Annotated in this window: 50 protein-coding genes, 1 tRNA gene and 1 pseudogene (2 of these 52 cut by a window edge); 23 read left to right on the forward strand and 29 right to left on the reverse strand. The window is 60.5% G+C overall.

The window, feature by feature from the left end:
* The 4 genes from ftsA to HZ993_RS19110 all read left to right on the forward strand — a co-directional run.
* Positions 1–1,162, forward strand: partial view of a cell division protein FtsA gene (gene ftsA, locus HZ993_RS19095; protein WP_209394292.1) — the 3' portion only. It extends 68 nt beyond the left edge of the window; only the last 1,162 of its 1,230 coding nucleotides appear in the window; the start codon falls outside the window, past its left edge; it ends in the stop codon at positions 1,160–1,162.
* 140 nt (positions 1,163–1,302) lie between these two features.
* Positions 1,303–2,532: a cell division protein FtsZ gene (ftsZ, locus tag HZ993_RS19100; protein ID WP_209394293.1), complete on the forward strand. Its 1,230-nt coding sequence runs from the start codon at positions 1,303–1,305 to the stop codon at positions 2,530–2,532.
* 170 nt (positions 2,533–2,702) lie between these two features.
* Complete coding sequence (gene lpxC / locus HZ993_RS19105) at positions 2,703–3,626, forward strand: UDP-3-O-acyl-N-acetylglucosamine deacetylase (protein ID WP_209394294.1); 924 nt, start codon at positions 2,703–2,705, stop codon at positions 3,624–3,626.
* Positions 3,627–3,646: 20 nt separating this feature from the next.
* Positions 3,647–3,823, forward strand: coding sequence for a hypothetical protein (locus HZ993_RS19110; protein ID WP_209394295.1), 177 nt, complete (start codon positions 3,647–3,649; stop codon positions 3,821–3,823).
* Positions 3,824–3,844: 21 nt separating this feature from the next.
* On the opposite strand, the gene HZ993_RS19115 is transcribed toward HZ993_RS19110, so the two are convergent.
* The 8 genes from HZ993_RS19115 to HZ993_RS19150 form a co-directional block, all read right to left on the reverse strand.
* On the reverse strand, positions 3,845–5,443 hold the full coding sequence (locus HZ993_RS19115; protein ID WP_209394296.1) for a DUF3369 domain-containing protein: 1,599 nt from the start codon (positions 5,441–5,443) through the stop codon (positions 3,845–3,847).
* Between the two features lie 98 nt (positions 5,444–5,541).
* The gene (ruvC, locus tag HZ993_RS19120) at positions 5,542–6,090 is read right to left on the reverse strand and encodes a crossover junction endodeoxyribonuclease RuvC (RefSeq protein WP_209394297.1); all 549 of its coding nucleotides are present in this window, start codon (positions 6,088–6,090) and stop codon (positions 5,542–5,544) included.
* Positions 6,091–6,146: 56 nt separating this feature from the next.
* The gene (locus tag HZ993_RS19125; RefSeq protein ID WP_371816944.1) at positions 6,147–7,145 is read right to left on the reverse strand and encodes a phosphatidate cytidylyltransferase; all 999 of its coding nucleotides are present in this window, start codon (positions 7,143–7,145) and stop codon (positions 6,147–6,149) included.
* A gap of 12 nt (positions 7,146–7,157) precedes the next feature.
* A complete protein-coding gene (locus HZ993_RS19130; RefSeq protein ID WP_209394298.1) occupies positions 7,158–7,769 on the reverse strand; it encodes a 1-acyl-sn-glycerol-3-phosphate acyltransferase in 612 nt (203 codons plus the stop codon).
* Positions 7,770–7,963: 194 nt separating this feature from the next.
* A complete protein-coding gene (locus HZ993_RS19135) occupies positions 7,964–8,527 on the reverse strand; it encodes an adenylyl-sulfate kinase (RefSeq protein ID WP_209394299.1) in 564 nt (187 codons plus the stop codon).
* A gap of 171 nt (positions 8,528–8,698) precedes the next feature.
* The gene (locus HZ993_RS19140; protein ID WP_209394300.1) at positions 8,699–9,448 is read right to left on the reverse strand and encodes a transglycosylase domain-containing protein; all 750 of its coding nucleotides are present in this window, start codon (positions 9,446–9,448) and stop codon (positions 8,699–8,701) included.
* The gene (locus HZ993_RS19145; RefSeq protein ID WP_209398621.1) at positions 9,449–10,303 is read right to left on the reverse strand and encodes an energy transducer TonB; all 855 of its coding nucleotides are present in this window, start codon (positions 10,301–10,303) and stop codon (positions 9,449–9,451) included.
* A 2-nt stretch (positions 10,304–10,305) separates the two neighbouring features.
* Positions 10,306–12,381, reverse strand: coding sequence for a ribonuclease catalytic domain-containing protein (locus HZ993_RS19150; protein ID WP_209394301.1), 2,076 nt, complete (start codon positions 12,379–12,381; stop codon positions 10,306–10,308).
* A gap of 175 nt (positions 12,382–12,556) precedes the next feature.
* Between HZ993_RS19150 and HZ993_RS19155 the strand changes: the two genes are divergently transcribed.
* From HZ993_RS19155 to HZ993_RS19190, 8 genes are all read left to right on the forward strand, one after another.
* Positions 12,557–13,000, forward strand: a complete 444-nt coding sequence (locus HZ993_RS19155; protein WP_245213692.1) for a response regulator transcription factor — start codon at positions 12,557–12,559, stop codon at positions 12,998–13,000.
* 127 nt (positions 13,001–13,127) lie between these two features.
* A complete protein-coding gene (locus HZ993_RS19160) occupies positions 13,128–14,291 on the forward strand; it encodes an IS4 family transposase (RefSeq protein ID WP_209394303.1) in 1,164 nt (387 codons plus the stop codon).
* A gap of 34 nt (positions 14,292–14,325) precedes the next feature.
* Positions 14,326–14,625 (forward strand): response regulator transcription factor, encoded by a 300-nt coding sequence (locus HZ993_RS19165; protein WP_209394304.1) that lies wholly within the window; start codon positions 14,326–14,328, stop codon positions 14,623–14,625.
* Positions 14,626–14,679: 54 nt separating this feature from the next.
* On the forward strand, positions 14,680–15,834 hold the full coding sequence (rodA, locus tag HZ993_RS19170) for a rod shape-determining protein RodA (RefSeq protein ID WP_209394305.1): 1,155 nt from the start codon (positions 14,680–14,682) through the stop codon (positions 15,832–15,834).
* Between the two features lie 16 nt (positions 15,835–15,850).
* Positions 15,851–16,735, forward strand: coding sequence for an NAD(P)-dependent oxidoreductase (locus HZ993_RS19175; protein ID WP_209394306.1), 885 nt, complete (start codon positions 15,851–15,853; stop codon positions 16,733–16,735).
* A 130-nt stretch (positions 16,736–16,865) separates the two neighbouring features.
* The gene (tldD, locus tag HZ993_RS19180; RefSeq protein WP_209394307.1) at positions 16,866–18,326 is read left to right on the forward strand and encodes a metalloprotease TldD; all 1,461 of its coding nucleotides are present in this window, start codon (positions 16,866–16,868) and stop codon (positions 18,324–18,326) included.
* Between the two features lie 46 nt (positions 18,327–18,372).
* Positions 18,373–19,077 (forward strand): hypothetical protein, encoded by a 705-nt coding sequence (locus HZ993_RS19185; protein WP_209394308.1) that lies wholly within the window; start codon positions 18,373–18,375, stop codon positions 19,075–19,077.
* A gap of 222 nt (positions 19,078–19,299) precedes the next feature.
* On the forward strand, positions 19,300–20,436 hold the full coding sequence (locus tag HZ993_RS19190; RefSeq protein ID WP_209394309.1) for a 3-deoxy-7-phosphoheptulonate synthase: 1,137 nt from the start codon (positions 19,300–19,302) through the stop codon (positions 20,434–20,436).
* 42 nt (positions 20,437–20,478) lie between these two features.
* Here the strand turns inward: HZ993_RS19190 and HZ993_RS19195 are convergent, their stop codons facing one another.
* The 3 genes from HZ993_RS19195 to mpl form a co-directional block, all read right to left on the reverse strand.
* Positions 20,479–21,711, reverse strand: a complete 1,233-nt coding sequence (locus tag HZ993_RS19195) for a hypothetical protein (protein WP_209394310.1) — start codon at positions 21,709–21,711, stop codon at positions 20,479–20,481.
* Between the two features lie 74 nt (positions 21,712–21,785).
* On the reverse strand, positions 21,786–23,720 hold the full coding sequence (locus HZ993_RS19200) for an acyl CoA:acetate/3-ketoacid CoA transferase (RefSeq protein WP_209394311.1): 1,935 nt from the start codon (positions 23,718–23,720) through the stop codon (positions 21,786–21,788).
* A 98-nt stretch (positions 23,721–23,818) separates the two neighbouring features.
* On the reverse strand, positions 23,819–25,312 hold the full coding sequence (gene mpl, locus HZ993_RS19205) for a UDP-N-acetylmuramate:L-alanyl-gamma-D-glutamyl-meso-diaminopimelate ligase (RefSeq protein WP_209394312.1): 1,494 nt from the start codon (positions 25,310–25,312) through the stop codon (positions 23,819–23,821).
* A gap of 136 nt (positions 25,313–25,448) precedes the next feature.
* Here mpl and HZ993_RS19210 point away from each other — a divergent pair, with 136 nt between their 5' ends.
* From HZ993_RS19210 to HZ993_RS25120, 6 genes and pseudogenes are all read left to right on the forward strand, one after another.
* Entirely contained in the window at positions 25,449–26,042 is a 594-nt protein-coding gene (locus tag HZ993_RS19210; protein ID WP_209394313.1) for a hypothetical protein, read from the forward strand.
* Positions 26,039–26,614 (forward strand): TlpA disulfide reductase family protein, encoded by a 576-nt coding sequence (locus tag HZ993_RS19215; RefSeq protein WP_209394314.1) that lies wholly within the window; start codon positions 26,039–26,041, stop codon positions 26,612–26,614. The genes HZ993_RS19210 and HZ993_RS19215 overlap by 4 nt, the downstream gene beginning before the upstream one ends.
* A gap of 170 nt (positions 26,615–26,784) precedes the next feature.
* The gene (accB, locus tag HZ993_RS19220) at positions 26,785–27,249 is read left to right on the forward strand and encodes an acetyl-CoA carboxylase biotin carboxyl carrier protein (RefSeq protein ID WP_209394315.1); all 465 of its coding nucleotides are present in this window, start codon (positions 26,785–26,787) and stop codon (positions 27,247–27,249) included.
* A gap of 24 nt (positions 27,250–27,273) precedes the next feature.
* Positions 27,274–28,623: an acetyl-CoA carboxylase biotin carboxylase subunit gene (gene accC, locus HZ993_RS19225; protein WP_209394316.1), complete on the forward strand. Its 1,350-nt coding sequence runs from the start codon at positions 27,274–27,276 to the stop codon at positions 28,621–28,623.
* A gap of 11 nt (positions 28,624–28,634) precedes the next feature.
* A complete protein-coding gene (gene prmA / locus HZ993_RS19230; protein WP_209394317.1) occupies positions 28,635–29,513 on the forward strand; it encodes a 50S ribosomal protein L11 methyltransferase in 879 nt (292 codons plus the stop codon).
* Positions 29,514–29,546: 33 nt separating this feature from the next.
* Positions 29,547–29,651, forward strand: a pseudogene (locus HZ993_RS25120) (zinc-ribbon domain-containing protein); the annotation flags it as partial.
* A gap of 82 nt (positions 29,652–29,733) precedes the next feature.
* Here the strand turns inward: HZ993_RS25120 and HZ993_RS24675 are convergent.
* Positions 29,734–29,880, reverse strand: coding sequence for a hypothetical protein (locus HZ993_RS24675; protein WP_245213693.1), 147 nt, complete (start codon positions 29,878–29,880; stop codon positions 29,734–29,736).
* A 140-nt stretch (positions 29,881–30,020) separates the two neighbouring features.
* Between HZ993_RS24675 and HZ993_RS24680 the strand changes: the two genes are divergently transcribed.
* Complete coding sequence (locus tag HZ993_RS24680; RefSeq protein ID WP_245213694.1) at positions 30,021–30,773, forward strand: DUF3426 domain-containing protein; 753 nt, start codon at positions 30,021–30,023, stop codon at positions 30,771–30,773.
* Between the two features lie 52 nt (positions 30,774–30,825).
* On the opposite strand, the gene HZ993_RS19240 is transcribed toward HZ993_RS24680, so the two are convergent.
* The 8 genes from HZ993_RS19240 to HZ993_RS19275 form a co-directional block, all read right to left on the reverse strand.
* The gene (locus tag HZ993_RS19240; RefSeq protein ID WP_245213695.1) at positions 30,826–31,341 is read right to left on the reverse strand and encodes a histone H1-like DNA-binding protein; all 516 of its coding nucleotides are present in this window, start codon (positions 31,339–31,341) and stop codon (positions 30,826–30,828) included.
* Between the two features lie 168 nt (positions 31,342–31,509).
* The gene (locus HZ993_RS19245) at positions 31,510–32,643 is read right to left on the reverse strand and encodes a ribonucleotide-diphosphate reductase subunit beta (protein WP_209394320.1); all 1,134 of its coding nucleotides are present in this window, start codon (positions 32,641–32,643) and stop codon (positions 31,510–31,512) included.
* Positions 32,644–32,762: 119 nt separating this feature from the next.
* Positions 32,763–35,687: a ribonucleoside-diphosphate reductase subunit alpha gene (locus tag HZ993_RS19250; RefSeq protein WP_209394321.1), complete on the reverse strand. Its 2,925-nt coding sequence runs from the start codon at positions 35,685–35,687 to the stop codon at positions 32,763–32,765.
* Between the two features lie 391 nt (positions 35,688–36,078).
* Positions 36,079–36,687, reverse strand: coding sequence for a 1,6-anhydro-N-acetylmuramyl-L-alanine amidase AmpD (ampD, locus tag HZ993_RS19255; RefSeq protein WP_245213696.1), 609 nt, complete (start codon positions 36,685–36,687; stop codon positions 36,079–36,081).
* On the reverse strand, positions 36,680–38,179 hold the full coding sequence (locus HZ993_RS19260) for a sigma-54 dependent transcriptional regulator (protein WP_209394323.1): 1,500 nt from the start codon (positions 38,177–38,179) through the stop codon (positions 36,680–36,682). Before HZ993_RS19260 ends, ampD begins: the two co-directional genes overlap by 8 nt.
* On the reverse strand, positions 38,158–39,918 hold the full coding sequence (locus HZ993_RS19265; protein WP_245213697.1) for a nitrogen regulation protein NR(II): 1,761 nt from the start codon (positions 39,916–39,918) through the stop codon (positions 38,158–38,160). Before HZ993_RS19265 ends, HZ993_RS19260 begins: the two co-directional genes overlap by 22 nt.
* 3 nt (positions 39,919–39,921) lie before the next feature.
* Positions 39,922–40,149: a PP0621 family protein gene (locus tag HZ993_RS19270; protein ID WP_209394324.1), complete on the reverse strand. Its 228-nt coding sequence runs from the start codon at positions 40,147–40,149 to the stop codon at positions 39,922–39,924.
* Positions 40,146–40,949: an inner membrane protein YpjD gene (locus HZ993_RS19275; RefSeq protein WP_209394325.1), complete on the reverse strand. Its 804-nt coding sequence runs from the start codon at positions 40,947–40,949 to the stop codon at positions 40,146–40,148. Before HZ993_RS19275 ends, HZ993_RS19270 begins: the two co-directional genes overlap by 4 nt.
* 80 nt (positions 40,950–41,029) lie before the next feature.
* Between HZ993_RS19275 and ffh the strand changes: the two genes are divergently transcribed.
* Positions 41,030–42,403, forward strand: coding sequence for a signal recognition particle protein (gene ffh / locus HZ993_RS19280; protein WP_209394326.1), 1,374 nt, complete (start codon positions 41,030–41,032; stop codon positions 42,401–42,403).
* Between the two features lie 276 nt (positions 42,404–42,679).
* Here ffh and miaB read toward each other — a convergent pair whose 3' ends face one another.
* The 8 genes from miaB to HZ993_RS19325 form a co-directional block, all read right to left on the reverse strand.
* The gene (gene miaB / locus HZ993_RS19285) at positions 42,680–44,047 is read right to left on the reverse strand and encodes a tRNA (N6-isopentenyl adenosine(37)-C2)-methylthiotransferase MiaB (protein WP_209394327.1); all 1,368 of its coding nucleotides are present in this window, start codon (positions 44,045–44,047) and stop codon (positions 42,680–42,682) included.
* Between the two features lie 98 nt (positions 44,048–44,145).
* Positions 44,146–44,598 carry a hypothetical protein gene (locus tag HZ993_RS19290; RefSeq protein WP_209394328.1) on the reverse strand — a complete coding sequence of 151 codons (453 nt, stop codon included), beginning with the start codon at positions 44,596–44,598 and terminating at the stop codon, positions 44,146–44,148.
* A gap of 90 nt (positions 44,599–44,688) precedes the next feature.
* A tRNA-Met gene (locus HZ993_RS19295) sits at positions 44,689–44,765 on the reverse strand.
* 24 nt (positions 44,766–44,789) lie between these two features.
* Positions 44,790–45,569 carry an enoyl-CoA hydratase gene (locus tag HZ993_RS19300; protein WP_209394329.1) on the reverse strand — a complete coding sequence of 260 codons (780 nt, stop codon included), beginning with the start codon at positions 45,567–45,569 and terminating at the stop codon, positions 44,790–44,792.
* A 601-nt stretch (positions 45,570–46,170) separates the two neighbouring features.
* Positions 46,171–48,045, reverse strand: a complete 1,875-nt coding sequence (locus tag HZ993_RS19310) for a M61 family metallopeptidase (RefSeq protein ID WP_209394331.1) — start codon at positions 48,043–48,045, stop codon at positions 46,171–46,173.
* Positions 48,046–48,056: 11 nt separating this feature from the next.
* Complete coding sequence (locus tag HZ993_RS19315) at positions 48,057–48,776, reverse strand: DsbC family protein (RefSeq protein WP_209394332.1); 720 nt, start codon at positions 48,774–48,776, stop codon at positions 48,057–48,059.
* 10 nt (positions 48,777–48,786) lie between these two features.
* On the reverse strand, positions 48,787–49,935 hold the full coding sequence (locus tag HZ993_RS19320) for an FAD-dependent monooxygenase (protein ID WP_209394333.1): 1,149 nt from the start codon (positions 49,933–49,935) through the stop codon (positions 48,787–48,789).
* 29 nt (positions 49,936–49,964) lie between these two features.
* Positions 49,965–51,737, reverse strand: coding sequence for a 7TM diverse intracellular signaling domain-containing protein (locus HZ993_RS19325; protein WP_209394334.1), 1,773 nt, complete (start codon positions 51,735–51,737; stop codon positions 49,965–49,967).
* 312 nt (positions 51,738–52,049) lie between these two features.
* Here HZ993_RS19325 and HZ993_RS19330 point away from each other — a divergent pair, with 312 nt between their 5' ends.
* The 3 genes from HZ993_RS19330 to ychF all read left to right on the forward strand — a co-directional run bounded on the left by HZ993_RS19330 (position 52,050) and on the right by ychF (position 57,177).
* A complete protein-coding gene (locus HZ993_RS19330; RefSeq protein ID WP_209394335.1) occupies positions 52,050–55,064 on the forward strand; it encodes a glycosyltransferase in 3,015 nt (1,004 codons plus the stop codon).
* 5 nt (positions 55,065–55,069) lie between these two features.
* Positions 55,070–55,864: a hypothetical protein gene (locus tag HZ993_RS19335; protein WP_209394336.1), complete on the forward strand. Its 795-nt coding sequence runs from the start codon at positions 55,070–55,072 to the stop codon at positions 55,862–55,864.
* A 221-nt stretch (positions 55,865–56,085) separates the two neighbouring features.
* Entirely contained in the window at positions 56,086–57,177 is a 1,092-nt protein-coding gene (gene ychF / locus HZ993_RS19340; protein ID WP_209394337.1) for a redox-regulated ATPase YchF, read from the forward strand.
* Positions 57,178–57,251: 74 nt separating this feature from the next.
* Here ychF and HZ993_RS19345 read toward each other — a convergent pair whose 3' ends face one another.
* Positions 57,252–57,671 carry the 3' portion of a YqaA family protein gene (locus tag HZ993_RS19345; RefSeq protein ID WP_209394338.1) on the reverse strand. Its footprint extends 57 nt past the window's final position, so 420 of the gene's 477 nt are visible here — the last part of the coding sequence; its start codon lies off the right edge, out of view; its stop codon occupies positions 57,252–57,254.

Consider the following 57,671-nt stretch of genomic DNA (forward strand, 5'->3'; position numbering starts at 1 on the left):
GGCCGAGGTATTGCCCGGCGGCGAGCTCAAACTGGCCGGTTTGGGCGTGGCCCCCAGCAACGGCATCAAGCGAGGTGTCGTCGTGAATATCGACGCCACCGTGCAAAGCATCCAGCAGGCCCTGCGCGAGGCCGAGCTGATGGCCGATTGCAAGATCACCCGTGTCTACACCGGCATCACCGGCAGCCACATCCGCGGCATCAACTCCAGCGGCATGGTGGCGGTGAAAGACCGCGAGGTAACCGCTGCCGATGTGGCCCGCGTGGTGGAGACGGCCAAGGCCATCAACATCTCCACCGACCAGCGCCTGCTGCTGGTGGAGCCACAAGAGTTCATCATCGACGGCCAGGATGTCAAAGAGCCCATTGGCATGAGCGGCATTCGGCTTGAGGCCAAGGTGCACATCGTGACCGGTGCGCAGAGTGCGGCCGAAAACATCATCAAGTGTGTGCGCCGCTGCGGCCTGGAGGTGGAGCAGCTGATGCTGAACCCCCTGGCCAGCAGCCTGAGTGTGTTGACCGAAGACGAACGCGAACTGGGTGTGGCCTTGGTGGACATTGGCGCAGGTACCACCGACATTGCCATCTTCACCAACGGCGCCATCCGCCACACGGCCGTGATCCCGATTGCCGGGGACCTGATCACCAGCGACATTGCGATGGCTTTGCGCACGCCGACCAAGGACGCGGAAGATATCAAGGTCGAAAGCGGCCATGCCAAACAACTCTTGGTAGACCCCGAAACACAGGTGGAGGTGCCCGGTCTGGGCGACCGCGGCCCGCGCATGCTGAGTCGCCAGGCGCTGGCCGGTGTCATCGAGCCGCGCATCGAAGAGATTTTCTCGCTGGTCAACCAGGTGATGCGCGAGTCGGGTTACGAAGAGGTGTTATCGAGCGGCATTGTGCTCACCGGTGGCAGCTGCATCATGCCCGGTATGGTGGAGCTGGGTGAAGACATCTTCCTCAAGCCCGTGCGCCGCGGCATCCCCAAATACTCCAGCGCGCTGGCCGACATGGTGGCCCAGCCCCGCGCGGCTACCGTGATGGGCCTGCTCGAAGAGGCCCGTGTCGCCCGCATGCGCGGCTTCAAGGTGGCGCAGAAAAACGGGTCGATGAAAACAGCTTTTGGATCAGTTAAAGACTGGTTCATCGGGAACTTCTGACCATGGAACACAAGATGTGGCTTGCAAGGGGAAGTCCGCATGAGCGGTTGCCGGGCGCGGGCCCGCCACCGACTTTCGCAGAGTACTGCAACGGCAAAGAACCCAAAGTATTTAACTTAGTGAAACATCAGGAGAGAAACATGGCCATTGAAATGATTGAAGAAGAAACGTTTAACCAGGGCACACAGATCAAGGTCATCGGTGTGGGCGGTGGTGGCGGCAACGCCGTGGAACACATGATTTTTTCAAGTGTGGGCGGCGTGGAGTTCATCACCGCCAACACCGATTCGCAGGCACTGAGCCGCAGCACCGCGCACAAGACCATCCAGCTGGGTGCCGGCGGTCTGGGCGCAGGCAGCAAACCCGACAAGGGCCGTGAAGCCGCCATGGTGGCCGAGGCCGACATCCGCGCCGCGATTGAAGGTGCACACATGTTGTTCATCACCGCCGGTATGGGCGGTGGTACCGGCACCGGTGCAGCGCCTGTGATTGCCCGCGTGGCAAAAGAGATGGGGATTCTGACCGTGGGTGTGGTCACCAAGCCTTTCGACTTTGAAGGTGGTCGCCGCATGAGCAATGCGGATGCCGGCCTGATGGAGCTGGAAGCCAATGTGGACTCGCTGATCGTGGTGCTGAACGAAAAGCTGCTGGACGTGTTGGGTGATGACGTGTCGCAGGACGAGGCTTTCGCCCATGCCAACGACGTGTTGAAAAACGCGGTCGGCGGTATTGCCGAAATCATCAATGTGCCCGGCCATGTGAACGTCGACTTTGAAGACGTGCGCACGGTGATGGGTGAGCCTGGCAAGGCCATGATGGGTACCGCACTGGCCAATGGCCCGGACCGTGCGCGTATTGCGGCGGAGCAGGCCGTGGCCTGCCCTCTGCTGGAAGGCATAGACCTGTCGGGCGCCAAGGGTGTGCTGGTGCTGATCACGGCTGCCAAGGGTTCGCTCAAACTGAGCGAATCCAAACTGGCCATGAACACCATCCGTGCCTACGCCTCGCCTGATGCCCATGTGATCTACGGTACGGCGTATGACGATGCACTGGGTGATGACATCCGCGTAACCGTGGTCGCCACCGGCCTCTCCCGCCAGGGCGCGCGCCGTACGGCACCACCCCTGCAGGTGTTGCGCACCGGTACCGACAACGTGCCGTTCCATGTACCCACATTGAATACACCTGTCGGTGGACAGGCGGCTGGCGGCGGTGCTTCCATGGGTGTGGCCCAACCGGACTACGCTGGCATGGGCACACCTGCCGTCTGGCGCGGCCGCACCTCGGCTGCGGCCAAGGTTGATGCTCTGTCGAATGGTGGCATGGACGACTACGAAATCCCTGCTTTCCTGCGCAAACAAGCTGATTGACGGCGCGCAAAGCTACTGCGCGGCCCGATCTTGCGTTGGCGGTGCTCACCGTACAGAAGTACGGTTGCGCTCCTCAACGCAAGCTAGGGTCGCTCGCTACGCTTTTCGCACCATCAATCGGGAAACCGGTCCGATCTGCCCGGGAATGGTTGTCCAAGTAAAATCACGCGGTGCTACAACAACGAACCCTCAAGTCCCTGACCCGCGCCGTCGGTGTGGGCCTGCACAGCGGCCAACGGGTGGAACTCACCCTGCGGCCTGCGCAGCCTGACACCGGCATCATCTTTCGCCGTGTGGATTTGCCGGTGCCGGTGGACATACCAGTGTCGGCCCCTTCGGTGACCGACACGCGCATGGCCTCCACCATTTCCAATGGCGGGGCCAAGGTGCAGACGATTGAACACCTGATGTCGGCCTGCGCCGGCCTCGGGCTGGACAATCTGTACGTGGACATCACGGCCGAAGAAATCCCCATCCTGGATGGATCCGCCGCGTCTTTTGTGTTCCTGCTGCAGAGCGCTGGTATTGCCTTGCAAAACGCACCCAAACGTTTCATGCGGGTCAAACGCGCGGTAGAGGTGCGTGAAGGCGAGGGCGCCAACCTCAAGTGGGCGCGCCTGGAGCCGTACAACGGATACAAGCTCAGTTTCGAGATTGTGTTCGACCACCCGGCCGTGGATTCCACCGGCCAGACGGTGGAGTTCGACATGGGCCGTGATTCCTACTCCCGCGACATTGCGCGCGCCCGCACCTTTGGTTTCACCAAAGACGTGGAGATGATGCGCACCAATGGCCTGGCCCTGGGTGGCGGTCTGGACAATGCCATCGTCATGGATGACTACAAGGTGCTCAATGCCGAAGGCCTGCGGTACGACGATGAGTTTGCCAAACACAAACTGCTCGATGCGATTGGTGACCTGTACTGCGTGGGCAAACCCTTGTTGGCCAGCTACAGCGCCTTCCGCTCCGGCCATGCGCTGAACAACAAACTGCTGCGCGAGCTGCTGGCCCACAAGGACGCATGGGAGATGGTGAGTTTTGAGGACGAGAGCCTGGCACCTGCCGGTTTCTCTCAACTGGCGCCCGCCTGGTAGCCACGCGGTACGCGACACCGATGGGCATTTTTCGCGTTCTGTTTTTGGTGCTGCTATTGGCTGCGGCCGGCTGTTTTGTGTGTTTTCTTGTCACGGGCCAGCCACGCTACAAACACTATGGTTTGCGTGTACTGCAGCTCACACTGGGCGCCGCGTTTTTCTTCTTTGCCGTGTTGGCCGTCGAGCGGTTTTTCTAGCGCCTGTGTGCCGGCAGACCGTTAATGGTCTTCCCCAATGATCCAGTCCGGCTTGTGGTGGTCCAGGAAGGCGGTGAGTGCGTCCAGCACGTCGGGGTCGAACTGTGTGTTGCGCCGCTCTTCCAGATAGGCCAGTACCGCGTCCAGCGCCCAGGGCTCTTTGTAGGGCCTGCGGTGCAACAAAGCGTCAAACACGTCCACCACGGCCACAATCCGTGCCGCCAGCGGAATGGCCTGGCCCCTGAGTTGGCGCGGGTAACCCGTGCCGTCAAAGTGCTCGTGGTGCCCGCCGGCAATCTGCGCACCCATGCTCAGTGTGCTCACACCCTCCACCATTTTGGAGGCGCGTGCCAGCACGGTCTCGCCAATCAGGGCGTGTTCTTCCATGATGGCGCGTTCTTCGGGTGTATGCCGGCCCGGCTTGAGCAGCACCGCATCGGGTGTGGCCACCTTGCCCACATCGTGCAGGATGCTGGCCAGCCCGACCAGGGATAAAAAACTGGGCGTGATTTCTTCGGTGAACTTGCCCGCCGCCTGCAACTCGGCGGCAATGCCGTCGGTGAGCCGGCAGACCCGGCGCACATGGCCGCCGGTGGTGGCATCGCGGGACTCGGCCAGATCGGCCAGCGCCACCACGGTGGCCTCCTGCGTGGTCTTGAGCATGCCAAACATGTGCAGGTTGTCAAAGGCGGCCGCAATACGGTCACAGAACACACCCAACAGGCTGCGCTCCAGATCACCCAGTGGCCAGGGCGGTGAGAAGGCCACCACAAACAGGTGGCCGTGGGGCGCGTGGATGAACAAGACATCCACCGCATCGGTAAAGACGTTTTTGCGTTCACGAAATGCCTGGTGGATCTCGGTCGCCCAGACGTGGTCGGACGGCAGGCTGGTCTGCTCTTCCAGCTGGGCTGCGGAGGCGCCGGTGGACGCAATCACAAAGGGCTCGCTGGTCACCCCGGGCGACTTGTTCTGCATGATGCACAACACACCCTCGGTGCCAAAGTTCAGGATGGCGCCAATCTGTGTCAGCACCCCGGAGGCTAACTCCTTGAGTGAATCCAGCTGGTACAAATTGCTGGCGGCTTCCAGGATGCGGGCAAGGCCCTTGCGGTTGGCCTCAATCGTCTGCAAACCTTCATAACTGCGCAGCGACGAGATCACCGTGGTGAACAGTTTTTGTGCCGTCAGCTCGGTCTTGGCTTTGTAGTCGTTGATGTCGAAGTCAACGATGACCTTTTGCTCCGGCGCCTGGCCTGGTTGGCCGGTACGCAGCACGATGCGCACCAGGTGGTTGTCCAGCTCTTCGCGTATGCGCCGGGCCAGCAGCAGCCCGGCGTTTTCGGTTTCCATCACCACATCCAGCAGCACCAGCGCAATATCGTTTTCGGTGGCCAGCATGTCATAACCCTGGGCGCCGGTGTAGGCCGAGAGTATCTCCACGCCACGGCCCTTGAATGTCACGCTGTTGAGTGCCAGGCGGGTGACGGCGTGGATGTCGGGTTCGTCGTCCACCACCAGAATCCGCCAGGGCCGGACAGCAGCTTGGGCGACGGCAGAGGTGATGTCCTCGTCATCGTGGGTTAGCCAATTGCTGTCATCCGCATCGGTGAGGGCCATGCCTGCCTTTCAGGTTGTAGAAGTCTGCTGCCGATCCAACTTCGGCTGACCACAGCTTACCAGCATTTGAAGATTTATCGCAACCGGAGTTCCCCGCGTCAGCGGCTGCGACCCGCCCGGTAGTTGCCACCAATCTTGCCCCCCAGGCCGCTGGCCAGGGCCAGCTTGGCCATGGCGCTGCCGGCATGGGCATGGGTGATGGCCAGACCCAGCGCGTCTGCGGCGTCCGGCCCGGGCAGGCCCGGCAGCTCCAGCAGGCGCTGCACCATGGACTGCACCTGGGTCTTGTCGGCCCGGCCATAACCGACCACGGCCTGCTTCATCTGCAGCGCGGTGTACTCCGCCACGGGCAAATCGTTGGATACCAGCGCCGTGATGCAGGCCCCCCGCGCCTGACCCAGCAAAAGGGTGGACTGCGGGTTGACGTTGACAAACACAATCTCCACCGAAGCGCAGTCGGGCGTGTAGCGCTGCACCACCTCGCGTATGCCATCAAACAGCACCTTCAGGCGCAGTGGAAGCTCCCCCACGTCCAGGTGCTGGGTGCTGATGGTGCCACTGGCCACATACTGCAGCGCGGCGCCGTGTACATCCACCACACCAAAACCGGTGGTGCGCAGGCCAGGATCGATGCCCAGTATTCGCATGCTATTGTTTATATAGCATAAGAGCTATATTATTCGGGGGCTAGAGGCCAATTTGGCTATGCACCAAAGTACCAGCGGGCCGAGTGGAAGAACACCGGCGCCGCAAAACACAGGCCATCCACCCGGTCCAGCAGACCACCTGCCCCGGTGACCGACTCGCCTTGGCTACCCCAACTGGGGATGCCCCGGTCCCGCTTGAGTGCTTTCATGACCAGGTGGCCCAGCGAACCGGCGACACAGGCCACAAAGGCCGCCGCAAATGCGGTGCCCGGCACCCAGGGCGTGATGCCGGCCAGCATGGCCCCCAGCAGGCTGCCCGCCGCCACACCAATGCCCCAACTGTGCCAGTTGAAGCTGGTGCTGATGGCTGGTGCAACCGGTGGCCGCTGCAACCTGCGCGATGCAAAGTGCTGCGTGACCATACACACCTGCACCACCAGCACCAGAAAAAACACCAGGAAGGCATTGCGGTTCTCGTAGCCCGGAAACTTCAGCATCAACAGCGCGGGCACATGACTCATGCCGTAGATACACACCATGATGCCCCACTGCAGCTTGGCGTTGCGCTCCAGAAAACGCAGCGGGTCATTGGCCAGTGCGCTGGCCAGGGGCAGGGCCAGAAAAGCGTAGACCGGTATCAGCACGGTGAACAAGTCAAAGTGGCCGCTGCCAATCAGCCAGTACTGCACCGGCAGCACCACAAAAAAGGCCAGCACCAGGCTGCGGTGGTCGCCCAGGCGGGTGGGTGACAAGGTCAGAAACTCGCGCAGGCTAAAAAACGACACCAGGCCAAACAAGGTCAGCGCCACGCCATCTCCCGTAGCCCAACCCAGCCAAAACACCATCACCATCAGCCAGCTGGTGCGGATGATGGCGTCCACCCGGCGGTGTTCCTGGCGCCGGGCATCGGCTGCAGCATCATCACCATGCTCCCGCACGGAGTACAGAAAGGACACGCAGCTGGCTAGCAGCAACAAACCGAATACGAGAATGAACAGGGCGCCGATCTGCTGCGTGGGGCTCAGATTCTTGAGGTAGTAATACACATCAAACATGGTGTTGTGCCCTTACACGTCGCGCAGTGCCACCACGGCGGCGCGGGCGCGTTCCAGAAACACGCGGCGGTCTTCACCCGCTTGCAACTGCATGGGGGCTCCAAACGTTACGGAACACAGCACCGGCACGGGCACCACCTCACCTTTGGGTAACACGTGCTGCACGTTGTTGATCCAGGCCGGTACCAAGACCACGTTGGGGCATTTCAGCGCCAGGTTGTACAGCCCGGCCTTGAAGGGCTGCGGGTCACCGGTGAAGCCGCGTGTGCCTTCGGGAAACAGGATGATGGAGTCGCCATTGGCCAGCGCGTCAAACAGTGGCTCCAGCGGGTCTTCGTCACTCGTGCGGTCGCGTGAAACGTAGATGACGTTGAACACGGCCGTGGTCAGCCATTTCTTGAAGGGTGTCTTGGTCCAGTAGTCTTTGGCCGCAATGGCCCGCGTGACGTTGCGCAGCTCCAGCGGCAAGGCCGCCCAGATCATCACCAGGTCGGCATGGCTTTGGTGGTTGGCAAAATAAATACGCTGCTCGGCCTTGGGTGGGCAACCATGCCAACGGGCCTGCGAGCCAGTGAGCACCCGTATCAGACCCAGCAGAAAGTAACTCATTAACTTGGCAAGCATGGGCGGATGATACAGAGCTATATGACGCTTTGATGTGGGTTTATACGAGGGTATGTTTTGGTGTGTTTGGCTCTCGCCGGATGCAGAGCCTGTGCGCTCTGCGCCGTTCGTGTCCCCCGCCCTGCGGGCTCCTCCTTTGCCTCACTTTGCAGAACACCCAGACTCCGCATCCGAGGGGTTGGCGTGCCAAAGTATCAGTTGCCCCGAGCGCTCGTGACCAATGCCGCAATTTGTCTGCCTACCTGTTCCGCATCCGCGTCGTCAGCCTGGATGCCTGTTGACGCATCGCGCAGAAAGGGAAGCGCAGCTTCGTACTCTGCGTAGAGGTGTCTGAGAAACGCCGGAACCTTGCTTGCAATCCGTCCTGGATCGGCGTCGTCCATCACCCTGCCTTGGACGGTATCGAATGAGGCGTGAAGGGTGACGAACACCAAACGTGGCCGTGACTGCAATGCATCGACGAGTTGGTGTTGCTCGGTTTTGTTGAAGAAACCCCCTTCCACGATGACTACGTTTGCGAATTGCTCGAAGAAGTGCTCAGTGAGCACTGCGGCAGAGTGTCTTGCGATTCTCCAGGTATCTTGGTCATCGAAACCTTCGCGCTGTCGAGTCATGCAGTAGAGCTGGTCGAGATCCAAACATGCGACTGGCACACCTGCAGATCGCAGGTGCCGAGCCACTGCATGGGCGGAAGTGCTTTTGCCCACCCCGACTGGTCCGGTGAGCACGACCAAGGTTCGTGAATTGCTGTGCCCCATCTTGTGATGTCCTTTGAAATTGACTTGCAACGTCCCGCTAGTCCAACAACCCGAGCAGAAGACCCAGGGCGTACGCCAAAGCGAGGTAAAGGAGGAGCCCGAAGGGCGGGGGACACGAGCGGCGGCGTGCGCCCTGGGTCTTCTGCGGGCGAATAAACAAAAGCAACGCAATCAAGGCAGTTGCGCATCCCCCATGCGCCCCGTGATCACCCCCGCACGGTTGGCGAGATACCCCGAGTTCGGCAACTTCTCATAGTGGCGTGGCCGCGGCAGCATCACCGCCAGCCGAGCCGATTCATACGCACTCAATTGCGACGCTGGCTTGCGGTAGTATTGCTGCGCCGCAGCCTCCGCGCCGAAGATGCCTTCGCCCCATTCCACGCTGTTGAGGTAAATCTCCAGGATGCGTTGTTTGCTCAGCAGGTTCTCCAGCAGTACGGTCAGCACCAGCTCCTGGCCCTTGCGCACCAGGGTGCGCTCGCCCGACAAGAACAGATTCTTGGACAGCTGCTGTGTGATGGTGGAGCCGCCCACAATCTTGGGGGGCTTGGGTGTTTTGCCGGAAGGGGCGTTGGGTTTGGCGGGCGCCTGCTTGGCGGCGCGGGCCTCGGCCTTGGCGTTTTTCTCCCAGGCCTTTTCCAAAGCGTCCCAGTCCACACCTTCGTGGTTGGTAAAACCATCGTCTTCCGACGCTATCACCGCACGTTTGAGGTTGTCGGATATCTGGTTGTAGGCCACCCACTGCTGGCGCAAGCGCAGACTGGTGCCTTTTTCATTGGCCAGGCGCCAGGCCTCGGAGCGCTGGAAGCTGGTGGACTGCGGTGCCACCACGGCCATGGCTGCGATACGCGCCACAAAATACAGTTGCAGCGCCAGGAAGGCGACCACCAACAGCCCCAGCCAACGCGCCAGTGTTTTCATTTAATTCTGCGTAGAGATGGACGCTTCCAGCGTTTCGTCGCGGGTGAACTTGAAACGGGAGACCACTAGGATCTGGTCCGCCTGGCGGCGCATGGCCGGGCTGAAGTTGCCAAACGGCCCAGCCGACCGGGCAATGGCCGCGGCTTGGCGGTCCAGCGTGCGGTTGCCCGAGCTTTCCACAATCTCGGTGTCCAGCACGCGGCCGTTGTGGTTGACGGTGACGATCATGGTCAGCTCACCGTACAACTTCTTGCCGCCAGCCTGCGGAAAGTTTTCGGTGCCCTTGTCTTCAATGGCGTGGCGCAGTGCGTCGTAATAGACCGCATACACCGCTTCGCGCGCGGCGGGGCTGATGTAACGCTTCTTGGGCCGCGCATTTTCCTGGTTGATACGCCGTTCAATCTCGGCCAGGATTTTGACCAGTTGGCGGCGCTTTTCTTCACGCTCCAGTTGTTCAGTTTTGGTGGCTGCCTGGTTCGGGTCAATGGGGGGCAGGGCGGCCAGCTGGCTCTTGACTTGGGCCAGCAGCAGGGTTTGCTGTTCCTGCAGGTTTTGCAGTTTGCGTGCAGCCTCTTCTTCGGTGGCGTCACCAAAATCAGTCAGGGCCGATGGCGGCAGCGGGCTGGTGGCGCGGCCCTTGTCGGCGTCTCCACCACCGGCCAGCGAGTTTTGGGCAATCACCTGGGCCTTGTCCGGCTTCTCGTTGGTTTTGGCGTTGACCAGAATCACTTCCAGCGGCGTGTCTTCGAACACCCGGTTGAACGACTCGGGGTCTACAAAACGCACGGTCAACAACACCGCATGCACCGCAATGGATGCAATGAGGGCAATTTGGAGGGTGCTGATGGACCGCAGGTTCACGGAGCAGGATTATCCACGGCGGCATCAGCCGTTTCTGCCGGCGCATCGCTGACGTCAACCGCAATCGCGATCGGGCCGCTGACTTCGTCGTCATCACCGTCATCGCCTGCTTCATCGGCGGAGGAATCGGTGGCCGTTGGCGTATCCAGCCGTTCCACCACCGTGCCGCTGATGTCCAGCGTGATCAGGTCCATTTCGCCCAGTTTGATACGCACCCGCGCACCGCGCGGCAAGTTTTGTGCACCCATGACCGGCAACACCAGGGGCAGCGTGTCGGCCCGCACCATGTTCTCCTTGAACACGCTGGCCTCCAGTTCGGTGATGCCATTTTGTTGCAGGTAGCGCAGCGTCCAGAAGCGCTCCATGCCGCCCTGGTAGCCGTTGTAGGCGCTGTAGGCCTCGTCAAAGCTGGAGATGATGGAGAACAGGCTGGCGTCCTTGGGCTTGAAGGGTGCGGCCAGCGCTGCTGTCTTGCCATGCTGCACACAGGCAATGATCTGCCACTGGTTAACCAGATCGACGTACCGGCGCAGGGGTGAGCTGCTCCAGGCATAACTCTTGACACCAATACCGGCATGGGGCTGGGCCTTGGTGCCCATGCGCACCTTGACGCCGGGTGCCAGTGATGCCTGGCTGCGATAGATCCCGGGCACGCCCAGCTCGGCCATCCAGCTGCCCCAGGTGCTGTTGGCCAGGATCATGGCCTCGGCCACGATCAGGTCCAGTGGAGCACCGCGTTGGCGGGTGCTGATCTGCACGGTCTCGTCGCCCTGGGGCTCATTGCCATCGTTGCCCACCAGGCGGAAGTTGTAGTCCGGCCGGTTGAAGGTCTCGGGCTTGCCGCGCACGATCTCGCGCTTGGCCTTCAGGTCTTTTGCCAGTCGGTATAAAAATGATAGCTGCTCACGCAATGCGGGCAGGGGCTGCGGCTCGTTTTCGTGGTTGAAGGCGGGGTCCAGCAACCAAGGCTCTGTTACGACGGTGTCCAACTGGTCGTGGCGCAGGTTGTGCGCAATCGGGACCCGTTCGATCTTGGACTCGTGACCCTTGATCTCCAGCGTGGCTTCGTCCAGCGTCACATACAAAGAGAGGGCAGGGCAGTCGCGCTCGGCCTGCAGCGTATAGGTTTGCACCAGGGCGTCGGGCAGCATGGTGACCTTGTAGCCGGGCATGTAGACGGTGGACAGGCGGGCACGGCCCAGTTGGTCCACCGCGTCGCCGGGCTGTATGGCCAGGCCGGGCGCCGCAATGTGGATGCCCAGCGTGACCGTGCCGGTGCCCAGGCCCTGGACGGACAACGCATCGTCGATCTCGGTGGTTTGGGAGTCGTCAATGGAGAAGGCTTGCACCGCCGCCAACGGCAAATTCTTGTCGTCCACGGCCGGGGCGGCAATGGCCGGGAAGCCCGTGCCTTTGGGAAAGTTTTCCAGCAAAAAGCGTTTCCAGTGGAACTGGTAGGGCGATGCGATGGCCCCCGCCTTTTGCAGCAGGGCCAGCGGCGCGGTATGGGTAGCGCGGGATGCCTCGACCACGGCCTTGTACTCGGGCGCATTTTTGTCGGGCTTGAACAGAATCTTGTACAACTGCTCGCGGATGGGGGCGGGGCACTGGCCTGCACCCAGCTCGTCGGCCCAGGCGGTGATCTGCAGCGCGATGGCCTTCTTTTTCTCAATGGCGGCCAGTGCCTGGGCGATCACGTCGGCGGATGCCTTGCGGAAGCGCCCCTTGCCGGCGCGGCGGAAGTAATGGGGGGATTCAAACAGCCGGAACAGCATGGCCGCCTGCTCGGACAGCGGTGCCTGGGGCGAGAAATAGTCGCGCGCCAGGTCGGCAAAACCAAACTCTTCGTCAGGCGCGAATTCCCATGCCATTTCCAGCTCGATACCCTGGCTGGCGGATTGGGCTGCGGCGATGAACTCGGCGGGCGAAGGCTTTTCAAACTTCAGCAGCATGTTGGCGGTCTTGACCTTGACCCGCTTGCCGCTGTCCAGCTCCACCTGCGCCGAAGCATCCGCCTCTGACAGCACCCGACCGGCCATGAATTTTCCGGCTTCTTCAAACAATAGAAACATAGGGCGGCATTGTCCCATGCCGCCAGGGCCGCCTTGGGCGGTGCCAGGTCTTTACCAAGTTACCGTGTTTATGGGAGTTTGTTGGGCGCCGTCTCGCTATATGCTTGGGGCTTGGCAGATGGGGGGCTCGTGCAGCGCATCAGCAACACATAAGAAGATCAAGGAGTGCAATCCCGTGTGGCGAGTATTGATTGTTGAAGACGACCCGCAGATGCGCGCATTTTTTGCGGCCAGCGTGCGGCGCAGTGGCCAGCTGGAACTGGTCTGTGGCGTGGGCAGCGTGTCCGAAGCCAAGGCCTTGTTGGACGATGGCGAACAAGCGGTGGACGTCTTGCTGACCGACCTGGGCCTGCCCGATGGCAGCGGGCTGGAAATCATCCGCCATGCGCGTCTGCGCCACCCCAGCTGCGAGGCCCTGGTCATTTCCATGTTTGGCGACGAAGACAATGTGTTGGCCAGCATAGAAGCCGGCGCCCTGGGTTACATCCACAAGGACGCCGCGCCCGATGACATCGCCACCACCATTCTGGAGATGAAGGCCGGCGCATCACCCATCTCCCCCATGATTGCCCGGCGGGTGCTGTCCAAGTACCGGTCCATGCACACTACTGTCCGGTAAATTCTCCCAAAAAAGGGCTCAAACCTAAGCTGGCTGGGGGTTTCAAGAGGTTTTGTGATTCGGACGATTTCAAACGCGATTTTTTGCAGTTGCGTATCGTGACCTCATTTTTCGAGGTTTCCGCTCTATGCACACTGGCCGCACAGTATTTGCACAACTTCTCGAAGTGGTGCCATTCAAGCACTTCGAGCATCTCGTAAACAAATACCAAGCCAACCGCTGGACACGGGACTTCACCGCATGGAGCCACTTCATCTGCATGGCCTACGCACAGTTCACGCGCAGGGAAGGCTTACGCGACCTGATCGTGTGCCTGAACTCGCAAAGCACCAAGCTCTACCACTGCGGCCTACGTCAGCGTGTATCGCGCTCCACGCTGGCCGATGCCAACGAACGGCGTGACTCACACCTGTTCGAAGCACTGGGGCAACGCCTGATCGAAATCGCTTTGGATTTATACAAAGACCATGACATTAGCTTGAGTCTCAAGGAGCCGCTGTATGCCATGGACTCCACGACCATCGACCTGTGTCTTAAGCTGTTTCCCTGGGCGGACTTTCGGTCCACCAAAGCGGGTATCAAAGCCCACACCGTGATCGACCTACGGGGTGCGATTCCGGTCATGCTGTCGATCACCACAGGCAAAATCAGCGACGTGGGGCAACTCGATGCATTGAGACTGCCAAAGGGCTCCATCGTCGTGCTGGATCGCGGCTACGTGGACTTTGCGAGGCTGTACCGTTTGGTGCAACGGGAGTGCAGCTTTGTGGTGCGCGCCAAAGACAACCTGAGCTTCAATTGCCACGAAGCGCACGCCATCGATATCCAGGCCGGCGTGTACTCGGATCAAACCATTGTGCTGACTGGCGAACGCTCCAAAAATGTCTACCCCGCGCCCTTGCGCCGGGTACGTTTCTATGACGCAGTAAGTTGTTTGGAACTCGTTTTTCTGACCAACCGCTTGGACTTATCCGCCCTCACCATCGCAGCCATCTACAAGCAGCGCTGGCAAATTGAATTGTTCTTCAAATGGCTCAAGCAGAACTTGAACATCCAGCACTTCTTTGGCAACTCTTTGAACGCCGTGCGTTCGCAAATCTGGATTGCGGTGTGTACTTATTTGATAGCCTTGGTCGCACACCACGGGCTACGCACGGAGTTGTCACTACGCAATTTCTTGCATCTGGTGGAGGTCAACATGTTTGAGAAAATTACTTTGGCTCAGATGGTCGACAACGCACTCAAAGATGAAAGCTTTGAAGAGCTGAAGTCGCAGGTTGAGCTATTCTGAAAATTGGTCAGAATTTACCGGACAGTAGTGGTCCATGCATACAAATATCGCTCTAGCCCCCGTGAGTATTGAGAGTAGTGCTATCAAAATGGAAGTAATGGAGGCTGGCAAGGGATTGCTGTCGCGGCGCGAGCAGGAAGTGCTGGAGCTGGTATCCCGCGGGTTTTCGTATGCTGAAATCGCCGATTTAAAAAGCCTCAGCGTGCACACCATACAGACCCATATCAAGAGCCTGTACGGCAAACTGGAAGTGCATTCCAAGATGGAGGCCGTGCTGGAGGCCACCCGCATGGGCCTGCTGCCCCGCCAGGCCGAAGCTGCCATGTCCAAATAGGGGCGGGTTGCGCGGCGGTGGCGTCCCGCCACTGCGGGATAATCGCGCCACTGTATGGCCTCTGTTTTTGATAAACCCTCTGTTTGGCGGCGCATGGCGCCCTGGTTCCACGGCTTTGACGGGCCGCTGGCCTTTGCCGTCTTCATACTGGCCTGTGCCGGCATGTTGACCATGTATTCCTCGGGGTTCGACCACGGTACCCGGTTTGAAGACCACGGCCGCAATATGCTGATTGCAGCCAGCATCATGTTTGTGGTGGCACAAATTCCGCCCCAGCGGCTGATGGCGCTGGCCGTGCCGCTCTACATGGTGGGCGTGGCCCTGTTGATAGCGGTGGCCATTTTTGGCATCACCAAGAAGGGTGCCCGGCGCTGGATCAACATCGGCATCACCATTCAGCCCAGTGAAATCCTGAAGATCGCCATGCCGCTGATGCTGGCCTGGTGGTTCCAGAAACGCGAGGGCCAATTGCGCCCGCTGGACTTTGTGGTGGCCGGTTTGCTACTGGCCGTGCCCGTGGGCTTGATCATGAAGCAGCCCGATCTGGGCACCTCGCTCTTGGTGCTGGCAGCGGGCCTGGCGGTCATCTTCTTTGCGGGTATGAGCTGGAAGCTGGTGATTCCGGTGGTTGCGCTGGGGGCCATCGGACTCGCGCTGATCGTTGCGTTTGAACCGGCGCTGTGTGCGGATGGCGTGCGATGGCCTGTGTTACACGCCTACCAGCAGCAGCGCATCTGCACCCTGTTGGACCCCACGCGTGACCCGCTGGGCAAGGGCTTCCACATCATCCAGGGCATGATTGCCATCGGCTCGGGCGGCCTCACCGGCATGGGCTTTATGAAGGGCACGCAGACCCATCTGGAATTTATCCCCGAGCGCACCACCGACTTCATTTTTGCCGCCTATTCCGAAGAGTTCGGCCTGATCGGCACCTTGTTCCTGATCGTGGCCTTCATCTTCCTGATCCTGCGTGGCCTGGCCATTGCGCTGGACGCGCCCACGCTGTTCTCGCGCCTGCTGGCCGGCAGCGTGACCATGATTTTTTTCACCTACGCCTTTGTGAACATGGGCATGGTCAGCGGCATCTTGCCCGTGGTGGGCGTGCCCTTGCCCTTCATCAGTTACGGCGGCACGGCCATGGTGACGCTGGGGTTGGCGGTGGGGATTTTGATGGCCATTTCCAACTCCAAGCGGCTGGTGCAGTCATGAGCATGTTGGCGCCAACATGAGCGCCACGTTCCAAGTGGGCATCGTTGGCGTGGGCAATATGGGCGGAGCCATGGCGCAACGCCTGGGCTCACTGGGCTGGGCACCCTGGGTGCACGACCTGGATGCCGCCAAGCTGGAGGGTCTTAAGCCTTTTGGTGCTCTAGCCCCCGCAGATATTCAACATGCCGCTAGCAATTCTGTAGCAACCATTGTGTGTGTCGTGGACGCCGCACAAACCCGCGATGTACTGTTTGGCCCGCAGGGCATTGCCGCGCACCTGCAGCCCGGCCATGTGGTGCTGCTGTGCCCCACGGTTGCACCCGAGGATGTAGAGGCCATTGCCGCACAACTTGCCGGGTTTGGCGTGGACGCCATCGACGCCCCCATGTCGGGCGGCCCGGCCCGCGCCCGTGACGGTAGCATGAGCCTGCTGGTGGCGGGTGCGGACGCGGTGGTGGCCCGCTGCGAGCCGCTGCTGCAGGCCCTGTCCAACAAGGTTTTTCGCATCAGCACACGCCCCGGCGACGGCGCCCGCACCAAGCTGGTCAACAACCTGCTGGCGGGTATCAACCTGGTCGGCGCGGCCGAGGTCTTGGCGCTGGCGCGCCGCATGGGCTTGGACCTGGCGCGCACGCTGAACGTCATTGGCCAGTCCAGCGGCCAAAGCTGGATCGGCACCGACCGTATGCGCCGCGCGATAACAGGTGACCTGGCGCCACGCGCCCACATGTCGTTGTTGGCCAAGGACACGCGGCTGGCGCAGCAGGCGGCGCAAAGTGTGGGTTTTGAAGGCCCTTTGGGTCCGTTGGCGGCGCAGGTGTTTGCAGCGGCATTGGATGCCGGTCTAGCCGACCTGGACGATGCGGCCTTGCTTCAATTTTTGGAGCGCCATCCCTGCTGAAGCCGGGTCGGCGCAAGGAGTCTGGGTGGCAGAGCGTTCTGCGCAGGTTAAGGAGGAGCCCGCACAGCGGGCGGGGGACACGTAGCAGAACGTTCTGCCACCCAGACTCCTGGGAGCCTAGAATCGCCCCATGATTGCACGCGAACCCACCATCGAACGCCTGGCCATTGCCCAGCGCCTGTTGCTCACCCCTTTTGGACTGGATGAATCCCATCTGGCCCGCGCCCTGAACGAGATCAAGGCGCACCAGGTCGACGAGGCCGACCTCTACTTCCAGTACACCCGCTCCGAAGGCTGGAGCCTGGAAGAGGGCATTGTCAAAACCGGTTCCTTCAGCATCGACCAGGGTGTGGGGGTGCGCGCCGTCAGCGGCGAGAAGACGGCCTTTGCCTATTCCGACGATATTTCCGAAGCCAGCCTGCTGGATGCAGCGCGCACCGTGCGCACCATTTCCAGCGCAGCCCAGTCCAAACGGGCCAAGGTGGCAACCCAGAAGATCGCCAAGTCGCGCTCCCTGTACACCGGGCACGACCCCATTTCCACACTCGACAGCGCTACCAAGGTAGCCCTCTTGGGCAAGGTCGAAAAGCTGGCCCGCGCCAAGGACCCCCGTGTGGCCCAGGTCATGGCCGGTCTGGCCAGCGAATACGACGTGGTCATGGTGGCCCGTGCCGATGGCACGCTGGCGGCAGACGTGCGCCCGCTGGTGCGTCTGTCCGTCACCGTGATTGCCGAGCAAAAGGGTAGGCGTGAAGTCGGCTCGGCTGGCGGCGGTGGTCGTTTTGGCCTGGCTTATTTTGACGATGCACAGATTGAAAAATACGTGGACGAAGCCGTGCACGCCGCGCTGACCAATCTGGATGCCCGCCCGGCGCCTGCCGGTGAAATGACAGTGGTCTTAGGCCCCGGCTGGCCTGGTATTTTGTTGCACGAAGCCATTGGCCACGGCCTGGAAGGCGACTTCAACCGCAAGGGCTCCAGCGCCTTCAGCGGCCGCATCGGCCAGCGCGTGGCAGCCAAGGGTGTGACTGTGCTGGACGATGGCACGCTTGCCGACCGCCGCGGCTCGCTGAATGTGGACGACGAAGGCAACACCAGCCAGCGCACCGTGCTGATCGAAGACGGCATCCTGAAGGGTTACATCCAGGACAGCATGAACGCGCGCCTGATGGGTGTGGCCCCTACCGGCAATGGCCGCCGCGAGAGTTATGCCCACGTGCCCATGCCACGCATGACCAACACCTATATGCTGGGTGGCGACAAGGATCCGAAAGAAATCGTCGCCAGCATCAAGAAGGGCCTGTACGCCACCAACTTTGGCGGTGGTCAGGTCGACATCACGTCCGGCAAGTTTGTGTTCTCAGCCTCTGAAGCCTATTGGGTTGAAAACGGCAAAATCCTGTATCCGGTCAAGGGTGCCACCATTGTGGGCAGCGGGCCCGAATGCCTGAAGCGCGTCAGCATGATGGGCAACGACATGAAACTCGACAGCGGTGTGGGCACCTGTGGCAAAGAAGGCCAGAGTGTGCCCGTGGGTGTGGGCCAGCCCACCTTGCGTATCGATGGCTTGACGGTGGGTGGAACGGCCTGACAAGGCTTGACAGGCGTTAGCAGTGCATGTGAGCATGGCGCCTGACATGAGCTCCGAATCCGCCCAACCCACTGACGAAAACAACACGGTAGATTCACGGGCGGCCTCGACACCGCCCACTGCACCGTTGTCGGCCGCGGATGTGGCTGCATCGTACTCGCCATCCCAGGCGCAATCCCAGTCCCAGTCGCATAGCTTCCAGTCCTTTGGTGAGTACAGCCAGTTCCTGCGCTCGGCGGTAGCCGATGAGGAATCTTTGCAGGTGGGGGAAAGTCTGCAAGCCCTGGCGGTGCAGATTGAGGCGCTGGTTGCCATGCTGCAGCAGCGCAATACCGAGCCCCGGCCCCTGTCGTTGGCGCTGATCAATCTGGTGGGCGACCTGCGCACACACCGGGCACTGCTACTGGGCTTGAGCGACGATTGGCACACCAACTACGAGTTTGATGCCCACTTTTCGGCCCTGAACCACTTCCGCATCCTGGTCACACAATGGGCCATGGATGCTGCACCGCCGCGCAACAGTGCGCCGGTGTTGACAGACTTTGACCTGGCGGCCTGGCGTGTGTTGGGTGCAGGGTCCCTGCTACTGGATGTGTACGAGCAATCGCGCCTGGCATCGGCTGCGGCGCCGGATGAGGAACGCAAACCGCCCACGGTCTGGGGCCGTTGGAGCGCCTGGTGGAAACGCCGCCAAATCAAACGCAGCGTGGTGCGCCAAGAGGGGCGCCGGGGGCGCCGGAAAGATGACTAAAGCTGTTTAGCCTCCAAAACAACTGTGCTACATTCGGGTTTATGCATTTCGGTCGTTTCTTTTTTAGCTACTTTTGGTTCTCAAGCGCTTCGGCGGTAGAGAGATCTGAACGTACCTGAACACCAGACGTCCCAAATCCTCACTAAACCGCCGGTCCACCGGCGGTTTTTTTTTGCCCGGTTTTTCTTCCACTTTCAATACTGTTCAACCTAGGAGCCCACCATGACCGCTAAAGCCTCTTCCAGCAAGGATGCCTGGTATCCCCCAGCGCCCCAGCAGACCGACCGCACCAGCCAGACCGATGACGAACGCATCAAGGACATTACCGTGTTGCCGCCTCCTGAACATTTGATCCGTTTTTTCCCCATCCAGGGTACGGCGGTGGAAAAACTGATCACCCACACGCGCCACACCATCCACAAGATCATGGCCAAGAAGGATGACCGCATGCTGGTGGTGATCGGGCCCTGCTCCATCCATGACCCGGCCGCCGCGCTGGACTATGCGCGCCGCCTGAAGGATCAGCGTGAGAAATACAAGGACACGCTGGAGATCGTGATGCGCGTGTATTTCGAAAAGCCCCGCACCACGGTGGGCTGGAAAGGCCTGATCAACGACCCCTACCTGGACGAGAGCTTCCGCATCGACGAGGGTCTGCGTATTGCCCGCCAACTGCTCATCGAGATCAACCGCCTGGGCTTGCCTGCCGGCAGCGAATTCCTGGACGTGATCTCGCCCCAATACCTGGGTGACCTGATCGCCTGGGGTGCGATCGGCGCACGCACCACGGAGAGCCAAGTGCACCGTGAGCTCGCATCCGGCTTGTCGGCGCCCATCGGTTTCAAGAATGGCACCGATGGCAATATCAAGATCGCAACCGACGCGATTCAGGCTGCTGCCGGTGCCCACCACTTTTTGTCGGTGCACAAGAATGGCCAGGTGGCGATTGTGCAGACCAAGGGCAACAAGGATTGCCACGTGATTCTGCGCGGCGGCAAGGCGCCAAACTACGACGCAGCCAGTGTGGCTGAGGCCTGCAAGGAGCTGGAAAAATCCAAGCTGCCCGCCACGCTGATGGTGGACTGCAGCCACGCCAACAGCAGCAAGCAGCACGAAAAACAGCTGGACGTGGCGCGCGATATCGCCAGCCAGATCGCCGCGGGCTCACACAGCGTGTTTGGTGTGATGGTGGAAAGCCACCTGAATGCCGGTGCGCAGAAATTCACACCTGGCAAGGACGATGCGAATGCGCTGGCCTATGGCAAGAGCATCACCGATGCCTGCCTGGGCTGGGATGATTCGCTGCAGGTGCTGGATGTGTTGTCTGCCGCCGTCAAGCAACGCCGTGCCCAGAAGTAAAGCTCAAGAAGAGGGTTGGGCCCCCGTGGGGGCTCCATTGTTTTACTGAGAGTTGATATTGGTGCCGTTTTGGCCCACTGCCACGTATTGGGAGAAACCGCTGATCGCAGCATGCAAATCGGCCGTGGTGCCCGTGGTGCGGGTGGTCCATGCCGAGGTGCCACTGGCGCTGGTTAATACTGTGCCACCCACACCAGTTACCAAAACCTGGTTGGTGGCGGTGCTGATGCCCAACAGGTTGGCGCTGGAGCCCGAGGCCTGGGATACCCAGGTCACGCCGTTGTCGGTGCTGGTGAGAATGGTGCCGCCATTACCTGCGGCCACAAAGGTGTAGCTGGTGAAGGCCTGCACCGCAACGGCATTGAGATCGGCTGTTGTGCCAGAAGCCACCAAGGTCCAGTTGGTTGCATCGGTGCTGGTCATCAGGGTGCCGTCTGCACCCACTGCCATCCAGACACCGCTACCGGAGTAGGCCACGCCGTACAGGTTTTTGGTGGTTGGCACCGTGCCGTTTGCCCAGGTGATGCCGTCTGACGAGGTGCGCAGCGTGCCGTTGTTACCGACCGCAACCGCCAGTGCGCCATTGCTGGCGACGGCATTCAGTGTTTCCGTGGTGTTGGATGTGGCGGTGGTCCAGTTCGACATGTCCGTGCCGTAACGGATACTGCCGTTGGCACCCACCACAATAAATTTGCCCAAGGCGTACAACGCGGCACGCATGTCGGTACTGGCAGCTGCAGGCAGGCCGGACCAGGTGATGCCGTCTTTGCTGCGGTAGGTGCTGCCGGCGTCACCCACGGCAAAGTAGTAACCCGTCAGATCAGCAGCCGTGCCGTAGGTGATGCTGCGGATGGTGTTGCTGCCCAGGGTGGTGCCGGCTTTCCAGGTTTCACCAGCGGGCCGCGGCACGATAGCGACCGTGGGGCTGCCCGGGCCACCGGGGCCATCACCATTGCGGCCGTTAACGGTGAAGTAATAGGTGAAGCCGTTTGCCAGGCCCGTCACCACGTAGGGGGAGGTGACGTCCAATACGGCGCGGCTACCCGGTACATTGATCCAGTCCGTGGTGGTGATGGTTTTGTTGGGTGCATAAAACAGCCAGTACTTCACGCCAGGCGCCATGGACCAGGTGATGGTTGCAGTGCCGTCGCCCGGCGTCACGGTGATGCCACCAGCAGGCGCTGGGGCAGAACTGCCGCCGCTGCCACCACAGGCAGAAACCAGCACGGCAACCATCAGAGTGGCAAGTGACTGGCGCAGGGAAGAGAAGAGCATGAAGAACCACCTAGAAGAAGTAGAGCGCCGATTTTACAAGTGCCGGCGTCCCTTGCCTGGCATGCCAGGGTTCTTTACCCGCCAACTTCCAGTCGGGCTTTCAGGAATCCGCCAGTGCCATACCGGGTGACACGGCTGTAGAAGCGGTCACTCAGGCGTTTGACCATGGCCGAATAGGCGTCGATCAGCGGCGGCAGTATGCTGCAGTTATCGTAGTTCACCACCACGGCGACACGCTCACCCAGAGGCGCCAACAGGGTGTTCAGGTGCTGCTCGATATCGCTGATATCGCTGGCCTGGTCTACCGCCAGGCCTTCGAAGTTGATAAACAGCAGGCGGTGTTCGCGGTCCAGTTCAAAACGCTGGGCCAGAGGCGTGGCCAACAGGCGCTCCCGCAGGTCCATGGCGTCGGTCGCAAACAGGGCAGCATCCATGAGTCGCAGGTGCGGGCTGATGGTGGGCATAAAGTCCATCTGGCCCAGCACATCACGCTCCAGGTCCACGCCCGGCGCTATCTCAACCAACTCCATGCTGCCCTGGCCCTTGTCGTCCTTCAGTTGGAAGACACAGCGTTCGGTCACATACAACACACGTTGACCGCGTTTGCAGGCTTCGCGTCCGCTGAAGGTGCGGTGTTCCACCGCCTTCAGGAACTTGCGTGTATCACCCTCGCGGTGGATGTGCAGTCGGCCATCCTGCAGGCGCACATCCAGCCCGCCGGTGGTGAATGTGCCGACCAAGACCACGGTCTTGGCATTCTGGCTGATATTGATGAAACCACCGGCACCGGCCAGGCGGGGGCCGAATTTGCTGACATTCAAATTGCCCTGCGCGTCGGCCTGGGCCAGGCCCAACACCGCAATGTCCAGGCCGCCGCCGTCGTAAAAGTCGAACTGGTTGGGCTGGTCGATCACGGCGTGGGCATTGGTGGCCGCGCCAAAACTCATGCCGCTGGCCGGTATGCCGCCAATCACGCCGGGCTCGGCGGTGAGTGTGACCAGGTCGATGATTTTTTCTTCTGCGGCCACGCTGGCCACGCCTTCGGGCATGCCGATGCCCAGGTTCACCACACTGTTGGGTTTGAGCTCCAGCGCGGCGCGCCGCGCAATCACCTTGCGTTCACACAGCGGCATGGCGGGCAACGAGTCCTGTGGGACGCGGATCTCGCCGGAATAGGCCGGGTTGTATTGCTCAGAAAACGTCTGCATGTGGTGGGCCGGTTCGGTGGCCAGCACCACGGCGTCCACCAGAATACCGGGCACCTTGACCAAACGCGGGTGCAGCGTGCCGCGCTCGGCAATACGCTCGACCTGCGCAATGACAATGCCGCCCGAATTGCGCGCCGCCATGGCAATGGCCAGCGCCTCCAATGTCAGGGCTTCCCGCTCCATCGTCAGGTTGCCATCGGGGTCGGCGGTGGTGGCGCGGATGATTCCGACCGAAATGGGAAACGCCTTGTAAAACAGGTATTCCTTGCCGTCGATCTCCATCAGCCGCACCAGGTCTTCGGTGGTGTAGGCATTGATCTTGCCGCCGCCCCAGCGCGGGTCGACGAATGTATCGATGCCCACATGGGTCAGCGTGCCGGGCTTGCCGGCGGCGATGTCGCGGAAAAGGTGGGCGATCACACCCTGCGGCAGGTTGTAGGCCTCAATGGCATTGGCAATCGCCAACTTTTGCAGCGCCGGCACCAGCCCCCAGTGGCCACCCACAACCCGCTTGACCATGCCAGCGTGGCCCAGGTGGTTGAGCCCGCGGCTGGCACCGTCACCCTGACCGGCGGCGTAGACCAGGGTCAGGTTGCGTGGCGCACCGGTGCCGGTTTCTGCCTCGGCTTCCAGAAAGCGCTGTTCCAACGCGACTGCGACGGTCTCGGCGAAACCGATGCCCACGAAACCGCCGGTGGCCACCGTGTCCCCATCGTGGATCAGGCGCACGGCCTCGGCTGCGCTGACGACCTTGTTGCGTAACGCGCCCTGAGGGGCGGAGTCTTTGAAAAGCAAGTGCATGGCCGGATCCGATCAACAAGGCGGTGAAGCCTGCGATGCTACTGGCACAGACCCGGTGCCGTCTACGCTGTGCTATTACCTACCCATGCTGCTGTCAGCTAGTGGGCCTGTAGCGCCGCGGCCAATTTCAGGTGAATACCGCCAAAGCCCCCGTTGCTCATGCACAGGATGTGGTCGCCGGGCCGCACCTGGGCCAGCACCTGGCGGATGGTGCTGTCCACATCATTTGCCACGCTGGCCCGCTGGCCCATGCTGGACAGGGCCTCTGCGGCGTCCCAGTCCAGGCCACCGGCATGGCAGAAGGCCAGGTCGGCCTCTTCCAGGCTCCAGGGTAGTTGGGACTTGACTGCTCCCAGTTTCATGGTGTTGCTGCGGGGCTCGAACACGGCCAGGATACGTGCCGCGCCCACCTGGCGGCGCAGGCCGTTGATGGTGGTGCGGATGGCGGTGGGGTGGTGGGCGAAGTCGTCGTAGATGGTGACTGTCGATGGTCCCGCATCCGCCGGGGTAGTGCTACCCAGGGTCACGCGGGCCCGCACTTCCATGCGGCGTTTGACATTGACGAAATGGCCCAGGGCCTGGGCCGCCGCGCTGGGCGTTACGCCCACGTGTTCTGCGGCGGCAATGGCGGCCAGGGCGTTCAATTGGTTGTGCACGCCGCTCAGTGACCATTCCACCCGGGCGACCACTTTGCCGCCTTGCAGCACGTCGAAGGCATGGGGCTCACCCACAGCTGTGAAATCACTGACCGTGCTGCCAAAGCTGCGTTGTTCACTCCAGCAGCCCTGGCTCAGCACGCGGGTCAGGCTTTCTTCCAGGCCGTTGACGACGATACGGCCTGTACTGGGCACGGTGCGGACCAGGTGGTGGAACTGGCGCTCGATGGCGGCCAGGTTGTCAAAGATGTCGGCGTGGTCGAATTCCAGGTTGTTCAGCACCGCGGTGCGGGGGCGGTAGTGCACGAACTTGCTGCGTTTGTCGAAGAAGGCGGTGTCGTATTCGTCGGCTTCTATAACAAACAGAGGAGGGTGGCGAGCTGGTACCGGGTTCTGCTCCGTGTCCCCCGCCCGCTTTGCGGGCTCCTCCTTTACCTGCGCAGAACCCGGTGCCAGCTCGCCACCCAGGCGCGCTGAGATGCCGAAATTCAGGGGGACGCCGCCTACCAGGAAGCCGGGTTGTAAGCCTGCACTCTCCAGTATCCACGTCAACATGGCTGTCGTGGTTGTCTTACCGTGGGTGCCTGCAACTGCCAAAACATGGCGGCCCTGCAGCACATGTTCGGCCAGCCACTGGGGGCCGCTGGTGTAGGGTGCGCCCGCATCCAGGATGGCTTCCATCAGCGGATAACGGGGGCTGCCGTCGGCCAGGCGGGCCCGGCTGACTACGTTGCCGATGACAAACATATCAGGCTTGAGCGCCATCTGGTCCGTGCCATAACCTTCGATCAACTCGATGCCCAGGGCGCGCAACTGGTCGCTCATGGGGGGGTAGACGCCCGTGTCGCAGCCGGTAACGCGGTGGCCCGCCTCGCGCGCCAGCGCGGCCAAGCCGCCCATAAAAGTACCGCAAATGCCCAGAATGTGAATATGCATGGCAGCATTCTATCGGGAGGTTGTAAGCGTTTTGTGCCTCTAGCCCCCGTGCAGGCTCCCTAAGTTGCTATCAAAATTGAAGCGGCCAAAGACTGTCCGGCTGCACGGGACAAACATCCGGGGGCACAATGCGGCCATGGATGCATTGAAAGAAGAACTGGCCGCCGTTGCCGCGCGTATGGTTGTGGAGGAAGGCTTGGAATACGGGGCCGCCAAGCGCCGAGCCATCAAACAGATGGGCTTGCCCGCGCGCACCGCGTTACCGGACAACACACAGCTGGACACGGCAGTAGAAGAATACATCTCCATCTTTTGTGCCGACACCCAGCCTGCCGAATTGCAGGCCCTGCGTGAACTGGCGGTGGAGTGGATGGAGCGCCTGGAGCAGTTTCGCCCCCATATCGGCGGTGCGGTCTGGCACGGAACGGCCACACGCCGTTCTGATATTTACCTGCAATTGTTTTGTGATGACTCCAAATCGGCGGAAATCGGTTTGATAGACATGCAGGTGCGCTACGAGCCGCGTTCGGTCACCGGCTTCCACGGCGAGACCGTGGATGCACTCAGTGTGCAGGCCTACTGCGCTGCGCTGGGTGAACATGTGGGCCTCCATCTGCTGGTCTACGACTTTGACGACCTGCGCGGAGCCCTGCGTGCGGATGCGCGGGGGCGACGGCCGCGGGGTGATGCGACGGCACTGCGCGGGCTGTTGCAGGGTGGTGCGCCATGACCGCACCCGATTCCAATCCTGCAAGCACCACTGATCCTCAGGGTACGCCGAACCGCCGTCTGTTGTTAGGAGGGACTGCCGCTGGCGCGGCGCTGTTGGGCTTGGGTGTAGCGTGGTGGCGGGCTCCAGTACCCGAGGCTCTGCCTCCCGCCGAGCCGGTCGAGGGGTTTTGGTCCATGCAATGGGATACACCGCAAGCTGGCAAGTTATCCATGCAGTCGTTGCGTGGGCGCCCACTACTGCTGAATTTTTGGGCAACCTGGTGCGCGCCCTGTGTGGAGGAACTGCCGCTTATTAATGACTTCTACCGTCAAAATAAAGGCAAAGGCTGGCAAGTGCTGGGCTTGGCGGTCGATAAATTGACGCCCGTGCAGAGTTTTCTGAAAAAAATGCCGCTGGATTTTCCGGTGGGCATGGCCGGGCTGGCCGGTGCGGAACTGGGTCGGGGCCTGGGCAATGTGGCAGGTGGGCTGCCGTTTTCCGTCGTATTGGGTGCCAGCGGTACGGTGCTCTACCGCAAGATGGGGCGCCTGCACCCATCGGATCTGGCTGAGGTGCTTAGTCTAAAATGACCGGCTAAACGGGTAGTCGGGGCGGGGAGCGGGTGGTTCTTGTCCGCTGAATAGGCATTCACTTTCTGTGATTTTGCATGGCGTTGTCGGTGGATAAAAAGATTTATCGACAAATCAAGCTTTTTTGCTGTAAATTCGCCCCCTACTGAATAACGGTTGTTGGAGATGACATGGATTTACGCAAACTCAAAACCCTGATCGACCTGGTATCGGACTCCAATGTGTCGGAGCTCGAAATCACCGAGGCCGAGGGCAAGGTCCGCATCGTCAAGGGCGGTGGCGCTGTGGTTCACAGCTATGCACCTGCTCCAGTCTACGCACAACAAGCCCAGGCGCCAGCCCCCGCCGCGCCCAATGGTGCTGCACCAGCTGCCGCACCCGTGGTGGCAGATGTTGCTGCAGGCCACACGGTGAAGTCACCCATGGTGGGCACTTTCTACCGCTCCTCATCTCCCGGCGCCAAGGCATTTGTGGAAATCGGCTCGGTTGTCAAAGAGGGCGAGACCGTCTGCATTATTGAAGCCATGAAGATCCTCAACGAGATCGAGGCTGACAAGTCCGGCACCATCACCCGCATCTTGTGTGAAAACGGCCAGGCGGTTGAATACGGTCAGCCATTGTTTGTCATTGAATAAGCCCGACGGCAAGCAGTCATTCCCATGTTCAAAAAAATCCTGATTGCCAACCGTGGCGAGATTGCGCTGCGAATCCAGCGCGCCTGTCGCGAGTTGGGCGTCAAGGCGGTGATGGTTTACTCCGAAGCCGACCGCGATGCCAAGTACGTCAAACTGGCCGATGAGGCAGTTTGCATAGGCCCCGCCCCTTCGGCGCAAAGTTATCTGAATGTGCCCGCCATTATTTCGGCAGCCGAGGTGACCGATGCAGAAGCCATCCACCCGGGTTACGGGTTCTTGAGCGAAAACGCCGATTTTGCCGAACGGGTAGAGAAAAGCGGCTTCCAGTTCATTGGCCCCACGCCGGAGTCCATCCGCATCATGGGTGACAAGGTGTCGGCCAAGCAGGCCATGATACGTGCCGGCGTACCCTGCGTGCCCGGTTCTGAAGGGGAGTTGCCCGATGACCCGGCCCTGATCCGGCGCATCGCCAAGGCAGTGGGTTACCCCGTCATCATCAAGGCGGCCGGTGGTGGCGGTGGACGCGGCATGCGTGTGGTCCACACCGAGGCAGCCCTGATCAATGCGGTGGCCATGACCAAGGCGGAAGCCGGTGCGGCATTTGGCAACCCAGCGGTCTATATGGAGAAGTTTCTCCAGAACCCACGCCACGTCGAAATCCAGATACTGGCCGACAAACACAAAAATGCGGTCTACCTGGGCGAGCGGGATTGCTCCATGCAACGCCGTCACCAGAAAATTCTGGAAGAGGCGCCAGCACCCGGCATCAACCGCAAGCTGATCGAACGTGTGGGTGAGCGCTGTGTTGCAGCCTGCAAGAAGATTGGTTACCGCGGTGCAGGAACCTTTGAGTTCCTCTACGAAGACGGTGAGTTCTACTTTATCGAGATGAACACACGGGTCCAGGTGGAGCATCCTGTGACCGAGATGGTGACCGGCATCGACATCGTGCGGACCCAGATCATGGTGGCGGCTGGTGAGAAGCTGCCCTTCACCCAGCGCCAGATCGAGGTGCGAGGCCATGCCATCGAGTGCCGCATCAACGCTGAAGATCCGTACAAGTTCACTCCTTCACCGGGTCGCGTGACAACCTGGCATGCACCGGGCGGTCCGGGCGTGCGTGTGGACTCCCACGTGTACACCAACTATTTTGTGCCGCCCAATTACGACTCCATGGTGGGCAAGATCATTGTGCACGGTGATACGCGTGAGCAGGCCATGGCGCGTATGCGCACGGCCCTGGCCGAGACCGTGGTCGAAGGCATCAACACCAACATCCCGCTGCACCGTGAGTTGCTGGTGGACGCCAAATTCATGGACGGCGGCACCAACATCCACTACCTGGAACAGTGGCTGGACCAACGCAAGCGTTGAAGCCCATGGCCATGTTTGAACTCAGCCTGATGTGCCCGGAAGACCGGGTCGAGCAACTGAGCGACGCACTGGATGCGCTGGATGCCTTGAGCGTTAGTGTGGAAGATGCCGACGCGCAGACCGATGCCGAACAGGCCTTGTTCGGTGAGCCTGGAATGCCGGCACCCAAAGAGGGTTGGCAACGTTCCCGTGTCACCGCCCTGTTTGCGGATGAACCCCTGGCGCGTGAAGCGGCCGGGCTGCTGGCAGCGCAAGAATTCTTCGAAGGCTGCCAGATACTGGCCATGGCGCCAGTCCCCGAGCAGGATTGGGTGCGGTTGACGCAGTCGCAGTTCACCCCTGTCGACATCACGCCCGAGTTCTGGATTGTTCCTACCTGGCATGAGCCCCCCGCGGCGGCAAAACAGATCATCCGTCTGGATCCGGGGCTTGCATTTGGTACCGGAACCCATCCCACAACCCGCATGTGTCTGCGCTGGATTGCGACCCATGCGGTGCAGGGCCGCGTATTGGACTACGGTTGTGGATCTGGAATTTTGGCTATTGGTGCAGCAAAATTTGGTGCGACTGAAGTGGTGGCGGTGGACATTGACCCTGCCGCCATTCAGTCTACCGAGTTGAATGCCGTGGCCAATGGCGTCACTCTGTCGGCGGGGATGCCAGAGTGTGCCCAGGGCTTGTATGACACGGTGCTGGCCAATATTCTGGCGACCCCGCTCAAAGTACTGGCGCCATTGTTGTGTGCACACGTGGCACCTGGCGGCAACCTGGTGTTGGCCGGTATCCTGGAGCGCCAGGCCGACGAGCTGATTGCTGCCTATTCCCCGCACTGCCAGTTGGCGGTGGCTGACCGTGAAGACGGCTGGATTTTGATGACCGCCTCCTTCTAAGCGCACACGTCGGGTCTCTACAATGGCGATGACATGAGCCTGATTACCCGATGCCCGGTATGTGCCACGATGTTCAAGGTCGTGCCGGACCAGCTTCGCGTGTCAGATGGCTGGGTGCGGTGTGGTCAGTGCAATGAGGTTTTTGACGCCAATGTCCATTTGCAATCCGGCACCAGCCAGGCGCTAAGCACCTCGCCACCGCAACAGCCGCGGCAAAATCCTATTGAACAGCCGGTGCCACCAGCACCAGCACCAGCACCAGCACCAGCACCAGCACCAGCACCAGCACCAGCACCAGCACCAGCACCAGCACCAGCACCAGCACCAGCACCAGCTCCAGCTCCAGCTCCAGCTCCAGCACCAGCACCAGCTCCAGCTCCAGCTCCAGCTCCAGCTCCAGCTCCAGCTCCAGCTCCAGCTCCAGCTCCAGCTCCAGCTCCAGCTCCAGCTCCAGCTCCAGCTCCAGCTCCAGCTCCAGCTCCAGCTCCAGCTCCAGCGCAGGACAAAGTGGAGAAAGTAGACGTCCATGAGGGACCGGTGTTGGAGCCCTTTTTGGAGGTCAATCCACGGGCTTTGCACATCGAGGACCAGGACATAGCACCCCCGGCGGCTACTTTGCGTGAACAGCGTGATAACTTAGGCCGTGGTGATGCATCCCTTCGCAAGGCACGAAGCAATGCAGTGTCCAAGCCAGCCCCCATGGTGGAGGAGCCAGAGTCCTTATTTGAGGAAAAGCCCCGGCATGCTTTCCTGCACAACGGGCGGACATCTGCTGCGGCGCGGCGGCCCTGGGTGCGCGCGGGGTACGGCTTGCTGTCACTGGTATTGCTCGGGAGTTTGGTCTTGCAGGTCGTCGTGCATGAGCGGGATCGTATTGTTGCGACCGAGCCTGCTGCAAGGCGATTTCTGGAGCCACTGTGTGAAGTGGTGAACTGCAGGATTGCGCCTCTGCTCCAGATCGAAGCCATCGCGATCGATAGTTCGTCTTTTTCCAAAGTGCGTACAGACGTCTACCGTCTGAGCTTTGCGTTGAAGAACTCGGCGCAGACGCCCATTGCAACGCCGGCTGTCGAGTTGACGCTGACAGACATGCAGGATCAGGCCGTGATGCGCAGGGTTTTCACCGCAGCTGATTTCGCCAAACAGCGGATGGTCATCGAACCGGGTGCGGAGCTCTCGGCCACCGTCCCCTTGAGTGTCAAACACGCGGTGGGTCACGAGAAGGTTACCGGCTACCGCTTGTTGTCTTTCTACCCATGAAAAAAGCCCGGGACCTTGCGGTACCGGGCCTTGAGAACCGACGCAAACCTGATTAGGGTTTGTTGGCGGTAGGGAACGGCCATGCGGCCTGCGGGTTCAGAGTGGTCTGGGCAGCAGGCGCAGCGGGTGCCGTCGCTGCTTTGGCAGCGGGTGCTTTCGCGGCTTTCTTCGCAGCCGGCTTTTTGGCTGCCTTTTTAGCGACTGGCTTCTTGGCTACGGCTGCTTTCTTAGCAGGAGCCTTTTTGGCTGCTGCTTTTTTGGCAGGAGCCTTTTTGGCTACTGCTTTCTTAGCAGGAGCCGCCTTCTTCGCTGGGGCAGCCTTTTTAGCGGCTACTTTTTTCGCTGGAGCCTTTTTGGCAGCTGCTTTTTTAGCGGGTGCTGCTTTTTTAGCGGGTGCTGCTTTCTTCGCAGCTACTTTCTTGGCGGCTACCTTTTTAGCGGGAGCGGCCTTCTTCGCGGGGGCTGCTTTTTTAGCAGCTACTTTTTTGGCTGGTGCAGCTTTCTTCGCTGGTGCAGCTTTCTTTGCGGGAGCGGCCTTCTTTGCGGCCGGTTTTTTTGCAGTTGCCATGATTTTCTCCTTGATCAATTTACAAAGAGCACTTCTTGCCAGTTGTTTGCAAGAAGCGATTCATGCGGTTGGGCAGTTGCCCAGCCACATGAACTTGGTGACACCTACCCAGCACAGACTCTGTGGTCTGTTGTTGGATAGATGAAATTCGGAATAACATTTGTTGGTCTAGTCCCAAGACAGTGAGCCGCCCGACTGGTATTCAATGACACGGGTCTCGAAGAAGTTGCGTTCCTTCTTCAGGTCAATCATTTCGCTCATCCAGGGGAAGGGGTTCTCCTCGTTGGGGAACAAGGCTTCCAAACCGATCTGCGTGGCCCGGCGGTTGGCGATGTAGCGCAGATAGCCCTTGAACATGGAGGCATTCATTCCAAGCACACCGCGGGGCATGGTGTCTTCGGCATAACGGTATTCCAGGTCTACCGCTTTTTCGAACAGTCCTTTGATCTCGGCCTTGAACTCTGCGGTCCACAGCTGCGGGTTCTCCAGCTTGAGCTGGTTGATCAGGTCGATGCCGAAGTTGCAGTGCATGGACTCGTCGCGCAGGATGTACTGGTACTGCTCGGCCGCACCGGTCATCTTGTTCTGACGACCCAGTGCCAGGATCTGCGTGAAGCCCACGTAGAAGAACAGACCTTCCATCAGGCAGGCGAACACGATGAGGGACTTCAACAGCGTCTGGTCCGCCTCCGGTGTGCCGGTGTGGAAATTGGGGTTCATGATCGCTTCGATGAAGGGGATCAGGAACTGGTCCTTGTCGCGGATGGACTGGACTTCGTTGTAGGCGTTGAAGATTTCGCTCTCGTCCAAGCCCAGTGACTCCACGATGTACTGGTAGGCATGGGTGTGGATGGCTTCTTCAAACGCCTGGCGCAGCAGGAACTGGCGGCATTCGGGTGCGGTGATGTGGCGGTAGGTGCCCAGCACGATGTTGTTGGCGGCCAGCGAGTCGGCCGTCACAAAAAAACCGAGGTTGCGCTTGATGATGCGGCGCTCGTCTTCGGTCAGACCGTTGGGGTCTTTCCACAGTGCGATGTCGCGGGTCATGTTGACCTCTTGTGGCATCCAGTGGTTGGCGCAACTGGCTAAATATTTTTCCCAGGCCCATTTGTATTTGAAGGGCACTAGCTGGTTCACATCAGTCTGGCCGTTGATGATGCGTTTGTCCGACGCCTTCATGCGTACGGGAACGGGGGACTTTGGGGGAGTGCTTTGCGCCCGCTCGACTGTCGGAGTTTCCGACGGCGTGAACGCAAAACTTGTTAGCGGTGTGGGCTTGACTTCTTCGTCCCAGGTCAACATAAATAATTCCAATCAGCGGATTATGAGAGCAGTGAAATGAAATGAAAAGTAATCATGCACTTCACTGCAAATATGTGTTGCTCAATAGCATCGCACTGCGTGCGATGCGCGGTTTGTTTTTATTGGCAAGACTCGCATGTTGGATCGTCGACGCCGCAAAATCTGATGTCGGTCGCAGCGTTCGTGGCCATCTCCATTTGCATTTGTGCAGCGGCTGCCGCAGCCTCCAACGCACTCGACGATCGCATAGAACCCTTGGCATCGTTGCCTGAGGAAACAGCGTTCATCTTGCCCGCAGTGACGGTCGATTTTTCGGCGTGTGTGGCCGACATCGTGCGCAGGTAATAGGTGGTCTTCAGGCCACGCAGCCAGGCCAGCTTGTAGGTCTCGTCCAGCTTTTTGCCTGATGCACCGGCCATGTAGATGTTCAGCGATTGCGCCTGGTCAATCCACTTCTGGCGGCGCGCAGCGGCTTCGACCAGCCACTGTGTCTCGACCTCGAAGGCGGTGGCGTAGAGCTGTTTGACTTCGGTGGGCACGCGGTCGATGGGACCGAGTGAGCCGTCGAAGTGTTTCAGGTCCATCACCATCACGTCGTCCCACAGGCCCAGGCGCTTCAGGTCCTTGACCAGGTAGCCGTTGATAACGGTGAACTCGCCGGACAGGTTGGACTTGACCGACAGGTTGCCAAAGCTGGGCTCGATGGATGCATCCACACCAATGATGTTGGAAATGGTGGCGGTAGGCGCAATGGCCACGCAGTTGGAATTGCGCATGCCGTCCTGGGCGATCTTGTTGCGCAGGGCATTCCAGTCCAGCGTGGCGGAGCGGTCCACGTCCACATAACCTCCTCGTGCCGAGGCCAGCATATCCAGTGTGTCCAGCGGCAACACACCCTTGTCCCACAAGGAGCCGCGGTAGGTGGAGTACTTGCCACGTTCCTTGGCCAGTTCAGTCGACGCCCAGTAGGCGTAGTAACAGATGGCTTCCATGGATTCGTCGGCAAACTGCACGGCGGTTTCGCTGGCGTAAGGAATGCGCAGTTCGTACAGGCTGTCCTGGAAGGCCATGACACCCAGACCCACCGGACGGTGGCGCATATTGGAGTCGCGCGCCTTCTTGACCGCGTAGTAGTTGATGTCGATGACGTTGTCCAACATGCGCATGGCTGTGCTGATGGTGCGCTTGAGCTTGTCGTGGTCCAGCTTGCCATCCTTCAAATGCTGGCGCAGGTTGACGGAGCCCAGGTTGCAGACGGCGGTTTCGGTGTCTGAAGTGTTCAGCGTGATCTCGGTGCACAGGTTGCTGGAGTGCACGACGCCAGCGTGCTGCTGGGGCGAGCGCACATTGCAGGCATCCTTGAACGTGATCCAGGGGTGGCCAGTCTCGAACAACATCGTTAGCATCTTGCGCCACAGATCGCTGGCCTGGATGGTGCGGGCGGGTTTGATCTCACCACGTGCCGCCTTTTCTTCGTAGGCCACATAGGCCTTTTCGAACTCGGCGCCGAACAGATCGTGCAGATCGGGCACGTTGTTGGGGGAGAACAGGGTCCAGGTGCCCTTTTCCATGACGCGGCGCATGAACAGATCGGGGATCCAGTTAGCGGTGTTCATGTCGTGGGTGCGGCGGCGGTCATCACCGGTGTTCTTGCGCAGCTCCAGAAACTCTTCAATATCCAGGTGCCAGGTTTCCAGGTAGGTGCAGACCGCGCCTTTGCGTTTGCCGCCTTGGTTGACCGCGACGGCCGTGTCGTTGACGACCTTCAGGAAAGGCACGACGCCTTGCGACTCGCCATTTGTGCCCTTGATATGGGCGCCCAGTGCACGTACGCGTGTCCAGTCATTGCCCAGGCCGCCCGCAAATTTGGACAACAAGGCGTTTTCCTTGATGGACTCGTAAATACCGTCCAGATCGTCCGGCACGGTGGTCAGGTAGCAGCTGGAGAGTTGCGAGCGCAGCGTGCCACTGTTGAACAGCGTCGGTGTGCTGGACATGAAGTCGAAGCGCGATAACACTTCGTAGAACTCGATGGCGCGGGCTTCGCGGTCGATCTCGTTCAACGACAGGCCCATGGCTACCCGCATGAAGAAGGCCTGGGGCAGCTCGATGCGGGTCTTGCCTTCGTGCAGGAAGTAACGGTCATACAGGGTCTGCAGGCCCAGATAGTCAAACTGCATGTCACGTTCTGCTTTCAGGGCCGCGCCCAGGCGGGGCAGGTCGAACTGCATCAGCCGCTCGTCCAGCAGCTCGGCGTTCACGCCGCGCTTGATGAAGCCAGGGAAGTAGTCGGTATAGGCGCCCGCCATATCTGCAGGTGCCACGTCACGCCCCAGCACTTCGCGGGAAATCGTATGGAACAGCAGGCGTGCGGTTGCGTAGGTGTAGTCAGGGTCCTTTTCGATCAGCGTGCGGGCCGCCAGGATGGAGGCCTTGTAAACCTCGTCCATGGGCACACCGTCATACAGATTGCGCATGGTCTCGGCCAGAATGGGCTCTGCCTTGACATCGGCACCCAGGCCGGAGCAGGCGGTTTCGATCAGGCTCCTGAGCTGGTTCAGGTCCAGCACGATGCGTTGGCCGTTGTCGATGGCGTGCAGCACCGGTGCGGGAGGGGCTACTTCGGCCACGTGTTTGGCGCGCTCCTGGGCACGGCGCTCGCGGTACAACACATAAGCCCGTGCGATCTCGTGGTGGCCGCCGCGCATCAATCCGAGCTCTGCGTGGTCTTGTACGTCCTCAATATGGAAGGTGCCGCCGCCTGGGCGCGAGCGCACCAGCGCGCGGATGACCTGCTGGGTCAAGGCTTCGACCACTTCGCGTACGCTGGCAGACGCGGCGCCCTGGGTGCCATGCACGGCCAGGAAGGCCTTCATCATCGCCACGGCGATCTTGTTGGGTTCGAAGGGCACCACCGCGCCATTGCGGCGAATGATCTGGTAGTGGGCCAGATGGTTGATGCTGCCGCCTTCTGCAACCGTGTCGCTGTGTGATGACAGTAGGGCGGTAGGTGCCAGTGGGGTGGTGCTTGAAACAGATTGCATGGATTCCTCGTCTAAATGGCTGTTTTTTTGGGGCTTGGCAAGGTGCTGTGGCCGCCTTTGATATGCATTTATCGAAAGAGCGGTAAAGACAGGGCACACTATATATGGGGTCTGTAGTGCTTGCAAGCCACTACCGGTAGTGTACCCGTGCGCAATCGCTGCCTTGGGCCCAGGCGCACTAAATGCTCAGAACGACCACACAGTTGTGGGCTTGTAGTTGTGGGCATGGTCCGCAGCCCGTGCCCATCGGTGGTGTGTGAACGAAAGGCCAATACACATGCGGTTTGCGAGCGGGTTTGGCTTGCCGGACCGCATGGAGCCACGCATTGCGTCGTGTCAGCGTTGGTGGGGTCGTTTGTGCGTTATGTGCGCCATACAGGCGCAGCGCGCATCAGGCACCTGCTTTGCGCAGTACGCCTTCGGGAAAACACTGATCTTCCCGCTGCAGATAATTTTGTAACAAATTCCAATCCAGACCGGGGCCGGGGTCGGCCTTGCGCCCGGGCGCGATGTGCTCATGCCCGGCGATATGGGCGATAGGGTAACGACGGCTGATAGCCAGATGCAGTTCTGCCAATGCCTGGTACTGCGCAACCTCAAACGTGTCGCCCTCCAGGCCTTCCAGTTCTATGCCGATGGAGTCATCGTTGCAGTTGCTGCGACCACGGTACTGCGATGCGCCGGCGTGCCAGGCACGGTCATCACAGCTGACAAATTGCCAGATGGCTCCGGTACGCTGCACATAAAAGTGCGCCGACACCTGCAGCCCTTCAATTTGCTTGAAGTAAGGGTGTAGTTCCCAATCCAGGCGGTTGGTAAACAGGTCTTGTACCTCGTGGCCGCCGTAGACTCCGGGTGGCAGGCTGATGGAGTGCAGTACCAGCAGGTCAATACATGCCTCAGCAGGTCTGGTTCCAAAATTTGGCGATGCCAGCCAGTGTGCAGGCCGGTAACGGCCGCCATGCCAGAGCTCGGTATCTGGCAGTGCGGGGTTACTCATCGGGTCCGTCATCGCGGGGGGCATCGATTTTCAGACGTGCGATGCGGTAGCGTATTTGCCGCAGACTAAGGCCCAGCCGTGTGGCGGCCAGCGTCCGGTTGAAGTTGGTTTCCTTCAGGCACTTGACCAGGATCTCGCGCTCCTGCTGGTCCAGGTGGCTCTGCAAGTCGGACGGCAGGGAGATGTCGCTGGCTGTAGCCGCCTTGGTCAAACGCTGGGTCGTTTCAGGTGCAGTCACCGCATCAATCGGGTCTGCAAGGGGCGCTGGGCGACTGTCTCTGGCCGGCTGCAAATCGTCCAGTTGCAGGGTTTCGCCGTCGCACAAGGCGACCGCACGGTGCAACAGATTCTCCAGTTCACGCACATTCCCATGCAACGGCAACTGCGCGAGCTGCTCCATGCTGCCAGCCGCCAGCTCGGGTACAGCCATCTGGGATTCTTCGGCGATGCGTGACAACAAGGCCCTGCACAAAGCCGGCAGGTCTTCGCTGCGCTCACGCAGTGGCGGTATCACGATGTCAATCACATTGAGCCGGTAGAAAAGATCCTGGCGGAAGCGGCCCGCTGCGACCTCGGCGGGCAGGTCTTTGTGGGTGGCGCTCACAATGCGGACATCGACTGTTTCTTCCTGGTTGGAGCCCACGGGGCGTACACAGCGTTCCTGTATGGCGCGCAGCAACTTGGACTGCATGGCCAGCGGGAGATCGCCAATTTCATCCAGAAACAAGGTGCCACCTTTTGCGGCCTGGAAGAAGCCTTCGCGGTCCTGCACCGATCCGGTATAGGCGCCTTTCTTGGCACCAAAGAACTCGGACTCCAACAGATTTTCGGGGATGGCACTGCAATTGACGGCTACCCAGGGGCCGGCGGCGCGGTGGCTGGTTGCATGCAAGGCACTGGCGACCAGTTCTTTACCGGTGCCGGATTCTCCGCGGATCAAAACCGGCGCCATGCTGCGTGCTACTTTGACAATGCGGTCTTTGACGCTGCGCATGGCCACCGATTCACCGGCCAACCGGGCCAGCGCCGCTTGTCCGTGGTTGTTGGACGCCGCTGTGTCCGATAGCCTGGCATCCGTGGCTCTCCTGGCGGGGCCAGCCTTTAAAACATTCCCTTGCACGGCCGATGCGATAGCCGTACGAAACTGCTTCAGGTCTACCGGTTTGGTGAGGTAATCGAAGGCGCCTGCCTTCAGCGACTCCACCGCGTTTTCTGCCGATCCATGGGCCGTGATGACAATGCTGCGCTCGGAGCGGTGCTGGGTCTTCATATGGCTCAGGATCTCGGTGCCCAGGCCGTCGGGCAGGCGCATGTCGGTGATGACGACGTCAAAGCGCTGTGCGTTGAGAAGCTGCATGGCTTCCTGTACGCTGCCTGCCGTGTCCACCCGGTAGCCCTCACGCAATAGCGTGAGCTCATACAGAGTGCGCAGATCGGGCTCGTCGTCGATCACCAGGATCTGGGCGTTGTTCAATACAGCGTGGGTTGCCATGGGGTGGTGGTCGTTTCTGCCGATGGCGGATTATCCGGGGATTCAGCCCGCCTGAATGTAACCACAAATTCGTTTCCCTCGGTCGCCTGCCCGCGTGCGCTGCGCACCGTGCGTTGGTAGACCAGTGCGGCGTCGTGGCGTTCACACAACTCCCTGCAGATATACAGGCCCAGGCCGCTGGAGCGGCTGTCGGACGAAAAAAAGGGTTCGAACAAATGCCGCTCTACCGACTGGTCCATGGGGGGCGAGTCACTCCACACCGACACGGTCGCGTGCTGTTCATCACTGAGACCTGGGAAAACCTGTATGGCATCGGCCTGTTCTTCGGTGTGGCGGCGTGCGTTGTCCAGCAAATTGACCAATACACGCCGCAGATGCTCGGTGTCAAAGCGCACACCAATCGTTGGGTCGCCGGGGTGTAATGTCAGACGCTGTTGGCTGCCGGTCTGTGTGGACCAGTCGCTGCAGATGCGGTGTATCGACGTGTCCAATGGCACGGTCGGCACCAGGTAGCTCGGGTCATAGGGCTGCACCCGGGAGATATTCAGAATGTCGTTGACGATTTTCTCCAACCGCTTGGCGTTCTGACCGACCATGGTGGTCAGTTTCTTCAGTCTGGGGTCGGAAATGTCTTCTTCCAGCAGGGCATTGGCCTGTGCAATGGCCGACAGCGGGTTGCGTATTTCGTGCGCCACGGCCGTCGACAAGCGCCCCATGCTGGCCAGCCTTTCTGTGCGAACACGGGCCTCCAGCTCGCGCTGGTCCTGCAGAAAAAGCACACACAGGCTGTCGCCGGGTTGGCCCGGATATGCGGCCAACCGGGCGCGGGCATGCACGCGGCGTGGGCCTTCGTTGCCGTGGCGGATAGTGACATCTTCTTCCTGGCTATGGCCGGTACCCACACACAGGCGGGTCAGGCTGACCAGGGGACGCCACCCCACTTCATCGTTCAAATCAAAAACCTGGGCGCGCAGGGCCAACTGGGAACCCAGCAGTTGGCGCGCAGCCGGATTGGCTGCACGCACACTGCCGCGCCCATCCACCACAATGACGCCGTCGGGCAGGGATTCGATGACCAATTCGTTGACCTGGCGTTGCAGGGTCGCCAACAGATCGCTTTGCCGCGCACGCAGCTCCTCGTTGGTCAGCCGGGTTGACAGCTGGTTAGACAGCCACGCAATGGCAAAGTAGCCAACCCCACTGAGCGCAGTCTGTGCGAAATAGGGTGTCCCACCCACCGGCCCTTTCAGGTAAGACAACAATGCCTCCGCGAGCATCAGCACGGTGATACCGGCCGCGGTCCCTAATGCCAGGCGCAGCGAGCCTAATACCGATGCCACCAGTATCGGCAGCGCAAACAACGGGGTGTAGTTGATGCTTGTGCCGCTGTTGCCCTGCAGTATTTGCAAGGCTGAAAAAGTCAACAAATCCAGTCCGACCAGTGCACCCCAGACCCGGTTAAAAGATTGCCCCAAGGGGCGGGGTCTGACGAACAACTTGCTGGCCAAGGTGCCGATTAAGTAGGCCGCACTGATGGCAATCTGTGCGTTGCTGTTTGCGGTGCCTGTCAGGTACAGGGCTGTTTGCAATACCACCAACACCACACCCAAAACGAGACGGGCGGTCATGAAACCCTGCCACTGGCGTGCTAGTTCGTAGGTGTCTTCTGCCGCTCGCGCAGGCGCGGCGGGCACCAGGGGGTCAAACCATGATGGGGTGGCTTGTGCGGGCTCGTGCACTTTTCAGGGCTCGCAGTGCTGTCGGTGGGCTACGCTGCAGTACTGCCCCAGCGTGCCAGCCAATGCGTCATGGACCGGCACATGCATGCCGCAGTGGTGGCAGGCCACCATGCCAATGGACTTGGGTGTGTTTGTCTTGGTGCGGGGGGTGTTGCGGCGGCGTGTTTCGCGCCAGACGCGCCAGCGCCAGGCCAACACCAGCACAACCAGGAAAACGAGTAAAAACCTCACGGTGTGCGGCCCAGGACAATTTCCATCACAAAACGCGACCCCACATAGGCCAATAACAGCAATGCCGAGCCTGCATACAACACATGGACGGCGCGTTTGCCGCGCCAGCCAAAAAAGGATCGCCCCACCAGCAGGCCGGCAAAGGTCAGCCACGCCAGGCTGGACAACACAGTCTTGTGGTCCCAGCGCCAGGCATGGCCGTGGCCATACAAGGATTCGCTAAACAAAAAACCCGCCAGCAGGGTGGCGCTGAGCAATACAAATCCGGCACCCACAAAACGGTAGGTGAGCCGCTCCAGTGTCAGCAGCGGCAGCCCGCTGTGCGGATCCTGGGCATGGCGTATACGCGCCTCGGCCCGGGTCATGAACCAGGCATGCACCACGGCAATGCCAAACAGTCCGTAACACGCGACGCCAAACGCCAGGTGCACGGCCAGCCATGCAGAGGCCGTCACCGGCATGGGTCCACCGGGAAAGAAGAAGCCGGCGAGCACGGCAGCTGCCCCCACCACGCACAGCGTCCAGCGGGTGGGGAGTTGGGGGAAAATCTGGCTTTCCACCGCGTAGACAGCCGCCACCAGCCATGCCGTGACCGACATGGCGGTGGCAAACCCGAAGTGGGGACTATCACCCAGCAGGGTGATGGCCAGCACCGCACCGTGTAACACCCAGGCCGCAGCCACCCACACGCGGGCTGCGCCTTCGTTCACCCGTGCAGTGCGGATGGCAGGCCAAGCGTAAGCCGCGGCGGCCAAAACCGACAGGATCAGACTCAGGGGAGGCGCACTGGCTAAAATCATGGGCACAGTTTAGCGTTTTGCTCTTTGCCGGCCCCTGCTGGCGTTCACACTGGGTTCCGTGCAACGGAATACATCTTCTTATGGCTTCCGCTCTCTCCGACAAACTATCCCGCCTCGTCAAAGAAATGCGAGGCCAGGCCCGCATCACCGAAACAAACGTTTCTGACATGTTGCGCGAGGTCCGCATGGCCCTGCTGGAGGCCGACGTCGCCCTGCCGGTGGTGCGCGACTTCATCGCCCGCGTCAAGGACAAGGCCCTGGGCCAGGAGGTCATGGGTTCGCTGCAGCCCGGCCAGGTGCTGGTCAGCATCGTCAGCAAGGAGCTGGCCGCCACCATGGGCGAGGGCGTCAGCGACATCAACCTGAATGCCCAGCCGCCCGCCGTGATTTTGATGGCCGGTCTGCAAGGCGCCGGTAAAACCACCACCACGGCCAAGCTGGCCAAACACCTGATCGAGAAGCGCAAGAAGAAGGTGCTGACCGTATCGGGCGACGTCTACCGCCCCGCGGCGATCGAACAGTTGAAGACGGTGACGGCCCAGGCCGGTGCCGAATGGTTCCCCAGCACGCCCGACCAAAAACCGGTCGACATCGGCCGCGCCGCACTGGACTACGCCAAGAAACACTTCTTTGACGTGCTGCTGGTCGATACCGCTGGCCGCCTGGCCATTGACGAGGCGCTGATGCTTGAGATCAAGAACCTGCACGCCGCGTTGAACCCGGTTGAGACCCTGTTTGTTGTCGACGCCATGCAGGGCCAGGACGCGGTCAACACCGCCAAGGCCTTCAAGGAAGCGCTGCCACTGACCGGCATCATCCTGACCAAGCTGGATGGCGATTCACGCGGTGGTGCGGCGCTGTCGGTGCGCCAGATCACCGGCGCGCCGATCAAGTTTGCCGGTACCAGCGAAAAGCTGGACGGCCTGGAAGTGTTCGATGCCGAGCGCCATGCGGGCCGTATCCTGGGCATGGGCGACATCCTGGCCCTGGTGGAGCAGGTCACATCGGGCGTGGACGTTGCCGCGGCGCAAAAGCTGGCGGCCAAGGTCAAGAGCGGTGCTGGTTTTGATTTGAACGATTTTCTGGCCCAGATCCAGCAGATGAAACAAATGGGCGGCCTGTCCAGCCTGATGGACAAGTTGCCCGCCGCCATGACCGCCAAGGCCGGCAATGTGAACATGGACCAGGCGGAGAAAGACATCAAGCGCAAGGAAGGCATCATCCACAGCATGACGCCGCTGGAGCGCCGCAAGCCCGAGCTCATCAAGGCCACGCGCAAACGCCGTATCGCCGCCGGGGCCGGTGTGCATGTTCAGGAGGTCAACCGCATGCTTAAGGAGTTTGAGCAGATGCAGGCCATGATGAAAAAATTCTCCGGCGGCGGCATGATGAAGATGATGAAACGTCTGGGGGGCATGAAAGGGATGAAGGGCATGCCGGGGATGCCGTTTTAGTTTTTTGCTCGGGAAGTGCGGGCGAGCGCGGCGGGCATACGCACCGCCTTGCTTACGCGCTCGCGGGCGGCTGGGTTGGGGATGCCGCTGGGCTTGCTTGAACGACATTGCGGGTATGACGAGGTTGTGGCAACCGCGAATCCGCTACCGCAAGCCGGTGCAGACGCCCGCCACGCCAGCTGCATCGGCAGACATGCGCCAGCAAACGCGCCGCTAGCCCCCGTAAAATAAGCCTGTACAGCTATATTGTTTATAGCAAAGCGGGGCCTTAACCGATCAGGCCGAAACCGCCTCGCTGGTCACCACTTCTCCTCGCAACGTATAGCTGCGCGTCTCGGTAATCCGCACATCCACCAGTTGCCCCACCAGCCGCGGCTGGCCGGCAAAGTTCACAACGCGGTTGCACTCGGTGCGACCCATCAGTTCACCGCCATCGCGTTTGCTGGCGCCCTCCACCAAAATGCGCTGCACCGTGTTCAGGCGGCTCTCGGAGATGCGGGTGATGTTGGCGTTGATGGCGGCTTGCAGGTGCTGCAGGCGGCGCAGCTTCACATCGTGCGGCGTGTCGTCGTGCAGGTTGGCGGCCGGCGTGCCGGGGCGGGGGCTGAAGATGAAGCTGAAAGAGTTGTCAAAGCCGATGTCGTCGATCAGCTTCATCATCTTGTTGAAATCGTCCTCGGTTTCACCGGGGAAACCCACAATGAAATCCGAACTCATCGCCATATCGGGGCGGATGGCGCGTATCTTGCGCACCGTGCTCTTGTACTCCATGGCCGTGTAGCCGCGTTTCATGGCCATCAGAATCTTGTCGCTGCCGTGCTGCACGGGCAGGTGCAAATGGCTGACCAGCTTGGGGATCTTGTCGTAGGCCGCGATCAACGAGGGCGTGAACTCGTTGGGGTGGCTGGTCGTGTAACGGATGCGTTCGATGCCGGGGATGTCGGCCACGTATTCCAGAAGGGTTGCAAAATCGGCCATCTCGCCGCCCATGGCCGCAACGCTTGTGTTGCTGACCATTGGTGCTCTCCAGGCGTTCACGTTTTGGCCCAGGAGCGTGATTTCCTTGACGCCCTGGTCTGCCAGGCCCGCCACTTCAACCAGCACGTCTTCAAACGGGCGGTTGATCTCGGTGCCACGGGTGTAGGGCACCACACAGTAACTGCAGTATTTGTTGCAGCCTTCCATGATGGACACAAAGGCCGACGCGCCTTCCACCTTGGCGGGCGGCAGGTGGTCGAACTTTTCGATCTCGGGGAAGCTGATGTCCACCTGCGGCTTGTTAAGCGCCTTGCGCGCGTTCAGCATGTCGGGCAGGCGGTGCAGGGTCTGCGGGCCAAACACCACGTCCACAAAGGGCGCGCGTTTGATGATCTCTGCACCTTCCTGGCTGGCGACACAGCCGCCCACGCCGATCAGCACGCCCTTCTTGGCCAGATGGCGCACACGGCCCAGGTCGGAAAACACTTTCTCCTGCGCCTTTTCGCGCACCGAGCAGGTGTTGAACAAAATCAGATCAGCTTCTTCCACGTTTTGTGTGGATGTGTAGCCCTGGGCGGCGCCCAGCACGTCGGCCATCTTGTCCGAGTCGTACTCGTTCATCTGGCAGCCAAAGGTTTTGATGAATACTTTTTTGTGGTCGGTCATACGGACCTTTCTGTGGATGCTATAAATTCAATAGCTGCATACGCAGCCTGCACGGGGGCTAGGCCCCGGTTTGGCTTATAAGTCCTTGCCCGGGCGGATTACCGGGGGCTGGATGCAGCGGGGGCGCTGGACTTGGCGCCCATCTCACCGGCGCCAGTGCTTGGGTCCGACACGTAGTTGGGCGGCAGGTTGGCTGCGTCTTTAGACAGCTGTGCCTCGGTGGCATTGAGTATCCAGACCTCGTGCACCATGCCTTGGGGGTCCAAAATATAGTTCACCGGCAGGGACTGGCCCGCCAGTGAGCCCGACAGCACCAGCATATTGTTGGTCCCACGTATACGGGCACCGGGCGACAGGCGCGCATTCTTGCCGTTGAGCAAGACCTCGGGTGGGTAGGTGACCTGCAGGGTGCCGCGTTTGGCAGCGGCGGGGAAGGGCCGCACGGCGTCTTGGGCAGAAGTGGCGCCAGTCAGCACCAGCAAGGCGGTGGCGAGCAGCGCCGCGCGCCATGGGGCGGTTGTAAAGGCGGGAGAGGCGGTGCAGCGGTTCATGGTGTATGTCCAGAGGCTGTTGGGAAGGCCTGATTCTAAAGGCCAGAAAAAACCCGCTATTGCCAAGGCAGTAGCGGGTTTTGCGGAACCTGGTGGTCGTAGGTGGATTTGAACCACCGACATCAGCATTATGAATGCTGCGCTCTAACCAACTGAGCTATACGACCGAGCCCAGAATTATAGACCAAAAATTACTGGTGGGTAAAGTGGGCAGCGCGCTTGTTCACAAACGCGTCCATGCCTTCCTTCTGGTCTGCGGTGGCAAACAGGGCGTGGAACAGGCGGCGCTCAAACACGATGCCGTCGGCCAATGTTCCTTCAAACGCGCGGTTGACCGACTCTTTGGCCGCCATGGTGGCGACTTGTGAGAAGGCGCAGATCTGCAGCGCAGCGCCCAGGGCTTCTTCCTGCAGCTTGTCCAGCGGCACCACGCGGCTGACCAGGCCGGCGCGTTCGGCCTCGGTTGCGTCCATCATGCGGCCGGTCAGTGCCAGGTCCATGGCCTTGGCTTTGCCGACGGCGCGGGGCAGGCGTTGTGTGCCGCCGGCGCCGGGGATGATGCCCAGCTTGATCTCGGGCTGGCCGAACTTGGCGTTGTCGGCGGCGATGATGAAGTCACACATCATGGCCAACTCACAACCGCCGCCTAATGCGAAGCCGCTGACCGCCGCAATGACGGGCTTGCGGATGCTGCGAATGGTTTCCCAGTTGCGGGTGATGAAGTCACCCTTGTAGGCATCGGCAAAGCTGAACTTGGCCATGGCCGTGATGTCGGCGCCAGCAGCAAAAGCTTTTTCGCTGCCGGTGATGACCATGCAGCCGATCGCGGGGTCGGCGTCAAAACCCTTGAGCGCATTGCCCAGCTCGTCCATCAGCTGGTCGTTCAGGGCATTCAGGGCTTTGGGGCGGTTCAGCGTGATGATGCCGACCTTTTCGCCCTCAATACGGGTGGTGATGCATTCGTAGTTCATGGTGTGGAAATTGATAAGCGGGTTGAAGAAAGCATTGCTTGGGTTTAATTGAGAATTAAATCAGCATATTAAGTACGTTGGTTGCGCGAGCTGGAACATTCAGCTTGATAGTGCAGGAGGGCCACCGTTATAGTGACGCGATTGCATTGGGTGACTGCAGGCTGCTCCACCTTGTGCTGTATTTCACAAGAATAGGGGATGATGCATGTCGAGGCGAACACAGCGAGGCAACACAGTATTGGCGGCCTTGGTGACCGGATTTTGCGCCATTCTGGTTGCCGTTATCACTCAATGCAGCCAAACCGCCAATTCAAAGGCAGCTTCTTCCGCCGGATCGAAAATCAAGATTGACCGTGCGACCTACCGCGCTGATGTCAGTCACTCTTGTCTCGCAACTGGAAAAGTTGATGAGCTGTGCAACGATAAGTTGACCTGCTCGGTCCTAGCTGACAACAATCTCTGTGGAGACCCCATGTTTGAAACGTCGAAAACTCTAATTGTTGAGTATTCGTGTGGGGACATTGGAAAGTTAGAGCAGGCGGCCGAAGGGCAGAAAGTCTATTTGCGTTGCAAATAGTTTTGCTTGTGCCCTCGTAATTTTTTACTTGGCGGTTTGTGGGCCCAGCCAAGCATCGACCAGGGCAGCGTCTTTGACGGCTAGACGTACAGCCTGGCTGGCCTTGGGCAGGGTCAATGTCAGGCTTTGCAGGCGCTTGTCGCGTGACACGATAGCCGTCACTTTTTTGGCATTGCCAGCGCACAGCGTGAAGTCGTCCAGTGACTGCAGGCGCCAGGCGCCGTGGGTATCGCTACCGGCGGGCTGCACGGCGATCCATTCGTCGCCACTGGCAAATCCGGCCTTCTCGGCTACACCGCCGCGCAACACCTGCTGGATAAACAGGCCGCCGCTTTCCTTGACACGCAAGCCCAGTTGCTGGGCCACCTGGTCGGGCTCGTGGTGGATCTGCACGCCGTGGCGTTCCAGCAGGGTCGGCACCGGCAGGTCGGCCGTGCCGTGGACCCAGCGGGTGATGTCGGGTGCGAAGGATCGGCCGCCCAGCTGGGCCAGCACGGCCAGCAGGTCCTGCTCGGCCATGGGGCCACCCTGGCAGCGGGCCCACAGCGCACGCATCACGGCGTCCAGTGTGGTTTTGCCCTCGGCGCGCAGCGTCAGGTCCAGGCACAGGCCCACCAGCGAACCCTTGGTGTAGTAACTGATGGTGGCGTTGGCGGTGTTTTCGTCCTGGCGGTAGTACTTGATCCACGCGTCAAAACTGGCCTGGGCCACGCTTTGCACCTTGCGCCCCGGTGCCTGGGCTACGCCGTTGATCGTCTTGGTGACCAGCTTGAGGTAGGTTGCGTTGTCGATGAGTCCGGCGCGGCGCAGCAGCAGGTCGTCGTAATAACTGGTGAAGCCTTCAAAGAACCACAGCAGCTCGGTGTAGTTCTCTTGGGTGTAGTCGTAGGTGGCCAGCTCAGTGGGACGCAGGCGCTTGACGTTCCAGGTGTGGAAGTACTCATGGCTGATCAGCCCCAGCAGCGTGGTGTAGCCCTCAGGTTGCTTGTGGGTGGTGGGGGCCAGTGTGGTGCGTGGCAGACGGGGCAGGTCGGCCCGTTTGCAGATCAGCGCGGTGGAGTTTTTGTGCTCCAGGCCGCCATAACCGTCACCCACGGCGTTCAGCATGAAGACATAGTCCTTGAACGGAATCGGGCCTGAGCCCCCGTCGCTTTTGCGCGAGTTGCTATTGTTTTTGATGTTATCGCCATGCCAGAAGCGGATTTCTGCTTCACAAATGGCCTGGGTGTCGGCCAGCAGCTTGGCACCGTCAAAGCTGGGCGGCGCGCCGGCCACCACAAAGCGGTGCGGAATTCCGCAGGCGGTGAAGCTGCCGCTCCAGAACGGGCCCATTTCAAACGGGCAGTCCACCAGGGTGTCGTAGTCTTGGCAGAGGTAGGTTCCAAAACCTTGCTTGTCGACTTTTTGGGCTGTAGCCCCCGTCGCAACTGACCATTGTGCTATGAATTCCGTAGCAACTAGTTCGAGTGAGTGGGGCTGGTCCTGCTGACCCTCCACTTGCAGGCACAGGCTGGTGCCGTTGAAGAATCCGCGTGTGGCGTCCAGCCAGGCGGTGCGCACCGAGTTGTCAAAGGCGTACACCTCGTAACGTACGACCAGGGGCTGGCCGGGGGCGCAGTCCACCACCCAGGTGGCCTTGTCGGTCTGCTGCGCAGCCAGTGCCTTCTTGCCCTGCAGGCAGCTCAGGGTTTGCAGGTTCTTGGCGAACTCGCGGATGAGGTAGCTGCCCGGTATCCACACTGGCAGGCGCAGCACCTGGCGGGCCGCCGGCGCGGTGATGGTCAATTCAATGCCAAACAGGTGGGCCTGCAGGTTGGCCACTTCCACGCGGTAGTGGATGGCGGGTGTCGCGGCGGAGCGGGACTTGGCGGGTTTGGATGGGGTGCGTGTGGTGACCATGGATGTGTGACCTAGCCTTTGGCGGCTGCGGCCAACATTTTTTCAATTTGGGCGGCATCGGCGGCACCTGGAACGCGGGTGTCGTCCACGAAAAACAGGGTCGGGGTGCCGGTGATCTTGTACTTGCGCCCAAACTCGCCATTGCGCACCAGGGCGTTGGTATCACAGTTGGTGGCAGTGACCGGCTGGTCGCGCACCATGTAATCCAGCCAGGCCTTGCCCTGGTCCTTGGCGCACCAGATGGCCTTGGATTTTTCCACCGAGTCGGCGCCCAGGATGGGGTACAAAAACATGTAAACGGTGACGTTGTCCACCTTTTGCAGGTCGCGCTCAAACCGTTTGCAATAGCCGCAGTTGGGGTCTTCAAACACGGCGATCTTGCGTTTGCCATTGCCGCGCACAATGGTGAAGGCGTCCTTAAAAGGCAGGTCTTCGAACTTCACGGCGGTCAGTTTGGTAATGCGCTCCTCGGTCAGGTTGCGCTTGCCCCGCACATCGATGATGTTGCCTTCGATCAGGTAGTTCGCTTGTGCATCGGTGTAAAAAATCTCGCTGCCGTTGATACGCAGTTCGAACACACCGGGGATGGGCGTTTTGCTGACCTCGTCCACCACCTTGATCTGGGGCAGCCGCTCTGCGATGTTTTTGCGGATTTGTGCCTCTTGTGCCAGGGTGGCACTACAGGCGATGGCAGCTGCCACAGACAGCAGGGATTTCAGTAAGGTGTTCATTTAGTCTCAGTCAGTTCTTGTCGGTAGTGGGCTTACCCGTTGCACCCATGGCGCGCCGCGCAACCCATTGTTTGATCGGTCCACTCGCTTCAAATCGGTTCATGCCCCAGGTGCGCATGGCCTGCACAACAGGATGGCGGTTGGTAAACAACTGCTGCAGCACATCATTGGCCTGCCCCATCACCGCAAATTCGGCCTTGCGTGCCCGTTCATACTGGCGCAGCACCCGCGCATCACCCACGCTGCGCCAATAGGGCCGGTTGGTGATGACGGCCACCAGTTCGGCTACATCGGCCAGCCCCATGTTCAGCCCCTGGCCTGCCAGCGGGTGCACGGTATGTGCTGCATCACCGGCCAGAACCCAGGCACCCTGTAGGGCAACTCCACTCCAGCGCCGTGCCAAGGCCTGTTGCAGCGGCCAGACCTTGCGGGCACTGGTCAAGGTGCAGCTACCCAACACGCCATGGCTGGCCAATTCCAGCGCCTGGCAAAAATCCGCGTCGGTTGCAGCCTGCAGGGCCAACGCACGTTCCGGACTGACAGACCACACCAGTGCACACAAGTTCCCCGATTCACCGCCCAATGGCAAAAACGCCAGGATTTCGCCCTTGTCAAACCACTGGCGAGCGACCTGGGCATGGGGTTGTTCACACAACACGCGGGCAGCGAGCGCCGACTGGCCATAGGGGGTGACATCCCACTCCACCCCCCATTCCTGGCGGGATTGGCTGGCCTTGCCCTCACACACCACGGTGAGGGCAGCGGGTTTGGGGGCGTCAAACACTTCTATCAGGGGCTGGAAACGCACCGCGTCGGCCAGGCGGGCTTCGAGCGCGGGTACGTCGACGATCCAGTTCAGTGCCTCGGTGTGGGTGTGGGCGGCATCAAACGCCACTTGCCCACCGTCGTCACTGTGCACCTGCATGGACAACACGGGGGTGGCGTGTGGCGCATCGGGCCAGCAGCGCACGGCTTCCAGCAACTGGCGCGAGGGCAGGCTCAGCGCATAGGCCCGTACATCAGCCGCCAAAGCCTCGGCGGGCTGTGGTGTGCCGGGTGCCACCAGTGCCACCCGCAGCTGTTTGCCCGCCAGATGCAAAGCCAGGGTGCGGCCCACAATGCCCGCGCCACGGATGCAGATATCAAACGGTCTTGTCATCGGGGGATTGTAGAAGCCACCCCAAGCCCTTAGGTCGCAGGGGCCTGGGTTTCCAACAACGAGGCCTGGGTGGGCGCGGGCTCCAGAAAACGGATGGGGCGTCGGGTATTGGGCGACATGCCCGCCAGCAGATCGCGCAAGTCGTCCAGCACACGCTCGGGCGGCAGCGGGTTCTCATGCAACAGTACACAGGCTGCCTGGAAGTGCAAGGTCACTTCGGGCACCAATCCGGGCAGGGGGATCAGGCCCGAGCCAATGAGCTTGACCATGCGTTCGGTCAGGGCTTGGCGGGTGGTGACGCCTTCCATCAGCAGGCCAAACTGGGCCGTACCCACCCGGCCCGCCGGGTCCACGTCGCGCAGGATGCGCTGCACCTTGACAACAGCACGCAGCAGGCATTGCTCGGCCGTGGTGTCGCTGTAGGCCTGGCGGATGTGGTCGTGGTTGGTGACCTGCACCATCACCAGGGCCAGGGGTTCCCGGTGGTCTATGGCGCGCTGCACGGCGCCTTCCAGATGGGTCTGGAACACTTCGGGCGTCAGCAGCCCGGTCAGGGCATCCTGGGTCGGCAGGTGGTTGGCGCGCACCACCAGCTCCTTGCGGTCATGGGTGAGCTGGCTCAGTGCATACAGCAGTATGGGCACAGTGAGGGCCACACACAGGGATGTGACATAGCGCATTTGCCAAAACAGGGGCACCAGACCCATGGTCTCGCCCAACATATAGGTGAGCGCCAAAAACTGCGGCAGCAGGGCCAGCATCAGCCAGCGGCCGACGGTGGAGCCGTTGTGCCAACTCAGAAAGGTGGCGCCCAAGCCCACTACCGAGGCAAAAATCATGACCATGGAACTGACACGGTCTGCTATGAAGCGGTCCATTACCGCAAACGCGAGTACCGAGGCCAGTGTGCCCCAGCCTACGCTGGACAGAAAACGGTCAAAACGATGAAAGTGCACATGCAGAACAAACACATTGCGTATGAACAGCAGCGTGCAGCCCACGGCCACCACCGGCATGAAGCTGGAGGCATAGTTGCCGATCTCGGGTATGGCCGCCCAGAAGAAGGCGTTTAATACACCGGTGATCTGGGCCACGGTGGTGGCAATCAACAGCCCAAACAACGCGGCCCAGCCGTCTATGGGCTGTCGGTGCTCCAGGTAGCGCAACAGGGACAATGCAGCCAGACTCAGCAAGATGCCCAGCATCAACCCCAGACCCAGCAGCTCCAACTGGCGCTGGTTTTCGCGCTGCGGGGCGGCAGTCACGCGGATGGGGACGGCCACCTGCCGGAAGTTGCGTATCTGCAGGTAGATGTCTTTGGACGCGGTGTCGGCCAGGTGGAACTCAAAATCGGGATACAGGCCGCGCTTGTGCCATTCGCCTTGCGCTACGGAGTCGCCTGCGCGCTGCGCGGTCCAGCGCCCGGCACTGTCGGTCTGGTACAGCGTGGCGGCGTCCACAAACGGCATGGGCAGGTTCAAGGTCCAGTCGGTCCTTGAGCCCGCTGTTCGCTTGAACCGCAGCTTGATCCACAGCGTGTCGTACTTGTTCAGTGCATACCGGGCCAGCGCGGGCTCGGGCTTGAACGTGATGATGCCACCTGCGACCAGCTCAATGCTGGCGTTGGAGCCTTCGTCGATCCAGCTGCTGACGGTGGTCTCGATTTGCAGGGACGGCTTCAGGTCGTCCAGCACAATGGTTTCGACCGGCTGCGCACTGCTGCTGGGCTGGTTTGCAGCCTGGCCGGACACGGCCAACAGGCAGCAAATGGTCACCAACAGTCGTACGAGCAGGGATGGCATACACTTGTCTCCCCCGTTTTTAGAGGTTTTTTAGCCTGGAAACGAGCATTGTAGGCCTTGCCCATGTTGGTAAATTTGCATAGGCCAGGGCCCGAGAGCGCGCCACTCCGCCCGTCCCCGGCTGAACAGAACTCTGCGGTCGCATAGCTGTCGTGACGGCAATTCCGTTTGTTTTTTGCAGGTCGCGCGGTTCACCACTTTTGGTTGGATGGCGGTGCTTGGCAGCCCGCGTCCCGTTTACCTGATTCTTTGATGTTTATGTCTGTCGAATATTCTGAAACCAGCCCGCTGGTAAGTGTCTTGGTCCGAAGCATGGATCGCGCCAGTTTGTCGGAGGCGCTTGCATCTGTGGCAGCCCAGAGCTACCCGGCTATAGAGGTCGTACTGGTGAATGCCAAGGGCGCAGTACACGCGGATGTCGGACCACTGTGTGGCCGCTTTCCTATTCGGCTCATCAATTCCTGTGATAGTCTCGCGCGCAGTGCCGCCGCGAACGTGGGTCTCACGCAAGCGCGCGGTGACTTCCTGATTTTCCTGGATGATGACGACCTCATGGACGCCGACCATATCGCGTCCTTGGTCACCACGCTGGCTAGCGCACCGCATTGCAAGGCAGCTTTTTCCGGGACCCGCGTAACCGACGCGGCTGGTGCCACAGTGGGCGTCTATGACCATGTCTATTCACAGGCGCAATTGCTGATCGGCAATTTCCTGCCTATCCATGCCGTTCTGTTTAGCCGGGAGTTGGTGGAGTCAGGTTGCAGATTTGACACCACGCTGGACACCTACGAGGATTGGGATTTCTGGCTCCAGATTGCACAGCACACCGCGTTCGCCCCAACCGGCGGTGTCACAGCCGTCTACCGGTCTTTTTTGGGTGACTCTGGCATGTCGCGCGCCGAAGACAGGCCCTTGCAGCGGCAAAGGAGATCCCTGGTCTGGCGCAAATGGTGGCCGGTATGGGGTGTTGAAAATGTCGATCTGCTGGCGTCTGGCCTTGAGCGCGCGATGGAGGACAAGCAGCGTGAGAGCGAGGAATTGCGCAAGGCATTCGATGAGGAGGTAGCCAAAAACAGCCAGTTGCACCACGGCATCGCGGGTTTGCAGCGTTTGGTGGGTGAGCAGGCGCAGCAGGTGGCACGCCTGGACCACACGGTTGCCGAGCTGCGTGCCGCATTGGCCGGCTTGCACGTGAGCTTGGCAGACCGCGACCGAGCCATTGCCGTTCGGGACGTGCAAATCAATGCGCTCAATACCAGCATACAAGACATTCTGACCTCCACCAGTTGGCGGTGGAGCGCTCCCATACGGCATGTAGGGCGTGCCGTGGATGCCATCCGCCGGAAAGTCCGAGCGGCGGGTTTGCTGGCGCATTTGTCCGTGCAGTTTTTGCGACGCGATTCCGTTGTCACGCAGATCAGGCGTGTGTGCCACTTTGTGGTGCAGGAAGGGTGGTCTGGTATCAAACAGAGGTTGGCGCAAAGGGCTCCTGCGGCTGCCACTGAGCATCCAGTTTCTACCCAGGGCCTGGACGCCAGTCCGCTTCCCAGGTCGGAACGCCACAACCACCAGCCGCTGTCGTCTATCGATACGGACAAATATGAGGTTTTCTTCTTTGACGTATTTGACACGGCCATCATCCGCTTGTTTGAGAAGCCGGTGGACCTGTTCAAACACATGGGGCATACCTCCCGCGTGGCCAAGTTCGAGAGTCTGCGGATTCAGCAGGAACGTACAACGCGTGAAAAACACAGCACGCGCCGTGACGTCAAGCTGGCGGAAATCTACCGGGGGTTCTTTGGCGCGGACCTGGGCGCGGAGATCGCAGCAGAGTTGACCTTTTGTGCGGCACATCCGGACACCCTGGCGTTTTATGCCGATCTGGTCTCCAAGGGCAAGAAGATCTATTTTGTGTCAGACATGTACCTGGACCGGGAGACCATTGCAGCGATTCTGCACAAGAACGGATTCAAGCAGTATGAGGATATTTTTGTATCGTCCGAAGACGATTTGATCAAGGGGGACGGCAGCCGCTTCGCGTGGTTGAAAACCAGCCTCCCGGGCTCGGTGGGCCGGGCCATCCATATCGGGGACAACCACGTGTCCGATTGGGTCCAGCCGCGCCAGCACGGATACGATGCTTTCCAGTACCTGGAGAGCATAGAGTTCTACCGCCACGACGATTTTCTGTTCTCCAAGGCGCCACATCTGGTGGCGCAGGACAGTCTGGGGGTGTCGTTTACGTTGGGGATGTTCCGATACTGGAAGTCCGGTTTTCTGGACAGCAAACCCAGCTACTGGCGGCAGTTCGGTTTTTTCTATGGTGGCGCCCTGGTCGCGGCGTTCTGCGCGTTCGTCAACAGCACCTTGCGTACACGCCAGCTCTCCACTTCCCGCGTGTTTTTCCTGGCCCGCGATGGCGACATCATGAGCCAGGTCTGTCGCCTGCTTTATCCCGAACTGGATGCGGTCTACGTGTGGGCTTCCCGCCGCTGCATGAGTTTCCCTTCTTTGCGCACCATGCAGCCGTCGGACGATGAGGACATGATCAAACTGTTCACCACGCCGATTGGCATAACCTGCGCGGATGACGTGATGGAGCGACTGGGTTATGACGACCTGCCCGAACTGAAGGCGGCCTTGAGTGATCTGGAGGCGCGGGGACTGCTCGACAGCGAGCCCGACATACTGCGCTGCCTGGTCGACCACAAGGACACCCTTTTGCCTAAAGCGAGAGCCGAGCGGGATACGCTGTTGCACTACCTGGACGCCGTGAACTTCTTTGGGGATTCGGACATCGTCATCGCCGACGTGGGCTGGGGCGGAACGATCCAGAACGCCCTGGTGAAACTGATGAAGGAGTCCGGCAGCGGCGATCAACGGCTGCACGGCATCTACATGGGCGTGAGCGATGGCGTGGCGCATCAGGACTTCAAGACGGGTTTCCTGTTCCAGGGCGACCGGTCCCGGTTTGTCGGATTCCTGAACCTCATCGAATTGATCACGTCTTCTCCAAAAGACGGCGTCATGCGGGTTGCACAGCAGGATGGCAGCTTTGTACCGGTTGGCGTCAAACAGACTGCCGATGAGGCGAGCCGGCAATCCATTGCAGCCGAGATCCAGACTGGGATTCTGGAGTTTGCACAGATCGTCAAGGACAAAAAGATCGGCGCCCTTGACTTCTTCCAGCCGGCTGACTTCGAAGCGCTGTTTGGCGCCTTGCAGGAGCACCCGTCCGAAGAGGATGTTGCACACCTGGGTGGGGTGCGGCACGCCATGACGCTGGGCAGCCACTTCGGCGAGCAGGTGCTGAACAAAAAAGGATGAATACGGTGGCAAAACTCAAGATCATTACGGTCGTCATTGCGCCGGCCATGTACGAACGGTTCTTCACACAGAACCCTGTTGTTAATAGCTGCGACCTGGTATCCATAGACAACCGAGAGCACAACCGCAGCTTGCCGGTCATTTACAACGAGATGATCGCGCGCCATCTGGATGCCGATGCCTGGTTGCTATTTGTCCACGAAGACTATGAAATCAAGGACGGCCTGTCCGTCATCGACACACTGGACCCGGCCTATGTGTACGGAACCTTTGGCCTCAACTTCGAAAACCATTCACCAGCGCCCTACGGACGCCATGTCTGCAGCAACAAGGACGGCAGCCGGGCGGTAGAGGTCGGGCATGCCATTGCAGAGCCCGTGGCCGTCCAGACGCTGGACTGCCAAGCCGTTCTGGTGCATACGTCTCTACTTCGCAGCAACCCCCTACTGCGCTTTGACGAACACCTGACATTTGACCTGTACGCCGAGGATTTCTGCATCAACGCGAAATACAAACTGGGCATCACGTCCAAGGTGTTTCCGCTGACATTCCAGCATTACTCGCATGGCAACATCACGGAGCGCTACCACGCCGGCATCCGCTACCTGGCGCAGAAGTACCCCGATGTGGCGGTTGCGGGAAGCTGTTCGTTTATTGGCGGGCGGTCTGCCGATCTTGAAAAGTACTTTGTCTATGGGGTAGGCCAGGTTCAGCCTACGCCTCCGCCGGATGCCCCGGCGGCGCCCACGTTTATCGCGCGGCTGAAGCGGTATCTGCGCCGCTTGTTGCCGCGACGATAGCCCCCTGGTTTCGGCGGGCTAAGGGGTATGGCGGCATGGTCATTACAATTGCCTCTACCCCCTGGAACGAAACCTAGACCAGAAAGCTGAGCAAATGCCCGGTTTTGTCCGATTTGCCGTTGCCCGCCCGTGCGGTCACATACGCGCAGATTCGGCACCCCCACGCCGACCACATTGCGGCGCACTGGTGTAATCACGTTCCGACCAACAAGGATATTTTCATGAGTTTGAAGTGCGGCATCGTTGGCCTACCCAACGTCGGTAAATCCACCCTGTTCAACGCCCTGACCAAGGCCGGCATCGCTGCCGAGAACTACCCCTTCTGCACCATCGAGCCCAATGTGGGCATTGTGGAAGTGCCCGATCCGCGCATGGCGCAGCTGGCCGAGATCGTCAAACCTGAGCGCATGGTGCCCGCCGTGGTGGAGTTTGTCGACATTGCCGGCCTGGTGGCTGGCGCCAGCACGGGTGAAGGCCTGGGCAACAAGTTTCTGGCCCACATCCGCGAGACCGACGCCACCATCAATGTGGTGCGTTGTTTTGAAGACGACAACGTGATCCACGTGGCCGGCAAGGTCGACCCCATCTCCGACATCGAAGTGATCCAGACCGAGCTGTGCCTGGCTGATCTGGCTGCCGCAGAAAAAGCCCTGCACCGCGTGACCAAGACCGCACGCTCGGGTGACAAGGAGTCCATCAAGCTCGTCGCCATCCTGGAGAAATGCCAGGCCGCGCTGAACCTGGCCAAGCCGGTGCGCACGCTGGACTTCAGCAAGGAAGAGCTGCCCTTGCTGCAACAGTTTTTCTTCATCACCGCCAAGCCGGCGATGTTTGTCGCCAATGTTGCCGAAGACGGTTTCACGAACAATCCCATGTTGGACCGCCTCACCGCCTACGCCACCGCGCAGAACGCGCCCGTGGTCGCCATCAGCGCCAAGATGGAAGCCGAGATGTCGGAGATGAGCGACGAGGATCGCCAGATGTTTCTGGAAGAGCTGGGCCAGACTGAGCCCGGCCTGAACCGCCTGATCCGCTCCGCCTACAAGCTGCTGGGTCTGCAAACCTACTTCACCGCCGGGGTGAAGGAAGTACGCGCCTGGACCATCCATGTGGGCGACACCGGCCCGCAGGCCGCCGGCGTGATCCACACCGACTTTGAAAAGGGCTACATCCGCGCCCAGACCATTGCGTTTGAAGACTACATCGCCTTCAAGGGTGAACAAGGTGCCAAAGACGCAGGCAAGATGCGCGCTGAAGGCAAGGAATATGTCGTCAAGGATGGCGATGTGATGAATTTCCTGTTCAGCTCCTGACCAAGGTGGTGTAAGAAGAATGTGACCCTAGCCCCCGCGAAATAAAGGCCTATTGCTATAGTATTTGTAGCAATTTACAGCAGCGACACAACGCCGATCAGGATGCCCGTCATGGTCACATAACGGGCGAATTTGCCAATGGCCATGTAGACCACACAGGGCCAGAACGGCAGCTTGAGCCAGCCCGCCACCGCGCACAGGGGGTCACCCACACCGGGCAACCAGGCCAACAGGCAGGCCTTGGGCCCCAGCTTTTCTAGCCAGGCCAGTGCGCGGGTGTGGTGGTTGGATGTGTGCCGGTAGGCGTCTACCGCCTTGTGCGCGCCATAACCCATGCCCCAGCTCACCGCACCACCCAAGGTGTTGCCGGCAGTGGCAACCAGCACCACGGGCCAAAACAGCTGCGGGTTGAGGTGGACAACGCCGTATACCACGGGTTCGGAGCCCAGTGGAATCAGGGTGGCGGAGAGAAACGAGACCAGGAAAACTGTGCC

It is taken from the genome of Rhodoferax sp. AJA081-3 (assembly GCF_017798165.1).
Taxonomy (GTDB): Bacteria; Pseudomonadota; Gammaproteobacteria; order Burkholderiales; family Burkholderiaceae_C; genus Allorhodoferax.

Excerpts from the sequence above, each read along its gene's own strand:
- HZ993_RS19160 (WP_209394303.1), top strand. The coding sequence starts at position 13,128 with ATGCACACTGGCCGCACAGTATTTGCACAACTTCTCGAAGTGGTGCCA.
- accC (WP_209394316.1), top strand. The coding sequence starts at position 27,274 with ATGTTCAAAAAAATCCTGATTGCCAACCGTGGCGAGATTGCGCTGCGA.
- rodA (WP_209394305.1), top strand. The coding sequence starts at position 14,680 with ATGGCCTCTGTTTTTGATAAACCCTCTGTTTGGCGGCGCATGGCGCCC.
- HZ993_RS19215 (WP_209394314.1), top strand. The coding sequence starts at position 26,039 with ATGACCGCACCCGATTCCAATCCTGCAAGCACCACTGATCCTCAGGGT.
- HZ993_RS19140 (WP_209394300.1), bottom strand. The coding sequence starts at position 9,448 with ATGAAAACACTGGCGCGTTGGCTGGGGCTGTTGGTGGTCGCCTTCCTG.
- HZ993_RS19185 (WP_209394308.1), top strand. The coding sequence starts at position 18,373 with ATGAGCTCCGAATCCGCCCAACCCACTGACGAAAACAACACGGTAGAT.
- HZ993_RS19315 (WP_209394332.1), bottom strand. The coding sequence starts at position 48,776 with ATGAACACCTTACTGAAATCCCTGCTGTCTGTGGCAGCTGCCATCGCC.
- accB (WP_209394315.1), top strand. The coding sequence starts at position 26,785 with ATGGATTTACGCAAACTCAAAACCCTGATCGACCTGGTATCGGACTCC.
- HZ993_RS19150 (WP_209394301.1), bottom strand. The coding sequence starts at position 12,381 with ATGTTTCTATTGTTTGAAGAAGCCGGAAAATTCATGGCCGGTCGGGTG.
- ruvC (WP_209394297.1), bottom strand. The coding sequence starts at position 6,090 with ATGCGAATACTGGGCATCGATCCTGGCCTGCGCACCACCGGTTTTGGT.
- tldD (WP_209394307.1), top strand. The coding sequence starts at position 16,866 with ATGATTGCACGCGAACCCACCATCGAACGCCTGGCCATTGCCCAGCGC.
- HZ993_RS19190 (WP_209394309.1), top strand. The coding sequence starts at position 19,300 with ATGACCGCTAAAGCCTCTTCCAGCAAGGATGCCTGGTATCCCCCAGCG.
- HZ993_RS19245 (WP_209394320.1), bottom strand. The coding sequence starts at position 32,643 with ATGTTGACCTGGGACGAAGAAGTCAAGCCCACACCGCTAACAAGTTTT.
- HZ993_RS19130 (WP_209394298.1), bottom strand. The coding sequence starts at position 7,769 with ATGCTTGCCAAGTTAATGAGTTACTTTCTGCTGGGTCTGATACGGGTG.
- HZ993_RS19200 (WP_209394311.1), bottom strand. The coding sequence starts at position 23,720 with ATGCACTTGCTTTTCAAAGACTCCGCCCCTCAGGGCGCGTTACGCAAC.
- HZ993_RS19275 (WP_209394325.1), bottom strand. The coding sequence starts at position 40,949 with ATGATTTTAGCCAGTGCGCCTCCCCTGAGTCTGATCCTGTCGGTTTTG.
- mpl (WP_209394312.1), bottom strand. The coding sequence starts at position 25,312 with ATGCATATTCACATTCTGGGCATTTGCGGTACTTTTATGGGCGGCTTG.
- prmA (WP_209394317.1), top strand. The coding sequence starts at position 28,635 with ATGTTTGAACTCAGCCTGATGTGCCCGGAAGACCGGGTCGAGCAACTG.
- HZ993_RS19110 (WP_209394295.1), top strand. The coding sequence starts at position 3,647 with ATGGGCATTTTTCGCGTTCTGTTTTTGGTGCTGCTATTGGCTGCGGCC.
- HZ993_RS19310 (WP_209394331.1), bottom strand. The coding sequence starts at position 48,045 with ATGGTCACCACACGCACCCCATCCAAACCCGCCAAGTCCCGCTCCGCC.
- HZ993_RS19330 (WP_209394335.1), top strand. The coding sequence starts at position 52,050 with ATGGATCGCGCCAGTTTGTCGGAGGCGCTTGCATCTGTGGCAGCCCAG.
- HZ993_RS19195 (WP_209394310.1), bottom strand. The coding sequence starts at position 21,711 with ATGCTCTTCTCTTCCCTGCGCCAGTCACTTGCCACTCTGATGGTTGCC.
- ftsZ (WP_209394293.1), top strand. The coding sequence starts at position 1,303 with ATGGCCATTGAAATGATTGAAGAAGAAACGTTTAACCAGGGCACACAG.
- HZ993_RS19260 (WP_209394323.1), bottom strand. The coding sequence starts at position 38,179 with ATGGCAACCCACGCTGTATTGAACAACGCCCAGATCCTGGTGATCGAC.
- HZ993_RS19250 (WP_209394321.1), bottom strand. The coding sequence starts at position 35,687 with ATGCAATCTGTTTCAAGCACCACCCCACTGGCACCTACCGCCCTACTG.
- HZ993_RS19325 (WP_209394334.1), bottom strand. The coding sequence starts at position 51,737 with ATGCCATCCCTGCTCGTACGACTGTTGGTGACCATTTGCTGCCTGTTG.
- HZ993_RS19175 (WP_209394306.1), top strand. The coding sequence starts at position 15,851 with ATGAGCGCCACGTTCCAAGTGGGCATCGTTGGCGTGGGCAATATGGGC.
- HZ993_RS19240 (WP_245213695.1), bottom strand. The coding sequence starts at position 31,341 with ATGGCAACTGCAAAAAAACCGGCCGCAAAGAAGGCCGCTCCCGCAAAG.
- HZ993_RS19290 (WP_209394328.1), bottom strand. The coding sequence starts at position 44,598 with ATGAACCGCTGCACCGCCTCTCCCGCCTTTACAACCGCCCCATGGCGC.
- ffh (WP_209394326.1), top strand. The coding sequence starts at position 41,030 with ATGGCTTCCGCTCTCTCCGACAAACTATCCCGCCTCGTCAAAGAAATG.
- miaB (WP_209394327.1), bottom strand. The coding sequence starts at position 44,047 with ATGACCGACCACAAAAAAGTATTCATCAAAACCTTTGGCTGCCAGATG.
- ychF (WP_209394337.1), top strand. The coding sequence starts at position 56,086 with ATGAGTTTGAAGTGCGGCATCGTTGGCCTACCCAACGTCGGTAAATCC.
- ampD (WP_245213696.1), bottom strand. The coding sequence starts at position 36,687 with ATGAGTAACCCCGCACTGCCAGATACCGAGCTCTGGCATGGCGGCCGT.
- HZ993_RS19320 (WP_209394333.1), bottom strand. The coding sequence starts at position 49,935 with ATGACAAGACCGTTTGATATCTGCATCCGTGGCGCGGGCATTGTGGGC.
- HZ993_RS19135 (WP_209394299.1), bottom strand. The coding sequence starts at position 8,527 with ATGGGGCACAGCAATTCACGAACCTTGGTCGTGCTCACCGGACCAGTC.
- HZ993_RS19210 (WP_209394313.1), top strand. The coding sequence starts at position 25,449 with ATGGATGCATTGAAAGAAGAACTGGCCGCCGTTGCCGCGCGTATGGTT.
- HZ993_RS19165 (WP_209394304.1), top strand. The coding sequence starts at position 14,326 with ATGCATACAAATATCGCTCTAGCCCCCGTGAGTATTGAGAGTAGTGCT.
- HZ993_RS19300 (WP_209394329.1), bottom strand. The coding sequence starts at position 45,569 with ATGAACTACGAATGCATCACCACCCGTATTGAGGGCGAAAAGGTCGGC.
- HZ993_RS19125 (WP_371816944.1), bottom strand. The coding sequence starts at position 7,145 with ATGTTTGATGTGTATTACTACCTCAAGAATCTGAGCCCCACGCAGCAG.
- HZ993_RS19115 (WP_209394296.1), bottom strand. The coding sequence starts at position 5,443 with ATGGCCCTCACCGATGCGGATGACAGCAATTGGCTAACCCACGATGAC.